At 59.3% G+C, this 57,671-nt stretch carries 48 protein-coding genes, 1 tRNA gene and 1 pseudogene (2 of these 50 running past the window's edge); 29 read left to right on the top strand and 21 right to left on the bottom strand.

Annotation, left to right across the window (positions count from 1 at the left end; translation table 11 throughout):
• Both LOY52_RS13015 and LOY52_RS13020 read left to right on the top strand, forming a co-directional pair.
• Positions 1-800 carry the final stretch of a PAS domain-containing sensor histidine kinase gene (locus LOY52_RS13015; protein ID WP_258679747.1) on the top strand. Its footprint begins 1,123 nt before the window's first position, so 800 of the gene's 1,923 nt are visible here — the last part of the coding sequence; the start codon falls outside the window, past its left edge; its stop codon occupies positions 798-800.
• A 66-nt stretch (positions 801-866) separates the two neighbouring features.
• The gene (locus LOY52_RS13020) at positions 867-1,403 is read left to right on the top strand and encodes a hypothetical protein (RefSeq protein ID WP_007967008.1); all 537 of its coding nucleotides are present in this window, start codon (positions 867-869) and stop codon (positions 1,401-1,403) included.
• A gap of 54 nt (positions 1,404-1,457) precedes the next feature.
• Here LOY52_RS13020 and LOY52_RS13025 read toward each other — a convergent pair whose 3' ends face one another.
• The 5 genes from LOY52_RS13025 to LOY52_RS13045 form a co-directional block, all read right to left on the bottom strand.
• Complete coding sequence (locus tag LOY52_RS13025; protein WP_098968415.1) at positions 1,458-1,754, bottom strand: hypothetical protein; 297 nt, start codon at positions 1,752-1,754, stop codon at positions 1,458-1,460.
• Between the two features lie 187 nt (positions 1,755-1,941).
• A complete protein-coding gene (locus tag LOY52_RS13030; protein WP_258679748.1) occupies positions 1,942-3,285 on the bottom strand; it encodes a sodium:proton antiporter in 1,344 nt (447 codons plus the stop codon).
• Positions 3,286-3,321: 36 nt separating this feature from the next.
• Entirely contained in the window at positions 3,322-3,933 is a 612-nt protein-coding gene (locus LOY52_RS13035; RefSeq protein WP_258679749.1) for a Yip1 family protein, read from the bottom strand.
• An 87-nt stretch (positions 3,934-4,020) separates the two neighbouring features.
• On the bottom strand, positions 4,021-4,878 hold the full coding sequence (locus LOY52_RS13040) for a glucose 1-dehydrogenase (RefSeq protein ID WP_123586404.1): 858 nt from the start codon (positions 4,876-4,878) through the stop codon (positions 4,021-4,023).
• A gap of 207 nt (positions 4,879-5,085) precedes the next feature.
• Positions 5,086-6,240, bottom strand: coding sequence for a MalY/PatB family protein (locus LOY52_RS13045; protein WP_258679750.1), 1,155 nt, complete (start codon positions 6,238-6,240; stop codon positions 5,086-5,088).
• Between the two features lie 300 nt (positions 6,241-6,540).
• On the opposite strand from LOY52_RS13045, the gene fdnG reads away from it, so the two are divergent.
• The 7 genes from fdnG (at position 6,541) to LOY52_RS13080 (ending at position 15,612) form a co-directional block, all read left to right on the top strand.
• Positions 6,541-9,606, top strand: a complete 3,066-nt coding sequence (gene fdnG / locus LOY52_RS13050) for a formate dehydrogenase-N subunit alpha (RefSeq protein WP_258679751.1) — start codon at positions 6,541-6,543, stop codon at positions 9,604-9,606.
• Entirely contained in the window at positions 9,607-10,542 is a 936-nt protein-coding gene (gene fdxH / locus LOY52_RS13055; protein ID WP_258679752.1) for a formate dehydrogenase subunit beta, read from the top strand. It abuts the gene before it with no gap.
• Positions 10,539-11,204: a formate dehydrogenase subunit gamma gene (locus LOY52_RS13060; RefSeq protein WP_047597242.1), complete on the top strand. Its 666-nt coding sequence runs from the start codon at positions 10,539-10,541 to the stop codon at positions 11,202-11,204. Before fdxH ends, LOY52_RS13060 begins: the two co-directional genes overlap by 4 nt.
• A gap of 3 nt (positions 11,205-11,207) precedes the next feature.
• Positions 11,208-12,134 (top strand): formate dehydrogenase accessory protein FdhE, encoded by a 927-nt coding sequence (fdhE, locus tag LOY52_RS13065; RefSeq protein WP_258679753.1) that lies wholly within the window; start codon positions 11,208-11,210, stop codon positions 12,132-12,134.
• Between the two features lie 49 nt (positions 12,135-12,183).
• A complete protein-coding gene (gene selA / locus LOY52_RS13070) occupies positions 12,184-13,596 on the top strand; it encodes an L-seryl-tRNA(Sec) selenium transferase (protein WP_258679754.1) in 1,413 nt (470 codons plus the stop codon).
• A complete protein-coding gene (gene selB, locus LOY52_RS13075; RefSeq protein ID WP_258679867.1) occupies positions 13,593-15,509 on the top strand; it encodes a selenocysteine-specific translation elongation factor in 1,917 nt (638 codons plus the stop codon). The genes selA and selB overlap by 4 nt, the downstream gene beginning before the upstream one ends.
• 7 nt (positions 15,510-15,516) lie before the next feature.
• Positions 15,517-15,612, top strand: a tRNA-Sec gene (locus LOY52_RS13080).
• Positions 15,613-15,806: 194 nt separating this feature from the next.
• On the opposite strand, the gene LOY52_RS13085 is transcribed toward LOY52_RS13080, so the two are convergent.
• Together LOY52_RS13085 and LOY52_RS13090 are read right to left on the bottom strand one after the other, a co-directional pair.
• Positions 15,807-17,099: an OprD family porin gene (locus LOY52_RS13085; RefSeq protein ID WP_258679755.1), complete on the bottom strand. Its 1,293-nt coding sequence runs from the start codon at positions 17,097-17,099 to the stop codon at positions 15,807-15,809.
• A gap of 133 nt (positions 17,100-17,232) precedes the next feature.
• The gene (locus LOY52_RS13090; protein ID WP_258679756.1) at positions 17,233-18,615 is read right to left on the bottom strand and encodes an aspartate aminotransferase family protein; all 1,383 of its coding nucleotides are present in this window, start codon (positions 18,613-18,615) and stop codon (positions 17,233-17,235) included.
• A 159-nt stretch (positions 18,616-18,774) separates the two neighbouring features.
• On the opposite strand from LOY52_RS13090, the gene LOY52_RS13095 reads away from it, so the two are divergent.
• Entirely contained in the window at positions 18,775-19,428 is a 654-nt protein-coding gene (locus tag LOY52_RS13095; protein ID WP_258679757.1) for a TetR/AcrR family transcriptional regulator, read from the top strand.
• A 73-nt stretch (positions 19,429-19,501) separates the two neighbouring features.
• A complete protein-coding gene (locus LOY52_RS13100) occupies positions 19,502-23,329 on the top strand; it encodes a hypothetical protein (protein WP_258679758.1) in 3,828 nt (1,275 codons plus the stop codon).
• A gap of 166 nt (positions 23,330-23,495) precedes the next feature.
• Here the strand turns inward: LOY52_RS13100 and LOY52_RS13105 are convergent, their stop codons facing one another.
• Together LOY52_RS13105 and LOY52_RS13110 are read right to left on the bottom strand one after the other, a co-directional pair.
• A complete protein-coding gene (locus LOY52_RS13105) occupies positions 23,496-24,167 on the bottom strand; it encodes a DUF3313 domain-containing protein (RefSeq protein ID WP_258679759.1) in 672 nt (223 codons plus the stop codon).
• Between the two features lie 35 nt (positions 24,168-24,202).
• A complete protein-coding gene (locus tag LOY52_RS13110; RefSeq protein ID WP_258679760.1) occupies positions 24,203-24,526 on the bottom strand; it encodes a hypothetical protein in 324 nt (107 codons plus the stop codon).
• A 165-nt stretch (positions 24,527-24,691) separates the two neighbouring features.
• Here LOY52_RS13110 and LOY52_RS13115 point away from each other — a divergent pair, with 165 nt between their 5' ends.
• From LOY52_RS13115 to LOY52_RS13140, 6 genes are all read left to right on the top strand, one after another.
• The gene (locus tag LOY52_RS13115; RefSeq protein ID WP_258679761.1) at positions 24,692-25,402 is read left to right on the top strand and encodes a response regulator; all 711 of its coding nucleotides are present in this window, start codon (positions 24,692-24,694) and stop codon (positions 25,400-25,402) included.
• Positions 25,399-26,727, top strand: a complete 1,329-nt coding sequence (locus LOY52_RS13120; RefSeq protein WP_258679762.1) for an ATP-binding protein — start codon at positions 25,399-25,401, stop codon at positions 26,725-26,727. The genes LOY52_RS13115 and LOY52_RS13120 overlap by 4 nt, the downstream gene beginning before the upstream one ends.
• Positions 26,728-26,789: 62 nt before the next feature.
• The gene (locus tag LOY52_RS13125) at positions 26,790-27,974 is read left to right on the top strand and encodes a DUF2252 domain-containing protein (protein WP_258679763.1); all 1,185 of its coding nucleotides are present in this window, start codon (positions 26,790-26,792) and stop codon (positions 27,972-27,974) included.
• 93 nt (positions 27,975-28,067) lie between these two features.
• On the top strand, positions 28,068-29,357 hold the full coding sequence (locus LOY52_RS13130) for an FAD-binding oxidoreductase (protein ID WP_258679764.1): 1,290 nt from the start codon (positions 28,068-28,070) through the stop codon (positions 29,355-29,357).
• Between the two features lie 13 nt (positions 29,358-29,370).
• A complete protein-coding gene (locus tag LOY52_RS13135; protein WP_258679765.1) occupies positions 29,371-29,928 on the top strand; it encodes a helix-turn-helix domain-containing protein in 558 nt (185 codons plus the stop codon).
• Between the two features lie 21 nt (positions 29,929-29,949).
• Positions 29,950-31,296 (top strand): glutamine synthetase family protein, encoded by a 1,347-nt coding sequence (locus LOY52_RS13140; RefSeq protein WP_258679766.1) that lies wholly within the window; start codon positions 29,950-29,952, stop codon positions 31,294-31,296.
• A 351-nt stretch (positions 31,297-31,647) separates the two neighbouring features.
• On the opposite strand, the gene LOY52_RS13145 is transcribed toward LOY52_RS13140, so the two are convergent.
• The 3 genes and pseudogenes from LOY52_RS13145 to LOY52_RS13155 all read right to left on the bottom strand — a co-directional run.
• Positions 31,648-32,340, bottom strand: a complete 693-nt coding sequence (locus LOY52_RS13145; protein WP_219737903.1) for a PA1136 family autoinducer-binding transcriptional regulator — start codon at positions 32,338-32,340, stop codon at positions 31,648-31,650.
• A 23-nt stretch (positions 32,341-32,363) separates the two neighbouring features.
• Positions 32,364-33,242: a glyoxalase III HchA gene (gene hchA, locus LOY52_RS13150; protein WP_258679767.1), complete on the bottom strand. Its 879-nt coding sequence runs from the start codon at positions 33,240-33,242 to the stop codon at positions 32,364-32,366.
• A 275-nt stretch (positions 33,243-33,517) separates the two neighbouring features.
• A pseudogene (locus tag LOY52_RS13155) lies at positions 33,518-33,688 on the bottom strand (FAD-dependent oxidoreductase); the annotation flags it as partial.
• A gap of 508 nt (positions 33,689-34,196) precedes the next feature.
• Here LOY52_RS13155 and LOY52_RS13165 point away from each other — a divergent pair.
• The 4 genes from LOY52_RS13165 to LOY52_RS13180 all read left to right on the top strand — a co-directional run bounded on the left by LOY52_RS13165 (position 34,197) and on the right by LOY52_RS13180 (position 37,018).
• Complete coding sequence (locus tag LOY52_RS13165; RefSeq protein WP_007967055.1) at positions 34,197-34,739, top strand: redoxin domain-containing protein; 543 nt, start codon at positions 34,197-34,199, stop codon at positions 34,737-34,739.
• Positions 34,740-34,750: 11 nt separating this feature from the next.
• Positions 34,751-35,290 (top strand): DsbA family protein, encoded by a 540-nt coding sequence (locus LOY52_RS13170; protein ID WP_258679768.1) that lies wholly within the window; start codon positions 34,751-34,753, stop codon positions 35,288-35,290.
• Between the two features lie 98 nt (positions 35,291-35,388).
• Positions 35,389-36,489 (top strand): low temperature requirement protein A, encoded by a 1,101-nt coding sequence (locus tag LOY52_RS13175; protein WP_027614303.1) that lies wholly within the window; start codon positions 35,389-35,391, stop codon positions 36,487-36,489.
• Positions 36,490-36,715: 226 nt separating this feature from the next.
• Entirely contained in the window at positions 36,716-37,018 is a 303-nt protein-coding gene (locus LOY52_RS13180) for a putative quinol monooxygenase (RefSeq protein WP_007967049.1), read from the top strand.
• An 89-nt stretch (positions 37,019-37,107) separates the two neighbouring features.
• Here the strand turns inward: LOY52_RS13180 and LOY52_RS13185 are convergent, their stop codons facing one another.
• From LOY52_RS13185 to LOY52_RS13195, 3 genes are all read right to left on the bottom strand, one after another.
• Positions 37,108-38,091 carry an LLM class oxidoreductase gene (locus tag LOY52_RS13185; RefSeq protein WP_007967047.1) on the bottom strand — a complete coding sequence of 328 codons (984 nt, stop codon included), beginning with the start codon at positions 38,089-38,091 and terminating at the stop codon, positions 37,108-37,110.
• A 484-nt stretch (positions 38,092-38,575) separates the two neighbouring features.
• Positions 38,576-39,007: a VOC family protein gene (locus tag LOY52_RS13190; RefSeq protein WP_258679769.1), complete on the bottom strand. Its 432-nt coding sequence runs from the start codon at positions 39,005-39,007 to the stop codon at positions 38,576-38,578.
• Between the two features lie 195 nt (positions 39,008-39,202).
• The gene (locus tag LOY52_RS13195; RefSeq protein WP_258679770.1) at positions 39,203-40,120 is read right to left on the bottom strand and encodes a LysR family transcriptional regulator; all 918 of its coding nucleotides are present in this window, start codon (positions 40,118-40,120) and stop codon (positions 39,203-39,205) included.
• A gap of 179 nt (positions 40,121-40,299) precedes the next feature.
• Here LOY52_RS13195 and LOY52_RS13200 point away from each other — a divergent pair, with 179 nt between their 5' ends.
• Positions 40,300-40,947: a hydrolase gene (locus LOY52_RS13200; protein ID WP_258679771.1), complete on the top strand. Its 648-nt coding sequence runs from the start codon at positions 40,300-40,302 to the stop codon at positions 40,945-40,947.
• 135 nt (positions 40,948-41,082) lie between these two features.
• Here the strand turns inward: LOY52_RS13200 and LOY52_RS13205 are convergent, their stop codons facing one another.
• From LOY52_RS13205 to LOY52_RS13220, 4 genes are all read right to left on the bottom strand, one after another.
• Entirely contained in the window at positions 41,083-42,393 is a 1,311-nt protein-coding gene (locus LOY52_RS13205) for a glycosyltransferase family 39 protein (RefSeq protein WP_309474952.1), read from the bottom strand.
• A 281-nt stretch (positions 42,394-42,674) separates the two neighbouring features.
• A complete protein-coding gene (locus LOY52_RS13210) occupies positions 42,675-45,323 on the bottom strand; it encodes an EAL domain-containing protein (RefSeq protein ID WP_258679773.1) in 2,649 nt (882 codons plus the stop codon).
• A 169-nt stretch (positions 45,324-45,492) separates the two neighbouring features.
• Entirely contained in the window at positions 45,493-46,431 is a 939-nt protein-coding gene (locus tag LOY52_RS13215; protein WP_258679774.1) for an AraC family transcriptional regulator, read from the bottom strand.
• A gap of 24 nt (positions 46,432-46,455) precedes the next feature.
• Entirely contained in the window at positions 46,456-47,289 is an 834-nt protein-coding gene (locus LOY52_RS13220) for an oxidoreductase (RefSeq protein ID WP_258679775.1), read from the bottom strand.
• Positions 47,290-47,668: 379 nt separating this feature from the next.
• On the opposite strand from LOY52_RS13220, the gene LOY52_RS13225 reads away from it, so the two are divergent.
• The 6 genes from LOY52_RS13225 (at position 47,669) to LOY52_RS13250 (ending at position 54,540) form a co-directional block, all read left to right on the top strand.
• Positions 47,669-48,337, top strand: coding sequence for a GntR family transcriptional regulator (locus LOY52_RS13225; protein ID WP_098964038.1), 669 nt, complete (start codon positions 47,669-47,671; stop codon positions 48,335-48,337).
• Between the two features lie 79 nt (positions 48,338-48,416).
• Positions 48,417-49,223, top strand: coding sequence for an ABC transporter substrate-binding protein (locus tag LOY52_RS13230; RefSeq protein ID WP_258679776.1), 807 nt, complete (start codon positions 48,417-48,419; stop codon positions 49,221-49,223).
• An 11-nt stretch (positions 49,224-49,234) separates the two neighbouring features.
• On the top strand, positions 49,235-50,011 hold the full coding sequence (locus LOY52_RS13235) for an amino acid ABC transporter permease (protein WP_027611757.1): 777 nt from the start codon (positions 49,235-49,237) through the stop codon (positions 50,009-50,011).
• Between the two features lie 2 nt (positions 50,012-50,013).
• A complete protein-coding gene (locus LOY52_RS13240) occupies positions 50,014-50,793 on the top strand; it encodes an amino acid ABC transporter ATP-binding protein (RefSeq protein ID WP_258679777.1) in 780 nt (259 codons plus the stop codon).
• 170 nt (positions 50,794-50,963) lie between these two features.
• Positions 50,964-52,574, top strand: a complete 1,611-nt coding sequence (locus LOY52_RS13245) for a gamma-glutamyltransferase family protein (protein WP_258679778.1) — start codon at positions 50,964-50,966, stop codon at positions 52,572-52,574.
• A gap of 106 nt (positions 52,575-52,680) precedes the next feature.
• Complete coding sequence (locus LOY52_RS13250) at positions 52,681-54,540, top strand: ABC transporter ATP-binding protein (protein WP_210557146.1); 1,860 nt, start codon at positions 52,681-52,683, stop codon at positions 54,538-54,540.
• Between the two features lie 60 nt (positions 54,541-54,600).
• Here LOY52_RS13250 and LOY52_RS13255 read toward each other — a convergent pair whose 3' ends face one another.
• Together LOY52_RS13255 and gabP are read right to left on the bottom strand one after the other, a co-directional pair.
• On the bottom strand, positions 54,601-55,692 hold the full coding sequence (locus tag LOY52_RS13255) for a GlxA family transcriptional regulator (protein ID WP_258679779.1): 1,092 nt from the start codon (positions 55,690-55,692) through the stop codon (positions 54,601-54,603).
• An 87-nt stretch (positions 55,693-55,779) separates the two neighbouring features.
• Entirely contained in the window at positions 55,780-57,180 is a 1,401-nt protein-coding gene (gene gabP / locus LOY52_RS13260; protein ID WP_258679780.1) for a GABA permease, read from the bottom strand.
• 412 nt (positions 57,181-57,592) lie between these two features.
• Between gabP and LOY52_RS13265 the strand changes: the two genes are divergently transcribed.
• Positions 57,593-57,671: the 5' end (the start) of a GNAT family N-acetyltransferase gene (locus tag LOY52_RS13265; protein WP_258679781.1), read on the top strand. It continues 401 nt past the right edge of the window; 79 of the gene's 480 nt are visible here — the first part of the coding sequence; it begins with the start codon at positions 57,593-57,595; its stop codon lies beyond the right edge, outside the window.

The raw sequence follows: 57,671 nt of genomic DNA on the forward strand, positions 1-57,671 counted from the left end.
AGACGCGCTTTCCCGAGGATCTGCAACCGGTGCTGGCCGACAGCAACCAACTGGAACTGGCGCTGCTCAATCTGGCGACCAACGCCCGCGACGCCATGGCCGACGGTGGCAGCCTGTTCATTTGCGCGCAGCCGGAAGTCGTGCTTGAGCAAAGCCATTCGTCAATGGCGGCGGGACGCTATGTGTGCCTGAGCGTGATCGACACGGGTGAGGGCATGGACGAAGCCACGCTGGGTTCGGCCAGGGATCCGTTTTTCACCACCAAGGGCGTGGGCAAGGGCACCGGGCTGGGCTTGTCGATGGTGCATGGCTTTATCGAGCAACTGGGTGGCCGTTTCATTCTCAAGAGCGAAAAAGGCCATGGCACCCGCGCTGAAATGTGGATACCGGTGGCGCTGGCCGGGGAGACGGCAAAAAACCTTTACCCGGCGGTCAAACCGGTGTTGGTGCCACGCCTCAGCGTGTTGGTGGTCGACGACGATTCGCTGGTGATGACCAGCACCACGCTGCTGCTCGAAGACCTTGGCCATCGTGTAATCAGCGCCACCTCCGGCGCCAGGGCGCTGGCGTTGTTCGAGCAGGGTGAAGTCATCGATCTGATGATCACCGACATGGCCATGCCGCAGATGAGCGGCGCGCAACTGGCGCATGCGGTGCGTCTGCTCAAGCCGGATCTGCCGATCATTCTGGCCACCGGTTACGCCGAACGCCTGGAAGGCTTTGCCGCGCAATTGCCGCGTCTGCCCAAGCCGTTCACCCAGCTCAACCTGGTGGAAATCATCGCGCAGTCGATGAAGTGAATCCGCCTGAACTTGTCCGTGGCGAGGGCCTTCTAAAAGGTTTCCCCGCCACGGAGTGCGCGTCCCTTGCCTCGCATACTGACTGAGCCCAGCGCTGAAGAGCACCTGACTGAACACGACGCCAAGATGTTCGGCTCACCCAAGGAACGGCTGGATTTCTATCGCAAGGAAATCCAGTACGAAACCAGCATTCTTGCCAATCGCACCGATGCCTATCTGGCGGCGCAGTCGTTTCTGGTGATTGCCTTCGCTTCGTGCATGGCCAACCTCAACCCCGAGTGGGGCAAGCTGTTCACGCTGGTGGTGCCGCCGTTTCTCGCACTGCTCGGGTTGCTCAGCTCGCTCAACGCCTGGCCGGGGATACGGGCGGCGTACGACATCATCGATCACTGGCACTACAAGCAGAGCGAGTTGTTACGCAGCGAGCCGATCATGGGCATGGCTTACGACGAGTCGCCGCTGTTCAGTGAAATGGAGTCGAGCCACAAGGGCTATCGCAAATCGCTGTTGTTTTCGGTGCGCACACCCTGGATTTTCGCCACGTTCTGGATCCTGCTCGGGGCTTACGCGGTGTTCATTCAGGTGACCAACCCCGGGGGCTGAACGCCGCCCAAAGAAAAAGCCCGGACATCAATGCCGGGCTTTTTCTTGTGTGCTTTATTCGACGGTTTCAAGTTGCCGACGCAATTCCTGCGAGTGGTGCGGCGACATCGGAATCGGCGGGAAGTCTTCGTTGAGGACGCACAGATGATCGATGGCTTCCTCGAACTTCGCATCGGCTTTGCGGCGCAGTGCTCGATAGTGCTCAAACTGTTCGAAGTCCAGATTATCCGCTTCCAGCAGCTCGTAAGCGGCGCGGTTGAGGGCGTGGGCATCTTCGAACAGTTGACGATTGCGTTCCAGGGCCAAAGCCCTGCAAGCCTTGATTTGTGCCGGAGTCGAGCATTCTTTCATGACCGTGACCTTGTTATCCAAAGATTCCTATTCATGGGCTGCAAGCCGCAGGGGAACCGAACCTGCCGGACCCCGCCGAGTGCTTACAGCGAGGGGTTATGCTTGTGACTGCCGGTTTTGGCCGAGGGATCCATTTATTTTCAGAAAAAACTTCGATGGATTTCCCGATAGATTGCCGCCGGAAAAATCAGTTTTTTCGTTTTTGCCGTTGTTCATAGCGCGCCAGCAGCGGCTGCGTGCTGATGCCATGCAGCAAAATGCTCAATGCCACCACCGACAGGGTGATGTTGGTGCACAACGTCGCGACTGAAGGGCTCAGGCCGTGGTTCAAGGCATAAAACAGATAGAACAGGCTGCCGATCCCGCGAATGCCGAACCAACCGATCAACAGCCGCTGACCACCATCGAGCAAAGTGCCCCATGGCATCAACGCGACGCAGGCCGGACGCACCACGCAGAACAGCACCGCGCCAATGACCAACGCCCGCCAGTCCCAATGCGGCACCAGTACCACACCGAGCAGGGTCACCAGAAACACTTCCATGGCCCGTTCCACCAGACTGCCGAATGAGAGCATGTCGCCCATCATGATGCCGGCGGCGACCTGACTGCTTTCCAGTCGTTCGGTATCGCCGTGCACCGCGTGCTGCGGTTCTATGTTCTGGTGGCCGACCACCGGTTGCACCAGATGTTCGGCGGGCGGCTGGCTGGCGCCGGTGGATTTGACTTCTTCCTGACGCAAGCCGAGGCCGGCGGCGAATACCGACAGAAAACCATAACCACCAATCGCATCCGCGCCGACGTAGGCCAGAGCGATCAGCGATAGCGCCAGATAATCATTCGGGCTCAGGGTGCTGTCGTCGTTGCGGATGCGCAGCGACAGGGTCAACCGGCCGATGCCGCGACCCATCCAGTAACCGGTCAGCAAACCGACCGGCACCGCCCAGAGCAAGCCGTGCAGCACCCAATCGGTCAAGGCACCGGGTTGCGCGTCGGCCTGCAACAGCAGCAAGCCGAGAATCACGAACGGAAAAGCGATGCCGTCATTGAGCCCGGCTTCACCGGAAAGCCCGAAGCGCACGCTGTCGACATCCCGCGCATCGTTGACCTGCACCAGCGCGGCCAGCACCGGGTCGGTCGGCGCCAGCATCGCCCCGATCAGCAGCGACGGCCCCCACGACAGTTGCAGGCCCCAGTGCAGCAACACGCTGACCCCGGCGATGGTCAAGACCATCACCGGGCCGGCCAGCCCGAACGCAATCCGCCAACGCTTGTCGCGCAGCGGCAGACGCAACTTCAGCCCGCAGACAAACAGCGAAAACAGCACCGCCACTTCCGTGAGGTGCTCCATCCATACGGAAGCGTTTTCTGGTGACAGTTTCAGCAAATCCAGACCGCTGGGGCCGATGCCGATCCCCAGCAGCAGGCACACGGCCGAAGTGGTGACCGGCATCCAGCGCAGGTATGACGAGGTCAGCGCGAGGGTTAGCAACACGGCGCCAAGCACCGCGACCCACACGACAAAACTCATGTTCGGTCGTCCATCGACGACAGCGTTGGCACCGGGTTAACCAACGGTAGTTCGCAGGTACTCGGGCGAGAGCACGTTGAACCACAGCAGAATCATCGACACCAGAATGGTCACCATCACCAGCAGGCCGACGCCCCAGACGCAGGCCGAGTACAGCAGGCCCTGTTCCTTGCGTTCATGCATGAACGTCGGCAGACCAACGAACAACAGGAACGTCGAATACACCGAAGCGGCACCCAGTACCAGAATCGCCAGCCAGCGACTTGGATAAAGCCCGGCGATGCCGGCGACGAAAAACGGCGTCACGGTATAGGCGGCAAAGCCGATGCACTGGTTAAGCGTGGGGCGCGCGTCGAACGTACGCGACATCCAGCGGATGAACCCGCCGATGACCGCGACCCCGGCGACAATGGCCACATACAGCATGATGCTCAGTTGCAGCGCACTGGCCGTGCTCAAGCGCACGGTCTCGCCGGCTGCCAGACTCCAGCCGACATACGTGGTACCGAGGAACAGGCACACGGCGGGAATCAGCGCCAATAGCAACAGATGCGCCAGGTAGTGACGGGGATGGGCCTCTTCCTCGCGGCGGATATCGGTCCAGGCGAAGTTGGGCTGGGTGAAGAGTTTAATGAGAGGGGCGGACATGACGACCTCCTGATCCTGCAGACCGGTTGGGGCTCTTAAAGGTATGGAGGGACGTCATGCCGCCAGGTTCAGTTTTTCTCGCGCCGCTTAGAGCATCGGTTTGCCGCCGGTGACGCCATAGCGCTGACCGGTGATGTAACTGGCCTCGTCGGAAGCCAGCAGCACGTAAATCGGCGCCACTTCTACCGGTTGTCCGGGGCGCCCGAGCGGGGTTTCGCTGCCGAAGTTCTGCACCTCTTCATCGGGCATGGTCGAGACGATCAGTGGCGTCCAAATTGGCCCGGGCGCCACACAGTTCACGCGGATTTCTTTCGGCCCGAGTATCTGCGCCAGTCCGCCGGTGAAGTTGGCAATCGCACCTTTGGTGGTGGCATAGGCCAGCAGGGTCGGTTTGGGCATGTCCGAGTTGACCGAGCTGGTGTTGATGATCGACGCGCCGGGGCGCATGTGTTTGATCGCCGCCTGGCACAACCGGAAAATCGCCGTGATGTTGACGTCGAAGGTCATCACCCATTCGTCGTCGGGGATTTCTTCGAAGGTTTCGTGGGTCATCTGGAACGCGGCGTTGTTGACCAGAATGTCGATGCGCCCGAAGCGTTCGACGGTCTTATCCACCAGTTCCTGACAATGGGCCTTGTGCGCGAGGTCGCCGGACAGCAATAGGCACTGGCGGCCTGCCTGTTCGACCCAGCGTGCGGTCTCTTTGGCGTCGTCATGTTCATTCAGATAGGCCACGACCACATCGGCGCCTTCACGGGCGAAGGCAATCGCCACCGCGCGGCCGATACCGCTGTCGGCGCCGGTGATCAGCGCAATCTTGCCGGCCAGCCGCCCGGAGCCGACGTAGCTTTGCTCGCCACAATCAGGGTAAGGCTGCATTTTGCTTTGCGCACCGGGGACGGCTTGGGCTTGTGCGGGGAAGGGTGGTTTTGGGTAGTCGGTCATCACAAATCTCCGAGGTTCTCAGGGCAGGTATGGGTGGTTGACCCGGACGGTTTGCCGTGAGTTCGATCGGATTTGCGCTGCACACCCACTGCAAAAACAAAACCCCTGTAGGAGCTGCCGCAGGCTGCGATCTTTTGATCTTGTTTTAAAAACCAACGTCAAAAGATCGCAGCCTGCGGCAGCTCCTACAGGGGGGAGGTGGTGTTTTCAGGTATTGCGGTTGGTCAGGGCACGCTCCATGCGGGCGATGCCTTCTTCGAGCAGCGAGCGCGGGCAGCCGAAGTTCAGGCGCACGAACTGTTGGTGCTGGTCGCCGAAGTCCAGACCGGCGCTCAGACCGACCCTGGCCTGTTCAAGGAAGAACTGCTGCGGATTGTCCAGGTCCAGCGCCGAGCAATCGAGCCACGCCAGATAGGTTCCCTGCGGCACATTGATCGTCACCCCCGGCAAGCGGCTGCGCACTGCATCCACCAGCCAGTCGCGGTTGGCCTGCAGATAGGTTTTCAGTTCGGCCAGCCACGGCGCACCTTCGCTGTAGGCGACGCGTGTGGCTTCCATGCCCAGCGGGTTGACGCTGTCGACCATGCCGCAACGGGCGTGGTTGACGCGCTCGCGCAGGGCGGCGTCCTGGATGATCATGAACGAGGTCTTGAGGCCGGCGATGTTGTAGGCCTTGCTCGCCGACATCAGGGTAATGGTGCGCTTGGCGATTTCCGGGCTGAGGGACGCGGTCGGAATGTGCACGCGGCCGTCGAAGCACAGCTCGGCGTGGATCTCGTCGGAGATGATCCAGGCTTCCTGAGCCGCGCAGATATCCGCTACGGCTTGCAGCTCCTCACGGCCAAACACTTTGCCGATCGGGTTGTGCGGGTTGCTCAGGAGCAGGGCGCCGCCACCGTTCAGCGATTCGCGCAGGGTCTCCAGCGGCGTGGCGTAAGTGCCATCGGCCTGGGCGACGAATTCCAGCTCGACCTTGTTCAGCCCCCAATGCCCCGGCGCATGCCGCAGCGGCGGGTAGTTCGGCACCTGCACCACGACGTTCTGCTGCGGCTGTACCAGCGCTTTCAAAGCCATGTTGAAACCGGATTCAACGCCCGGCAGGAATATCAGCTCCTGCGGTTTGACCTTCCAGGCGAACTTGTCCCACAGGTCGGCGACGATGGCTTCACGCAAGTTGTCCTGCGCCACGCTGTAACCCACCAGCGGGTGCAACAGACGCTGCTGCAACGCCTCGATGATCACCGGTGGCGCGGCGAAATCCATATCAGCGACCCACATCGGCAACACATCGGCCGGGTAGCGGCTCCACTTGGTGCTGCCGGTGTCGTGGCGGTCGAATAGCTGATCAAAATCGAAAGTCATGCGCGGTCTCGTGAAGGCGGGTTGTTCATGGGCGTCATGATAAACCCGGAACCCCTGTAGGAGCTGCCGCAGGCTGCGATCTTTTGATTTTGTTTTTAAAGATCAGGATCAAAAGATCGCAGCCTTCGGCAGCTCCTACAGGGGAATGGGGTTACCCGACAAACGGCCGACGGTCGGTTTTCACACAGAGTGTGTGGTCATTGTCTACAGTGAAAAAGCCGGCAGGCATTCTGCCGTAACCGTGTTTGTCCAGAAAAAGCCCGGCTCAAGTACCGGGTTCCACCTGATCAGGAGTGCACGATGGATCTCAGCCGTCGTCAATTCTTCAAGGTCGCCGGTATCGGCCTTGCAGGCTCTAGCCTGGGCGCGTTGGGCATGGCCCCGACGCTGGCCTTCGCCGAGCAGGTGCGTCACTTCAAGCTTGCCCACACCCATGAAACCCGCAACACCTGCCCGTATTGCTCGGTCGGTTGCGGGTTGATCATGTACAGCCAGGGCGATGCCGCGAAGAACGTCGCGCAAAACATCATCCACATCGAGGGCGACGCCGACCACCCGGTCAACCGCGGCACCCTGTGCCCGAAAGGCGCTGGCCTGCTGGACTTCATTCACAGCCCGGGCCGCTTGCAGTACCCGCAAATGCGCAAGCCCGGCAGCAGCGAATGGACCCGGATCAGCTGGGATGAAGCGCTGGATCGCATCGCCGACCTGATGAAGGCCGACCGCGACGCCAACTTCATCGAGAAAAATTCCAGCGGGCAAACGGTGAATCGCTGGCTGACCACCGGGTTCCTCGCCGCGTCGGCAGCGTCCAACGAAGCCGGTTACATCACCCAGAAGGTGATTCGCAGTCTTGGCATGCTGGGGTTCGATAACCAGGCGCGTGTCTGACACGGCCCGACGGTGGCAAGTCTTGCCCCGACGTACGGCCGTGGAGCCATGACCAACACCTGGACCGATATCGCCAACGCGAATCTGATCCTGGTGATGGGTGGCAACGCAGCAGAAGCGCATCCGTGCGGCTTCAAATGGGTGACCGAGGCCAAGGCGCACAACGCTGCCCGGCTGATCGTGGTCGACCCGCGTTTTACCCGGACCGCTTCGGTGGCCGACTATTACGCGCCGATCCGCACCGGTACCGACATCGCCTTCATGGGCGGGCTGATCAATTACCTGCTGACTCAGGACAAGATCCAGCACGAATACGTGCGCAACTACACCGACGTCTCGTTCATCGTCAAAGCCGGCTATGGCTTTGAGGACGGCATTTTCAGCGGCTATGACGCGGCCAAACGCAGCTACACCGACAAATCCGGCTGGGGTTACGAGTTGGGCGAGGATGGCTTCGTCAAAGTCGACCCGACCCTGCAGGATCCGCGCTGCGTCTATCAATTGATGAAGCAGCATTACAGCCGCTACAACATTGAGCTGGCGAGCCAGATCTGTGGGATGCCGGTCGAGGCCATGCAGAAAATCTGGGATGAGATTGCCACGTGCTCCACGCCGGGCAAGACCATGACCATTCTCTATGCCCTCGGCTGGACGCAACACTCGATCGGCGCGCAGATCATCCGTAGCGCGGCGATGGTGCAACTGCTGCTGGGCAACGTCGGCATGCCGGGTGGCGGCGTGAACGCCTTGCGCGGACACTCGAACATTCAGGGCCTGACCGACCTCGGGTTGCTGTCCAACTCGCTGCCGGGCTATCTGACCCTGGGCGGCGATGGCGAGCAGGACTACAACGCCTTCATCAAAAAGCGCACACAGGTGCCGTTGCGTCCGGGGCAACTGTCCTATTGGCAGAACTACAGCAAATTCCACGTCAGCCTGATGAAGTCCTGGTACGGCGCCAACGCGACGCTGGAGAACAACTGGAATTACGATTACCTGCCGAAACTGGACATCCCCAACTACGACGTCCTGAAAATGTTCGATCTGATGAGCCAGGGCAAGGTCAACGGCTACATGTGCCAGGGTTTCAATCCGATCGCTGCGCTGCCGGACAAGAACCGGGTGATGGGCGCGCTGGCCAAGCTCAAATGGCTGGTGGTGATGGATCCGCTGGCCACCGAAACCTCGGAGTTCTGGCAAAACGTCGGGCCATACAACGATGTGAAAAGCGCCGAGATCCAGACTGAAGTGATTCGCCTGCCGACCACCTGCTTTGCCGAGGAAGACGGCTCGCTGGTCAACAGCAGCCGCTGGCTGCAATGGCACTGGAAAGGCGCCGACGGCCCGGGCGAAGCGCAGACCGACATCCGCATCATGAGCGAACTGTTCCTGCGCCTGCGCAAGCGTTATCAGGCCGAGGGCGGCAAGTTCCCCGATCCGCTGCTGAACCTGTCGTGGCCGTACAAGATCCCGGATGAGCCCTCGCCGGAGGAACTCGCCAAAGAGATCAACGGCAGCGCCATGGTCGAGTTCACCGATGCCAGCGGTGTGGCGGTCAAGGCCGGCTCGCAACTGGCCGGGTTCGGCCTGCTCAAGGATGACGGCAGCACCGCGTCCGGTTGCTGGATCTTTGCCGGCAGCTGGACCGAGGCCGGCAACCAGATGGCCCGGCGCGACAATGCCGACCCGTATGGCATGCATCAGCATCAGGGCTGGGCCTGGGCGTGGCCTGCCAACCGGCGGATCCTCTACAACCGCGCTTCGGCGGATGTCTCGGGCAAACCGTGGGATCCGAAAAAGCGCCTCGTATGGTGGAACGGCAAGGCCTGGGGCGGCACCGACGTCCCGGACTACAAGGCGGATGTGCCGCCGGAAGCCGGAATGAACCCCTTCATCATGAACCCCGAAGGCGTGGCGCGGTTCTTCGCCGTCGACAAGATGAACGAAGGGCCTTTCCCCGAGCACTACGAGCCGTTCGAAACGCCGATCGGCATCAACCCGCTGCACCCGCAAAACAAGAAAGCCACCAGCAACCCGGCGGCGCGGATCTTCGATTCGGTCTGGGAAAGCCTCGGCGAAGCCAAGGACTTCCCGTACGCCGGCACCAGCTACCGGTTGACCGAGCACTTCCACTTCTGGAGCAAGCATTGCAAGTTGAATGCGATTGCCCAGCCCGAGCAGTTCGTCGAGATCGGCGAAGTGCTGGCGAAGGAGAAGGGCATCGCGGCCGGGGATCGGGTGCGGGTCAGCTGTAAACGCGGGTTCATCGAGGCGGTGGCGGTGGTGACCAAACGCATCCGGCCGTTGCAGGTCAACGGCCAGGTGGTGCATCAGATCGGCATCCCGCTGCACTGGGGGTTCACCGGCCAGACGCGTCACGGTTACCTGACCAACACCCTGGTGCCGTTCCTCGGCGATGGCAACACACAGACCCCGGAATCCAAGTCATTCCTGGTCAACGTGGAGAAACTGTAAATGGCCAGCCAAGACATCATTGCCCGCTCGGCCACCACCACGGTGCCGCCCTCGGTGAGGAATCAGCAGGAAGTCGCCAAGCTGATCGATACCACCAAATGCATTGGTTGCAAGGCCTGCCAGGTCGCCTGCTCGGAATGGAACGAGCTGCGCGACGAGGTCGGCCACAACCATGGCACCTACGACAACCCGCAGGACCTGAGCGCAGAAACCTGGACCTTGATGCGCTTCACCGAACACGAAACCGACGCCGGCAACCTCGAGTGGCTGATCCGCAAGGACGGCTGCATGCATTGCGCCGAGCCGGGGTGCCTGGCGGCATGCCCAAGTCCCGGGGCGATCATCAAGCACGCCAACGGCATCGTCGATTTCGATCAGGATCACTGCATCGGTTGCGGTTACTGCATCACCGGTTGCCCGTTCAACATTCCGCGTATCTCGCAGAAGGATCACAAGGCCTACAAATGCACCTTGTGTTCCGACCGCGTCGCGGTAGGGCTGGAGCCGGCCTGCGTGAAAACCTGTCCGACCGGCGCCATTGTCTTCGGCAGCAAGGAAGACATGAAGGAACACGCCGCCGAACGCATCGTCGACCTGAAAAGCCGTGGCTTCGACAACGCCGGGCTGTATGACCCGGAAGGCGTCGGCGGCACTCATGTGATGTACGTGTTGCACCACGCCGACACGCCGAAAATCTACGCCGGGTTGCCGGAAGCGCCGGCCATCAGTCCGCTGGTGGGCTTGTGGAAAGGCATCAGCAAACCGCTGGGCCTGCTGGCGATGGGTGCGGCGGTGCTCGCGGGGTTTTTCCACTATGTGCGCATCGGGCCGAATCGCACCGAGGAGGATGACCATCCGGCGCCACCGGATACCTCGGTGCATGTCGTCGATCCGGCGGTGCACACCTTCGATCCACGCGGGGAGGACCGGCCATGAGCAACAAGACGATCCTGCGTTACACCGCCAACCAGCGCACCAATCACTGGCTGGTGGCGATTCTGTTCTTCATGGCCGGGCTGTCCGGCCTGGCGTTGTTTCATCCGTCGATGTTCTGGTTGACCCACCTGTTCGGCGGCGGGCCGTGGACGCGGATTCTGCACCCGTTCATGGGCGTGCTGATGTTCGTGTTGTTCCTCGGCCTGGTGTTCCGCTTCTGGCGCGCGAACTTCTTTATCGACAACGACTGGAAGTGGATGCGCCGCATTGATCGGGTGCTGGTCAACGACGAGGAAAGCGTGCCGCCGGTGGGCAAGTACAACGCCGGGCAGAAGATGCTGTTCTGGACTTTACTGCTGTGCATGCTCGGTCTGCTGTTCACCGGGCTGGTGATCTGGCGTGCGTATTTCAGTGCGTACTTCGGCATCACCGTGATCCGCTGGGCCATGCTCCTGCATGCGCTGGCCGGGTTTGTGCTGATCCTCAGCATCATTGTTCACATCTACGCCGGCCTGTGGATCAAAGGCTCAGTCGACGCAATGCTGCATGGCTGGGTCAGCCGCGCCTGGGCGAAGAAGCACCATGAACTCTGGTATCGCGACATCACCCGCGACGAACGCAATCCGGACGTGCCGGAGCGACCGATCACCAAAAAGGGCTGACTTTTGGCAACCATTCTTGAACCCGGGGAAATCGAAGCGGCGGCCAGTTCGCCGCCGTTTCTGCACCTGCCGCCGCACAACCTGTTCACCCTGCGCGCCCAGCGCCTGGAGCAATTGGCTCAGGGGCATCCGCTGGCTGATTACCTGCGGCTGATCGCCGGATTGTGCCGGGCTCAGCAGCAGGTTTTCGACGATCCACCGCTGACGGCACCGTTTGATCAACAAAGAATTGAAGCCTGTCAGCAACAGGGTTTACCGCCGTTCGCCGCCGACACACTGGTGCGCGAAGACGCCTGGCAGGCTTATATCGATGCGTTGCTGCAACGCTATGCGCCGCCCGAGCAACCCGCCGTCGTCGAAGCGCTCGCCACCTTGCGTGGCGCCAGTGCCGGGCAGTTGCGTGCGTGGGCCGTGGCGCTGGTCAGCGGACAGTATTCGATGGTGCCGGCGCAGTTGGTGCCGTTTCTCGGCGCCGGGCTGCAAGCTGCGTGGAGCCACTGGTTGCTCAGCGCACCGAACCTGCAACTGAAACCCGGCGACAGCCTCAGCCAGTGCCCGGGCTGTGGTTCACCAGCGATGGCCGGGGTGATCCGGCATCGCGGCAAACACAACGGCCTGCGCTATCTGGTGTGTTCATTGTGCGCCTGCGAATGGCACGTGGTGCGGGTCAAGTGCGTGTATTGCGAGTCGAGCAAAGGCCTCGATTACCTGAGCCTGGAGGACGATCGCCACGCCGCCAATCAGGCGCCGATTCGTGCGGAGGTGTGCCCTAGCTGCAACAGCTACCTGAAACTGGTTTATCTGGAGAACGATGCCGAAGGCGAAGCGTTGTCCGCCGATCTCACCAGCCTGCTGCTCGACATGCGTCTGGCGCAGGACGGCTATCAGCGTCTGGCACCGAATCTGTTGCTGGCGCCGGGAGACGAATGACCAGAGCGTCTACACTCGCCGGACAGTCTTGTTTTTTCGGGAGTGGCTGATGTCTTCGAGCGTTGCCCTGCGGTTGCCTTCCATTGATGGTTTGTTGCGTCACCCGGCCTGTGTGCCGTTGGCCGAGCGTTATGGCCGCGAGTCGTTGCTGGCCAGCTTGCGCCAGTTGCTCGATGAGTTGCGTTCCAGCGTTTTGAACGGCCAATTGTCAGCCGTTGAAATCAGCCCCGATGTGCTCGCCGGACGGGTTGCTGAGCGTCTGGCCCAGCAACAGCGCAGCCATGTGCGGCGGGTGTTCAACCTGACTGGCACGGTGCTGCACACCAACCTCGGTCGCGCCTTGTTGCCCGAAGAAGCCATCGACGCGGTGCAGATGGCCGCCCGTTATCCGCTCAATCTGGAATTCGATCTGGCAACCGGCAAGCGCGGTGATCGCGACGACCTGATCGAAGGCCTGATCCGCGAACTGACCGGCGCCGAAGCCGTTACCGTGGTCAACAACAATGCCGCAGCGGTGTTGCTGACACTGAACAGCCTCGGCGCGCGCAAGGAAGGCATCATCTCCCGTGGCGAACTGATCGAAATCGGCGGCGCTTTCCGCATCCCCGACATCATGGCCCGCGCCGGCGTACGTCTGCACGAAGTCGGCACCACCAACCGCACCCACGCCCGCGACTACGAAGCGGCGATCAGCCCGCGCAGTGGTTTGATCATGCGCGTGCACGCGAGCAACTACAGCATCGAAGGCTTTACCGCCCGGGTGCCCACAGCCGAACTGGCCGAGCTGGCCCATCGGCACGGCTTGCCGCTGCTGGAGGATCTGGGCAGCGGCAGTCTGCTGGACTTGACCCGCTGGGGGCTGCCGGCGGAACCGACGGTACGCCAGGCGCTGCTTGATGGTGCGGACATCGTCACCTTCAGCGGCGACAAATTGCTCGGCGGGCCGCAGGCCGGGTTGATTGTCGGGCGCAAAGAACTGATCGCGAAGATCAAGAAAAACCCGCTGAAGCGCGCCTTGCGGGTCGACAAGTTGACCCTGGCCGCGCTGGAAGCGGTGCTCGGCCTGTATCGCGACCCGGATCGCCTCGCCGAACGTCTGCCGAGTTTGCGGCTGTTGACTCGCCCGCAAGCCGAGATCCTCGCCCAGGCCAAGCGCCTGCTACCGGCACTGGTACAGGTTATCGGCGAACCGTGGAATGTCAGTGCAGTGAAAGCGCTGGGCATGATCGGCAGCGGCAGCCAACCGGTGGCGCGGTTGCCGAGTGCGGCGCTGTGCTTGCGCCCGCAAGTGTCCAAGCGTATGCGCGGGCGTTTTCTGCTGAATCTGGAAGCGGCATTGCGTGCGTTGCCAATCCCTGTGCTCGGGCGCATTGACGACGATGCGCTGTGGCTGGACCTGCGGCAGCTCGACGATGAACCGGCGTGGCTGGCGCAGTTGCCGCAGTTGCAGGTCGAGTCGTGATCGTCGGCACCGCCGGGCACATCGACCACGGCAAGACCTCGCTGCTGCAAGCGCTGACCGGGCAAACCGGCGACCGCCGCCCGCAGGAGCGCGAGCGCGGGATGACCATCGACCTTGGTTACTTGTATGCCGAGCTGGAACCCGGTGCCGGGCTGACCGGATTCATCGATGTGCCGGGCCACGAGAAATTCACCCACAACATGCTCGCCGGCGCGCAGGGCATCGATCTGGTGTTGCTGGTGGTGGTGGCGGATGACGGGGTGATGCCGCAAACCCGCGAGCATCTGGCGATTGTCCAGTTGCTGGGCATTCCCCGGGCGCTGGTGGCGATCACCAAGTGCGATCGGGTTGAAGCGGGCAGGGTGGAGGAGGTGCAGCGCCAGGTTCTCGATCTGCTCGAAGCCGGACCATTCGCCGATGCGCCGACGCTGGCGGTGTCGAGCGTGACCGGGCAGGGTGTCGATGAACTGCGCCAGAGCTTGCTGCAGATTCAAAGCGAAGTGCATGAGCGTAGCCGCGAAGGTGGTTTTCGCCTGGCCATCGACCGCGCCTTCAGCGTGGCGGGCGCCGGGATTGTGGTGACTGGCACGGCGTTGTCGGGAACGGCGTCAGTCGGGGACAAACTGGCCCTCGGGCCGTCCGGGAAATCGGTGCGGGTGCGAGGACTGCACGCGCAAAACCAGCCCGCCGAACAGGCGTTCGCCGGGCAACGGGTGGCGCTGAATATCAGTGGTGATCGACTGGCGCTGGAACAGATCCATCGCGGCCAATGGCTGTTGGCCGAATGGCTGTACGCGCCGACGCAACGGGTCGACATCGAATTTCAACTGTTGCCCGGCGAGCGCACGTTCGAACATTTTCACCCGGTGCACGTGCACCTCGGTACGCAAGACGTCATCGCCCGCGTGGCGTTGCTCGAAGGCCCGCGTTTGCGCCCCGGCGAACGCATGTTCGCGCAACTGCTGATCAACGCCCCGGTGCACGCGGTGAAGGGCGATCGCCTGATCCTGCGTGACCAGAGCGCGCAACGCACCCTCGGTGGCGGTCAAGTACTCGACCCGTTCGCCCCGGCCCGCCAGCGCCGCAGCCCGGAACGGCTGGCGCAACTGCAGGCCCTGGCCGGCAGCGACAGTCTTGAACAAGCGTTACCACTGCTGCTTGACCACAGCGCTGGCGGCCTCCATCCGCAACGGCTGGAGCGTCAATTCAATCGTCAGCGTGAAGACTGGGCGCTACCAGCCAACGTGCGCCTGATCGACACCCGCCAAGGGCCGGTGCTGTTCAACGTGCAGCGCTGGGGGCAGTTGAAGTTCACCCTGTTGGAGCAGTTGGCGAAACTGCACGAGCTGGAACCGGACCAGATGGGGCCGGATCGCGATCGCCTGCGCCGCTTCAGTGGTCTGGCGCTGGAGCGCTCGACTTTCGTCAGCCTGCTGGAAGAACTGCGCGCCGCCGGATCGATCAACGCCAGCGGGCCGTGGTTGCATCTGCCCGATCATCAGGTGCGTTTGAATGCCGAAGACGAAACCCTGTGGCAGCGTATGCAGCCGCTGTTCGAACAGGCCGGGTTTGATCCGCCGTGGGTACGTGATGTCGCCAACGTGTTGGGCGTGGAGCATGCCATGGTGCGCCTGCTGTTGCGCAAACTGGCGCGCTTGGGATTGATGCATCAAGTGGTGCGTGATCTGTTCCTGAGCGACGTGCAACTGCGGCGCATGGCCGACATTCTGTTGCAACTGGAGCAGGAAAATCCGTCGATCCAGGTGACAACCTTCCGTGATGCGCTAGGCTTGGGACGCAAACGCTGTATTCAGTACCTGGAATACTTCGACCGCCTCGGCCTGACCCGGCGCATCGGCGAATCCCGGGTGATCCGCCACGACAACGCGCTGGCCAGTGCCGACGCACCCTGAGTTCAAAGGAAGGCAATCGCGCCCGGTGGCGCGGCCGGGCTTCAAACCCGGTTGGGGACGGCATCCGTTCCCGGGCAGGTTCGACTCCGGCTGCCTTCCGCCAATTACCGCAGCATCCACGACGCACTGAATCCCCTGTGGGAGCGAGCTTGCTCGCGAATGCGGTAAGTCATTCAACGTCTATGTCGACTGATCCGCCGCTTTCGCGAGCAGGCTCGCTCCCACAGGGAATTGGTTTTCCAGTCGATGGATTCGTAGGGCGACATCGGGTCTGAGTCTGGGTTTAATTACAGGCCGTCAAAACCCCAACGGGTACTGAATCACCACATAAATCCGGTCGATATCATCCCCGGCCTGTGCCTCATTCGCTCGGTGCGATACATGTGAAAGCTGCACCGACAGATCCTTCGCCGCACCCGATTGCACGATGTATTTCAGATCGATATCCCGTTCCCAATGTTTGCCGCCAGCGCCTTGCTGCGGCTGATAGTCGCCAGTCTCGGCATCGAACGGGTTGTACGCGCCGCCCTTGGGTGCATGGGTGCCGTCGATGTGGTCGCCGGAGACGTAGCGGGTCATGAAAGTCAGGCCAGGGATGCCGAAGGCGCCAAGGTCGAGGTCGTAGCGTGCTTGCCAGGAGCGTTCGCCGGCGCCGTTGAAGTCGGCGTATTTGATCGAGTTGGCGAGGTAGATCGAGTCGCCGCCCACGAAATCGAACGGCGTGTCGCCATTGATACGTTGCCAGCCGAGCATGACCGCGTGTGGACCGAAACTGTACTTGCCGGACAAGCTGAACGCTGTGTTGTCGATGGCGCCGGCCAGCGCCCGACCGGTATCGCGGGTGTGGTAGAGATTGCCATCGAGCAACAGGCCGGACTGTTTGAAATGCAGATTGGCGTAGTACTGATGCCAGGTGTCAGTCAGGTCCGAGGCGTAAAGCGATCCACCCACCGGACTGTCACCGAACAGATCGGCGCCGAGAAAACTGATTCCGCCAGCCTCGGTAGTGGCGCCGTAACTGGAAAAATCGCCGTGGCTCGAAGAGCTGTCCTGATTCTTGAATGCGGTGAAGTGTCCGGCTGTGAAGTTAACGTTGTCGATTTCACGACTGTTCACTAGCAAACCTTTGGCGTATTCCGGTTGCAGGCGTTTGTCCGAGGTGTCGAACACCGGCGTTTCCACGGTCATCTCGCCGAACGCGAGGGTAGTTCGCGAAACCTTGAGCTTGAACGCGCCGCCAGCGCTGGAGTAGTTCGGTTCACTGCGACCATTGCTGTCGACCGGCAACAGACCCGTGCCGGAATGACCTTTGCCGCCATCGAGTTTCAGGCCGAGAAAGGCATGGGCATCAATGCCGAACCCGACAGTGCCTGGCGTGTAGCCGGAGGTGAACGTGCCGATAAAGCCCTGGGCCCATTCCTGTTTATAGTTTTTGCCGGAGGGAGAGGGTGAGCGGTAGTCGTTGCTCAGGTAGAAGTTGCGGCTGAGCACTTCGGTTTTGGCGTCGTTGAAGACGTCGCTGGCGAAAACAGTGTCGGTCACTGCGCAAAGCAGGGCCAACAGTGCAAAGCGTGGTGTCGAGGGAGCCATCGTGAGGGACCGACAATCAGGGAAGGTCATCTGATGATGGGCAGGATCAACCGGGCCGGATTGAGCCGATGTGCTGAGTTCAACCGAGTGCCCTTGTGGGAGCTAGCAGGCTAGCTCCCACAGGGTTTAAGCGTTACAGCACGCCATACTCGCGGGCGGTGCGATCCACGGCGATCCGTGTTTTGTCGACCAGTTCATCCAGCTCTGCACGCGTGGCGATCAGCGCCGGGGCCATGATCATCCGGCCCAGCGTCGAGCGAATGATCAGGCCTTCTTCAAAACCAATCGTGCGGCAGCGCCAGGCGATGTCGTTCTCGTTGGCAAAGCGCTTGCGGGTGGCTTTGTCTTCGGCGAACTGCAATGCCGCCACCAGCCCCACGCCCTGAACCTCACCCACCAGCGGATGGTTGCCGAACACTTCGCGCAGGCAGTTTTGCAGGTACGGGCCGGTGTCGTTTTTCACCTGAGTGACCACGCCTTCGTCGCGCAGCGCCTTGAGGTTGGCAATCGCCACCGCAGCCGCCACCGGGTGACCGGAGTAGGTCAGGCCGTGAGCGAACACGCCGCCTTTTTCCACCAGCGCCTCGGCCATGCGTCGCGACAGGATCAACCCACCCATAGGGATGTAGCCGGAGGTCAGGCCTTTGGCGATCGACAGGGTGTCCGGTTCAAAACCGAAGGCCTGATGCGCGAACCATTCGCCGGTGCGACCGAAACCGCCGATGACTTCGTCGGCGCAGAGCAGCACATCGTATTTGCAGCAGATGCGCTGGATTTCCGGCCAATAGGTGGCGGGCGGAATGATCATGCCGCCGGCACCCTGAAACGGTTCGGCGACGAACGCAGCGACCTTGTCGGCGCCCAGTTCGAGGATCTTGTCTTCCAGTTGCCGTGCGGCGCGCAGGCCGAATTCTTCCGGGCTGAGGTTGCCTTCGTGGGCGAACCAGTACGGCTCGTCGATGTGCGCCACGTCAGGGATGGTGCCGCCCATTTCGTGCATGAATTTCATGCCGCCCAGCGCCGTCGCAGCCAGGGTCGAGCCGTGGTAGCCGTTCCATCGGCCGATCATGATTTTCTTCTCGGGCTGGCCCATCACTTGCCAGAACTTGCGCACGGTGCGGATCAGCACTTCGTTGGCTTCCGAGCCGGAGTTGGTATAGATCGCGTGGCTGTAGTGCTGGGGCAGCAGGCTGAACAACAGCTCGGAGAGCTCGATCACCTGCGGGTGAGTGGTGTGGAAGAACATGTTGTAGTAGGGCAGTTGTTGCAGCTGCGCGGTCGCGGCAGCGGCCAGGTCCTTGCGTCCGTAGCCGAGGTTGGTGCACCACAGGCCAGACATGCCATCCAGGTAGCGATTACCGTCGTTGTCCCACAGCGCGAGGCGATCACCGCTGACCATCACCCGCGGGCCTTCCTCGTTGAGGGCTTTCTGATCGACGAACGCGTGAATGTGGTGGGCGGCGTCGGCGGCCTGGTAATCGCGGGTGCTGCGGGTCGGATCGAGTTCGGCGGACATGGCGGTTCTCCAGAGAAACGGGGCAAGTGGGTGCGCGTTCATTCCAGCGGTGCACGGTTAATATTTGTCACTTAAAAATATTTTTGTAAAGAAAATATTTGTCGGTGAAAAAAGAAATCCGTAGGCTGACGCCGATCAGCAAGACAGGACATCAGCACCATGAGCGGGCTCAGAGAACGGCAAAAGGAACAGCGCAGGGAAGTCATCGCGCAGGCAGCGCTGGAGCTGTTCATCAGCAACGGCTTCGGCGCGACCACGCTGGAGCAGATCGCCAACCAGGCCGGGGTTTCCGCGCCGACGGTGGTCAATTATTTCGGTGGCAAGCAGGAGATTCTGCTGGCCTTGCTCAAGCAGCCGGACGAGCAGGCCATGCGCGACGCCAGGGCCAATCTCGACGACGACAGTGATCCGCTGGAGGCGTTGTGCGAGTTCGAAGGCTTGATGACTGACTACCAACTGCAAGCGATGCCGGCCTCGTTGTGGCGTGAGTTGGCGCCGTTTCTGCTGACAGGTGAACTGGCGCTGGCGTTGAGCCCATGGAATGCGGCGGTGATCGAGGAGACCAAGGCGCTGCTCGGACATTTTCAGGCGCAGGGCAAGGTGCGGGCGACGGTCGATCTGGACGTGGCGGCGACGTTGTTCAACCAGTACGCGAATATGGCGTTTATTCGTCTGGCGACGGAAGCGGCACCGGACAGAGAAGCGCATGCAAGGCATATGCGTAACGTTTTGAATTTGATGTGTCACGGGATGTTGGCGAATGCAGAGCCATTGCGCACGATTGTCGAGACGCAGGGGCCGCAGACTTCTTGAGAGATTTTACTGCTCACTCATCCCGCCAACCCGAACTACCGCAAATTGATGCCGTTCGATTTAAGGAAGAATCATGTCGATCGCAATCCTAGGGCCAAAGAAATACGACTTTCAAGATAAGGTGTGTGCGGAGGTGTTCCTGCGTTATGCACAAACCACCGGTGTAGAACTGTTTATCGAACCCGAAGCCGGAGAAGACGCAAAACTGCAGGTCGCGTCTGACAGCGTTCTCAAAACCATAGAGATTCAGGTCAAGGGCAGTAAGGAGGATGTAACGCTCTCGGTACTCGCTGACTGGTTAGTACACTTTGAGGAACGGACGCCAGGTAACTCCTTGCTTGAGCGTGTGTGCACCGACCCGCAGACAACGGTCGTCTTCGTCGCTACCGGTCGGTGCACCGACAAGGTGTCTCTGCTCTGCAGAGGTGCAGGCGCTACGTGGGAGGCACATGACAAAAAGCTTTCCAGAGAGATAGCCAACGAACTGAAAAGTGAGTTGATCGCCTGTGTGCAAACGCTGGAATCCGACGATAAGGAGCTTAGCGCTGGAAGAGCGAAACATCTAAAGACCTTTTTGAACAAAGTAAAAGTCGATCAGTTCAGGGCGAGTCTGACTCGGGTCATCATTCTCGAAAAAGTACTGGATGATGAGATGCAGTCCTCTTGCGAGAGCAGGATGCGAAAACTGAGGGTGCCTCTTGATCGATGCGAAATACTCACGACGAGACTTATAGCCATCATCAAAAACGGCAAGGAGAGCAGGAGCAATGTTTTCCCGGAGTTGCTGCTTGCGCTCAATGAGCACCTTCCGGAACAAATCAGGCCCAAGGATTATGTGCGTCGTGGTTGTGAGGAAGAGTGGGTACAGGAACTCTCGGATAACAATATTTTGCTGCTTTCTGGCGCACCACGGGTGGGTAAGACCAATGCAGGGCGTTGGGTGGCAGCCGAGTTCGAAGAGGCAGGGTATCAATTAAAACTGAGCAGCAATCTTGAAGAGATAGAGCGTTTCTTGCTGGACACGGCGCCTGGTGAGCGGTTGGCCGTGGTGGACGATCCTTTGGGCGGTTCCTATGTGTCTGCCGACCCGGGGCGGACACTGGCAATGCTCAGACAGCTGTCAACGAAGTTATCACCAACACGAAAACTGATCGTGTCACAGGTGCAAGACCGGCTTCTGCAATTTGCTGGCGCTGCGCGGCTTGAAGATTCGAGCCTGGGCCAATTCAAATGGCATGACTTGGGCAAACTGGATAAAACATTTCTGGCTGAGCTCTGGGTTGATCTGCGCGAACAGTTTTCAATGCCGGACATTCTATTCACCAACATCCTGACGGCATTGCAGAGCGGAACGCTGGATATAGAGCCAGGTTGTCTGATGCACTTGGCATCATGGCATTACCGATTGCGAGATGTTGCAGACTTGCAGGAGGCTATTCGTCTTGCTCGCGAAGATTCGCAGTCCTTGGCGTCGGCCCTGAATGACGAAGGGTTTGGGACGATTTTGCAGGCATTGGCGGTCGCCACCTCCCAGAATGATGCTTGTTCATTAAGGGATCTGAAATACGTATTGCAGGGTGACGGGACTGACAAACGATATGCCATCGCCAGCTATCTGGGAACTTCCATCAGTTTTGGTGCGATGTTCAATCGACCTGTTCCTGAAATCGAACAGTACCATCGTCTGGAGCTTTCACCAGAAAACGCGTCGTTGCTCGACAAACTTGAGCGTCGTCGCATCATCGTGGAAACGAGTGTAGAGCGATTCAACTTTTCTCACCCGTTTTACCGCTCAGCAGCCGAGTGCTCAGCGAAGGGACCGACGTCTTCCGGCGCCAGAACACTGATGGAGTTCACCACCAGAGCATTGTTTTCGCTGTCATTCGAAACCTCAAAATCTGCGGCGGTTGCTCTGCACTGGATTTATCTGGTCTTGAGATTGGCCAGCCGGGGGACGAATGTCATCGAGCTGGCGGTTGAGGGGATGGAATCCAGATACCTGTCCACCAAAGATGCTTGCTTCGATTTTCTTCTTCATTCGCTGGATGACATTTCTGAGGAGCAGAGGAAAAATTTTGGCAGTTGGGTCAACAAGGTTTCCTTTCTAAACCTTTCGCATGTGATGTGGGAACAGGGCCAGGCAGCGTTGCCTGCCGGAGAAAACAATGTGCTCGAAGGACGTTTTTACGAATCCTACGAGTGGAGTGAAGTTGCCGACTACGTAGCCGTTTTCAGCAGCAAAACGGCCACGGTGGTCAGTGCCGAAAATGCCTGGAAGACGTTGTGCTATCTGGAAGGCGACCGGCAAAAGCTTTCGGCGCCGGTAATGCTGCGTTTGCTTGGCTATGACTTGGGTTTGCTCAGGGCAAAAGCGGCCAAACTCTGGCTCAGCAGTATTCACGGTGATGATCAGGAAGTTTTGAAGAAGATTTTCTCCGATCAGCATCCAGCGGTAGCGCAGGCAGCACTGGAAGGAGCCATCGAAGTCTGGCAGGAGTGCGGTGCTGCGAGAAAAGCCGATTTACTGAGCGGTTTGAAGCAGTTTTCCAAACTCCCGGCTGCTGCCTCGACCATGATAAAGAGTCTGTTGAAGACCGAGGACAACGGATACGACAATCCCGTGCCCTGGGATTTGTTCTCCAGTGTTTTACCGGACGTTCTGGCCGCCTTCCCCGAAAGCGTCAACATGAGAGACTCGCAACTATATGGGGCTGTCGAGAAAGCAACGAAATCACTTTCCCAGGCGGACTTCATAAGAATACTCGACAGCTGGATCGGCCTGGTTGAGCGCTCGGCATTGAAAGTGATGCCCAGCGACTACGCCATGGCCGTCACCGATTTGTTGATCAGCGGAACCACTTCATCGGTCGACTTACGCCGCCCGCGCTTGCAACGACTGTTCAACGTACAGGGAACAGGCGCGCAATTGAGAGTTGTGGTGGAAATGGTGGATCGCTGGAACGATCTGAGCGTCGATGACCGGAAATTACTTCTTTGTCACTTGCGCGCAAAACGGAGCGATCAGAAGTGGTTGCAAGCCGCAGCGGTTACTCGGCCGCATGTTCCTCAAGAAGTGCTGGATCTGGTCTTTCCATTGGGGAAAATACCTGCCGGTCATAACTTCGAGAGCTTTGAGGCAGCCCTCATTGATCGCGCATTAATGATTTACATGGGAAGTCCCGGAGTTCTCTATCAAGTCGGCGCTCATGGCTGTAACGATAATGTCTGGGAGTCGATTATAGAAACCATCGTTTGCGATCCTTCGCACAAGCTGTTCAAAAAGGCTTGGGCACATATCACAAGTGATTCGGACGATTCGAAGGTCTACGGGTATGTAGCGAACTTGGTCGGCCAATTTCCTCAAGAGATTTTTGAGCAGCTTCTTGAGCATAAAATCCGAAATAATGGCGGGTTCATGCCGACGGCCTGGAGTCTCCTGCTGGATCAGGCTCCAAAGCATTTGCTGGATGATTGGTTTGCGGCCATGGTGCCTCATGTGCCACGTGTACTGAATTATCTGGGAGAGGCGGACAGTTGGGTGGGGGCAGAACACTCAGCCAGGCTGATAAAGCTGTTTCCTTCCGACTGTCTTTTATTGAATATCTCGTACGATTTGAGGGAAACGCTTACTGAAGGATTCAAGGATTTCCAGGGATCAAAGTACGACGAGCTTAGGAGCGAGCTTGCCAGCTCGGCATTAACGCAATTTCTTGAAAGGTTCGAAAGCAATCTTCCAGCGCATTACGCGACGTGTGACGCGATTATGGAGCGGTTCACAGACGTAGGGTGTCTGGAAACAGAGCTTAGTGTTGTCAGCGAGCACCGTCGCGTATTACTCGACGCCATGCACGCATTTCCTTACGTTGAAGAGCGCCAAGAACTTGAAGACTGGATTGAGTAAAAAGGCAGGAAACAGCAGCTAAACCATAGTTCGTTTCCCGGCCACAAATACCGCAAAAAAGCACCTGAGGTGCTTTTTTTGCTAACCGTGGACCAGATTAACTGCTGGCCAGCGCAGCGCCGTGTTTTCGGGCCTACGCCGAAAAGCAGTAGGTCCTGTCACATGACTATTTGCGAATCGCCGCGTACGACTTGCCCAGATCACTGGCCCAACCGTCCAGCACCGCTTTGACGTCATCGGCGGTCAGCACCTGTTGGTCGTTTTCCAGCGGCAGCCCGATGCCCTTGCGCACGACTTCGGCGACCACTTCGCCGGTGGAGCCGTCTTCGAACGAGACTTCGGTGGTGATTTCACTGTCCTGGTCGCGGATGCCGGTGGCGGTGCTCACGCCAGCGGCAACCAGCGTCACCGGGAGCCATTCATAAAAGCGCAGGCCCTGGGTGCTGGCGGCGACGCGGGTGATCGCCGGTCTGACGGTCAGGGTTTTCGGGCCGGGTTGCGATACCAGGTGCATGACCTTGCCCAGTTCCAGCCTGAGCGCGGCGTCGTAGTAGTCGGTGACGCCGGACAGCGTGCTCAGCGGGATCCGCTCGGTCGGTACAGCGCTGGGGTAGAACTGGCTGGGCGCCAGATAGGCCTGGGTGTAACGCCCCCGCGCTAGCGCCGGGCTGACCCAACCCAGCACCGTCTGCCCGGATGGCGACTGGCGCTCGCTGAGCACGCTGTAATCGTGCAGGAATCCCGTGTACTTCTGCGGTTCGACGGTTTTGCTGCTGCAGGCCGACAGGCTGAGGGACGCCGAACACAGCACCGACATCAAGCAATGGCTTCTGATCATGCGAATCCTTGTTTTGCGCTGTTGCCCCGCGTGGTTCAAGCGCAGGCTGTGATGGGGGAGGAGAGTGGCGGGGTGTTGTCCGAGCACTCGATGTGCAGCCGGCCGTGGCTCATGATCCATTGGATGAGGTCAGCGACCGGAATCGAATGCACGTACTCAACCCATTGCGAATCTCTGGGGCCGTACTGCTCGAAATAGCGGCGCAGGACGATACGGCTTTGATCATCTGACAGGCCCAGGCAGAACTCTTGGAACAACAGCGGCGTATCCTGCTCGGGCGCGCTGGTGCGCTGGCTGAGAATCAACGGATAGCGGGCGTCGTGGCCCTCGGCGGTATAACGGTTGTGCAATGCGCTCATTGAAAGCCCCCCGGTTGTCGATGGCGTGCAGGGTGCCTGAGGGGTTTTGCCGCAGGATGTCCGCTTGATGTCAGGGACGACGGAATGTTGCTCGATTGAAATATATGACCCGCCCGCCAGAATAGTTTTAGATGCGTTCTTTTTTGGCCTGAGGATCCTGTGCCCGTGAGCAGACTGCTGATCGTCGACGATGACGTGGAAATTCTCGCCCTGCTGAAGAAGTTCTTCGTCCAGCATGCCTACGAGGTCGATGTGGCCGCCGACGGCGCAGCGATGTGGGCGGCAATTGCGCAGCAGCGCCCGGACACGATCATTCTCGACCTGATGCTGCCCGGCGAAGGTGGCCTGAGCCTGTGCCAGAAAGTGCGCGCGCAGATGGGCATTCCGATCATCATGCTGACCGCCATGGGCGAGTTGAGCGACCGGATTGTCGGCCTCGAACTGGGCGCCGATGACTACGTCACCAAACCGTTCGCCCCGCGTGAACTGCTGGCGCGCCTGCGCGCCGTGCAGCGTCGCGCCGGTGAACAGGTCAGCCCGGCGAGTGAACCCTCGCGGCCGGTGATCGCCTTCGCCGGTTGGCATCTGGATATCACCTGTCGCGAGCTGCGCTCCCCGGAAAACGTGATGATTCCGCTGTCCGGAGGTGAGTTCGATCTGCTGGTGGTGTTTCTCGAACACCCGCAGCGCATTCTTACCCGCGAACAATTGATCGACCTGTCTCGCGGTCAGGGCCACGACGCCTTTGATCGCAGCATCGACGTGCAGGTCAGCCGCCTGCGGCGCAAGATCGAGCCGGACAGCAAACGTCCTGATCTGATCCGCACTGTGCGCAATGGCGGTTACATGTTCACCGCCAAGGTCAGTCGCGCATGATCCGTCGATTACTGCGCCGTGATCCGCTGAGTCGGCGGATCGCGCTGACCATCGTCGCGGCCATGCTCGCGTCGCTGGCACTCAATTTCCTGTTCGTGGAGGTTGCCGGGACCTGGGCGCGGCCGCCGATTGAACGCACCGGGTTGCTGGAGCAGATCGCCGCGACCGTCAAAGTGATCGAGGCTGCACCGGCGCCTCTACGCGCGCAACTGGCGCACGCGGCAACCGGCCCGACGCAGGAGGTGACGTGGAGTGCGCAACGCGACGAACTCGGATTGCCAGCGGGTGGTACGCAGCTCATCGCTAACAAGACGTCGGGGTTGCATCAGTTGTTGGGCGATGAGCGAGACATTCGGGTGTTCAATCCCGCTGACTGGCCGACCGGCAGTCCGCTGGCGCGCTATGCGGCGTTGATTCAACTGCCGGATGCCAGTTGGCTGTTGTTCTCTTCGCCCGAACGCTCCTGGGGCCTGGACATCGGCACACGCATCGCGATCATCATCGCCCTCGGCCTGATCGCCACCGTGCTGGTGGCCTGGCTGGCCACGCAGCAACTGGCCAAGCCACTGCAACGCTTTGCCAGCGCCGCCCGGCGTTTTGGCGGTGATCTGCGTGCGCCGCCGATCAAAGTCGAAGGCCCCGACGAGATCCGCCAGGCGATCATCGCCTTCAACACCATGCAGGCGCAGATTCAGCACTACATCAGCGAACGCACGCACATGCTCGCGTCGATTTCCCACGACTTGCGCGCACCGTTGACCCGGATGCGCCTGCGCAGCGAGTTCATGGAAGACCTTGATCATCAGGGCAAACTGATCCGCGACATCGAAGAAATGCAGTCGATGATCAACGCGGCACTGGCGTTCTTTCGGGAAGACACTCAGCCGGAGCAAAGCACCGCGTTCGACCTCTCGGAATTGCTGCAGACGATCATCGACGACTACCGCGACCAGAACATCGCCATCGATTTTCACGGCCCGGCGCATCTGGTCTACGAGGGCCGCCCGCTGGGGATCAAGCGGGTGATCGTCAATCTGCTGGAAAACGCGGAGAAGTACGCGCAGCAGCCAGCTATCGCTCTGAGCAGCGACGGCTACAGCGTGTGCATCGACATCACTGACAACGGGCCGGGGATTCCCGAAGCGTCGTTGCAGCGGGTATTCGATCCGTTTTTTCGCCTGGAAACCTCGCGCAACCGGGATACCGGTGGTGTCGGGCTCGGGCTGTCGGCGGCGCGGGCGATTGTGCGCGAGCAGGGCGGCGAACTGAGTTTGAGCAATCGCAGCAGCGGTGGCTTGCTGGCGCGGGTTGAGTTGCCTTTGTAATACTTTGAAACATTTGCTCGTGACGGGCGGTCAACAGGACACATTCACTGCAAGAAGCGTCCATGAAAACCCCACGGCCCTCCGCACGTCTTGAACCGCTGTCGCAACTGCGCAATCTGAAAATGGCTCGCTCCGCCCACGCCTATGTCCGTGGCAGTACGGTGCAGTTTTATGAGTGGCTGCACAGCCAGCCCGGGCGCAGTCTGCCGAAAGGGCCGGCGGTGTGGATCTGCGGCGATTGTCACGCCGGCAATCTCGGGCCGACCGGCGATCTGAAAGGGCGCATCGACATTCATATCCGCGACCTCGACCAAACCGTTATCGGCAACCCCGCGCATGATCTGGTGCGTCTGGCGCTGTCCTTGGCCACCGCCGCCCGTGGTTCGGATCTACCCGGCGTGGCCACGGCACGGATGCTCGAAGAGATGATGCGCGGCTATGAGCAGGCGTTCGAAGATGATGTCGACAAAGAGCCGCCAAGACCCGCGCAAGTCAAGGCCGGCATGCGCAGCGCGGTGCAGCGCACCTGGAAGCATCTGGCCCAGGAGCGCATTGAAAGCACCAAACCGACCATTCCACTGGGCAAGCATTTCTGGTCGCTGTCACGGGAAGAGCGCAGCGCGCTGAAGACCCTTTGCGCCACGCCTGACGTCCATACGCTGGTGACGTCCCTGAAGGGCCGCTCAAAGGACGACCGAGTGAAAATGCTCGACTCGGCCTATTGGGTCAAAGGCTGCAGCTCGCTGGGACTCAAGCGTTATGCGGTGCTACTCGGTGTGGGCGAGGGCGATGATCAGGAATATTGTCTGCTGGATATCAAGGAAGCGATTGCCGCCGCCGCACCTCGGGTGGCCCGCGCCGCGATGCCTCGCGACAACGGCAAACGCGTGGTCGAAGGTGCACGTTTTCTCTCGCCGGGCCTGGGCAATCGGATGATCGCCACACGGGTGCTCGACCATGGCTTCTTCATCCGCGAACTGCTGCCTCAAGACATGAAACTGGAACTGGATCAGTTGAGCCAGACCGACGCGATGCTCGCCGCCGGTTATCTGGCCCGCGTCGTGGGGCTGGCCCATGCCCGGCAGATGGACATGAGCACTCGGGCTTCATGGATGCGTGAACTGCAAGCGTGTCGCTCGAAGACGCTGGATGCGCCGTCGTGGCTGTGGACCAGTGTTGTGCAGTTGGTTGGCAAACATGAGAAAGGTTATCTGGAGCATTGCCGGCGTTATGCGCTGGAGCACTGATCTGTGTGAGTGAAACAGTTGTCGGTTGCCGATATGAAATTTGTTCTGTAGATTTTCATGAAATTATAAGAAATAAATTTCATGAGGCGCCGAATGTTTCAGCAATCCCAGCAGCATGTCGCCAGTTATTACGCTCACAGTTGCGCCGGTATTCTCAGCAAAAGACCGGCGCTGGAAGGTGAGCACGACACCGACGTGGTGATCATCGGCGCCGGTTTCAGTGGGTTGCACACCGCGCTGCGTCTAGCCTTGGCCGGCAAGCGCGTCACCGTGCTGGAAGCCAGTCGCGTGGCGTGGGCTGCCTCGGGGCGTAATGGCGGGCAGGCGATTCTGGGCTGGTCGTGCGACATGCCGCCACTGGAAGCAGCGCTCGGCCATGAGCGCGCCCGGCGTCTGTGGGACGGCATGCGTTGGGCCGCGCAGGAGCTGCGTGAATTGCCCGAACGGTATGGTTTCGATTGCGACTATCGCCCCGGCCATTTGTGGACTTCGGTGATGCCGCGTCGGGTCAGCCTGCTGACTGAATGGCAACACGAAGCCAGTCACAAATGGGGCCATGACGGTCTGCAGTTCATTCCTCGTGAAGACTTGCCGCAGTGGGTCGCCAGCGATCGTTATCAGGCGGGGCTCTTTGACGCCGAAGGCGCACACCTCAATCCACTGAAACTCGCCCTCGGGCTGGCCGCCTCCATCGAGCGGGCCGGCGGGCGTATTCATGAGCAAAGCAAAGCGTTGAGTTATCAGCAGGAGGGCAGCGGTTTCCGGGTCAATACCGAGCGCGGTTCGGTGAAGGCCAACGTGCTGGTGCTGGCCTGCAACGCCTATCTCGATGAGCTCGACCCGCAACTCTCCAGCTGCATCCTGCCGGTCGGCACTTATCAAGTCGCCACTGCGCCACTGACCCCGGAGCAAGCCACCGCGCTGCTGCCGAGCAATGTCTGCGTGACCGACAACCAGTTCGTCCTCGATTACTTCCGTCGTACCCCCGACAACCGTCTGTTGTTCGGGGGCGGCTGCACCTATCTGGGCGGCATGCCCAAGGACATTGCGGCGGCGACTCGGCCGTTTCTCGAACGCGTGTTTCCGCAGCTTAAAGGTGTAGAGGTGGAATTCGCTTGGGGCGGGCATATCGATCTGACCATGAACCGTACGCCGGATATCGGCGGCGAGGGCAATCGTTATTGGCTGCAAGGCTACTCGGGCCACGGCGTGCTGCCGACACTGGCCGCCGCCCGTGCGGTGTCCGACGCGATTCTCGGCGAGGCGGATGAATTGGCGTTGTACCAGGGCCTGAGCAATGGCCGTTTCCCCGGCGGCAAGCACTTCGCAGCACCGCTGGAGGCTATCGGCAAGGCCTGGTATCGGCTGCGCGACAGCATTTGATGAGATTTTGACCATGAACAAGCAAGAAGAAATCGCCGCGCTGGCGATCCTGATCCACGACCTGCGCAAGCACAAGAAATACACCCTCAAGGATCTGGCCGACAAGATCGGCCGTTCGGTGGGCTTCCTCTCGCAGGTCGAACGTGGGCTGTCGCGCCCGACCGTGGCCGACCTCACCGCGATCAGCGAAACCCTCGGCGTGCCGACCACCTATTTCTACAGCCTGCCCAAAGCCAAGCAAGTTCCGTGGGTCACCCGTCCGGACGAACGCCGCACGCTGTATTACGCCAACGGCATCACCGACATTCTGGTGTCGCCGCAGATGCGTGCCTCGTTCTCCATGCTCGAAAGTCATCTGGAACCCGGCGCAAGCAGTGGCGACCGGCACATGAGCGACAGCTCGGAGCAGGGCGGTTACGTGCTCGAAGGAGAACTGACCTTGTGGCTGGGCAACGACGACGAGCCGGTGACCTTAAAGGCCGGTGACAGCTTTCAATTCGACAGTCACACCCATTGTCGCTACGGCAACCTCACCGGGCAGCTCACCCGCGTGCTGTGGGTCTACACCTGATAACAACAAAGGATGAACACGATGGACGCTGTCTGCTCTGACCTGCTCGCCGAAGTGCGCGCGTTTCGCCAACGCTACCCCGAGGTGCGTTATGTCGACCTGATTTCTCTGGACATCCCTGGGCACTTCTACGGCAAACGTTATCCGGTCGACATGCTCGAAAAAGTCGCGGCGGGCAGCGCGCTGAAGCTGCCGCAGAACTGCGTGCTGCTCGGCGTGCAGGGCGGTCTGTTCAAGATTGGTGATTACTGCTTCAACGACGGCGACCCGGACGCCGTGCGCCGCTTGGTGCCCGGCACTTTGAAGCCCGTGACCTGGGAAGCGCAGCCGCTGGGGCAGATGCTGATCACCTCCGACGGCACCGCCAAACCGATCGAATTCGAACCCCGCGAGGTATTGGCGAAAGTGCTGGATAGACTGGCAGCCAAGGGTATTCACCCGGTGGTGGCCTTCGAACTGGAGTTCTATCTGTTCGACAAAAAACTACGTGACGGCCTGCCGCAATTCCCCCGCGACGAACTGACCGATGATGCCGATGATCAGCCGAACATGCACATCGAGCGTCTGTCGCGTTTCGCCCCGGTGCTCGACGAAATGGTGGAAGCAACGCGAACCCAGGGTATCGACGCCACTGTGATTACCGCAGAGCTAGGCCCGGGCCAGTTCGAAATCAACTTTGGCCATCTGGACGACGGCTTGCGCGCTGCGGACTGGGCGGCGCTGTTCTGTCGCAGCACCCGTGGAGTCGCGCTCAAGCACGGCTTCCGCGCCAGTTTCATGGCCAAGCCGTACGTGGAGCATCCGGGCAGCGGCATGCACGTGCATGTCAGCCTGTATGACGCCGCTGGCAATAACCTGCTGGCCGCCAATCACCAGCAAGCGCTGCGCCATGCGGTGGCCGGTTGCCTGGATCTGCTGCCGCACAGCATGCCGATCTTCGCCCCGAACCAGAACGCCATGCGCCGCCTGAGTGGCACGGTGAACACTGCGACCAAGGCGAGCTGGGGTTACGAGGATCGCGACGCCTGCCTGCGCATTCCCGAATCGGACACGAAAAACCTGCGCATCGAATACCGGCTGGCCGGCGCCGACGCCAACCCGTATCTGGTGCTGGCGGCAATTCTGGTGGGTCTGGAACATGGTCTGGAAACCGGCAAGGAGCCGATCCCGCCCCTTAACGACGATCGCAACAGCGGCATCGCTTTCCCCACTGAAATCCTCGACGCGGTGCGCGCCTTGCAGCTTCAGCCGCAACTGCGTGCGGGACTGGGCGCCGAGTTCGTCGACGTGTATTGCGAGAACAAGCGTCAGGATCACCTGGCATTCATGCAGGAGATCAGTGCGCGGGAGTATCGCTGGTATTTGTGATCACTGGTTCAGCGCCACACTTGAGTCAGGTGCGGGGGCCGCGATGACCGGATGGAATTCAGTACTGGTGAATTCCATCGCTCATCAAAATTGAAGAGCGTGCCACGAGATATTTTGAACACCGGACGCGAAGATGGCGAAAGAACGGCTTCGAATGACGTCTGGAGAAAATCCAATGCCATCCCGTGTAATGCCTGCGCTGAGTTGGAAATAGTTGACTTTGGCTGGCAGCTATCGGCCAAAAGCAGGCGCTCGGGAGTGGCGTCTTGCGGCCAACAGTGGACACTCAATCAGTTGATGAGGAAATTACTTGGAAGTCCAAACCGTCTAGCACTCGATCTTGCCGCGTCCTTACCCATCGATCTCGCCGTTACGAATGGCCATCCTGATGGCTTGTGCTGTCGTTGTCACGCCCAGACGTCGGCGTGCTGAGCGCAGGTGATTTTCAACTGTACGCTCCGACAAACCGAGAGTCGCTGCAATATCCGCTTGCCGTCTTCCGGCAGCCGTCCATTCCATGACTTCGCGCTCTCGCGGGGAAAGGGTTCTTAACGCTTCGTCCAATGGCGCCTCAAGCAACCGCCGAGCCGCGAAAAAAGCGGCCGTCGCAACCAGGCTGAGTCCCAAGCGCACCCGCGCGCTCCCATCCACCGGCTCCCCCCCCAAGCTCATTGCGCCCTCAAGCCCCTGTGGGCCAAAAACTGGCACCTGCAACCCCTGAATTCCTGGTCCACCTGGAGAACGAATCATCCGGTAACGCTCTTCTCCCTTAACCTGCTCTTTCTGCCAAAAGAAGGATTGCCGAGCATTCAAAAGGTGACGAGTCACCGGACAATGTCGAACGTAAGTCTCGGCATCCACCGCTTGACCGTTATCGAACCAATCGCCTTCGACCCAGTAGATATGCTCAACCACTTCCTCACTTGCCGTCGATGCAGAAAACAGCACGAATCGATCATAACCGTAGGGTGTGGCGAAACCCCTGACGGATTTCTTGATTGATTCAAGCGTGCGCGCCGTCTCTATCTCCAGAGCAGCGCGCATCGCTGTTTCGGCCGGCCCGTCGCTCACTCCGATGCAACCTCTTTCAACAATGCTTCAGCTGCCAACTTGCCCAGATTGTTGCCTGCCAATGGGCTGTCGCCGGTCAGCAACTTGCGGTCTTGGAGCGTCGCACCTGAAATATCCTGATTGATGATCTCAACTCCCAAGGATTTCAACTGCTCACCAAATTTCCACGTCAGATGCCCAGGCATATACCCTATGTCGGGCGTCTTTGCGTCGAGACTGTCTGGAAATGCGCAGATCTTGTAGCCGTTGAATATGTAGGAATTCCTTGACTCACCAATGCCCGCCGCGAGCATTGCTGCTGGGCCGTGACATAAGGAAATCACAAATTTGTCGTTGGTGATTGCCCAATGCAAAGCCGCTTTCACGTCGGCACTCTCCGGCAATCCAATCAGCGCGCCGTGCCCGCCAGGTATGAAAACGCCGATGTAATCCGAATCCTGCCCCAGCGCCTTCTCAACCACTTCGCACAGCTTCAAAGGTTTTTTGAACTGCTCACGGTATTTGGCGTAGAAATCCTTTACCTCGGTATCTTCGCTAGGCATGGCCCAGAACTCGAATTTCACTGGATTGCCTGACAGGGTCGCAACGTCTAACGCGAAACCGGCTTTGTCGAGGTGATACATGGGCAACAACGTCTCGACTGGGTGATTACCGGTGGAAAACATTGTTCCGTTGTCGGTCAGTAAGTAGCGCTCATCGGCGCCAATCAGCAAAATCTTCCAGCGGCCACCTCGGTAGGGATTAGCGTAATCCGCATCACTCAGATCAGATTTTGGCGAGGTAAATTGGCTAAGCGAGTATGGGGAGGGAAAAAAGGCATTGTCCTCCGCCTGATCCGGAGTGGGGCGCTTGTCGTCACTCTGCAAGGTAGTCATGGGTTTTCTCCTACGAATGGGCCGATTGCCGAGGTTCATGCTAGTAGCGTGACGTAGGCCCAACAATGAGGGTTTTCCCTTAAAGAAATGTTCCTCACACATGCAGCGCGCCGATCGGCTGCTTTCGGCCAATAGCGGTCAGTGACAATATTCGCAAAGGCTACCGCTCAGCTTCCCGAAGACCGATCTCGACTATTCGTTAAGTACAGCACCATCGCTGCACGAGCCGCATCTTTGATTGCTGCTCCGCGCAGTGCTGCAATGGGGTCACGTTATCCGTATAGGATGTTGATCCATGCGAGTGAACCTCCAATCACTCCCGACGCGATACCTTCAGCCTCAACCAAGGTGATATCTGCGCCTTTATCAGCCAGATGATACGCCAGCGAAGCGCCCACGATGCCGGCGCTAATGACAACGATTCGTTTGTCCAGAGCATTTCCCATATCAACCTTCATTATGTCGACCTGGAGGCGGTTCATTGTCTGCCTCTGGTCGATTTCTGCTTGTCGTAACGGGCAGCAGTTGTCGTCCAGAAAGCAGATGTAGATTTGTCTGAAGTGGCGAAATAGCTGCCAAAATCATCGTGTTAAAACGCCGCCTGAAATGGTAGCAAGATAAGCGCGTGAGTGTTGTTGGCACTGGAGGGTACCGAAAATTCGTTCAGCGACTACGGCAAGCGTCATCAACGACTATAGTCATTGGTGAGCCAGAGCGAATCCGACCATTCCCCTGCCAACCTGGCCTAATCCAATTCCGCGATTACACGGCGGATCTTCTTGTGTTCCTTGATGCGGAACGTGAATGTTTCGCTGCCGAAATCACTCAGGCTCAGGCTGAGTTCGAGGCAGCGTTGTCTTTTTTGAACCCCTTGATGGTGGATGGAGTTATCCCGCCGGGCACGTCGCATCCCACTGAGCACGTCCCAACCACCCATCTATCAAGGTTCAAGCAATGAATACTTTAGAGTTCGATGATGCACAAAAAACCAATGGCGACCTGGTTCAGGGTCCGCTGCCGGCCGGTACTGTCGCGCCCGACTTCACTCTTCACGCAACCCCTGATCAACAGTTGTCGCTGCGTGAGCTAAAGGGAAATCCCGTGATATTGGCGTTTTATCCCGCTGACTGGACTTCGGTGTGTGGTGACCAACTGACCTTGTACAACCAGTTGCTACCCACATTCAGAGAATACGGTGCGGTGCTACTGGGTATCTCGGTTGACAGCGCCTGGTGTCATCAGGCCTTTGCCAAAGATCGAAATTTCCACTTCAGCCTGCTGGCCGATTTCGAGCCCAAAGGGGCGGTGGCACGGCAGTATGGAGCGTACGAGTCCCAGCTCGGAGTTTGTAAGAGGGCACTGTTCGTGATTGACAAGGAGGGGGTGGTCGCCTGGAGCTACATCTCACCAATGGCAATCAACCCTGGGGCGGACGGCATTCTGGATGCGCTGGATGCTCTGGCGAATTCACCACAAAGCACGCCAACCAAAAATTAACAGGTGATTACATGGCCACTCTCAAAGTCCCGGTAAGTGCCAACGACCATCGCCAGGGAAGTGCGCATGCCAAGGTCACCTTGGTGGAATTTGGTGACTATGAATGTCCTTATTGCGGTGAAGCGTATTGGATGGTCAAGAATCTGCAACAGCATTTTCGCGATGATTTGCTGTTCGTGTTCCGTAACTTTCCTCTGACCACCGCTCACCCGCATGCGCTGGGTGCAGCGGTCACCGCGGAGCATGCCGGGAGTCGAGGGTTCTTCTGGGAGGCTCACGACGAATTGTATGAAAATCAAGATCGATTGGGCCTGCCGCTGTATCGCGCCATTGTTCTAAAACACGGCCTTTCCAGCGAGGAACTCGACGTTGCCATGCGAGAGGACACTTACATCCCCAAAATACAATCCGACTTTAATGGCGGTGTACGCAGCGGCGTGAACGGTACTCCGGCGTTTTACTTTGACGGGCTTCGCTATGACGGGGTCCCAGAGCTCAACGAGATGAGTCAGATGATTGAGCTTCTGTTAGTGCGCGGACGAAATCGCTAGATTGCGACATCGGCCCGGCATCACCCACACCAGAGCCGAGGGCAAACCAGCGTTAGCTTCCTTCTACATTAAAGAGGTGTACACGGAGCCGGCAGCTAATGAAATCTTTGAAGTATTATGAAAAAAATCGACACGCCACATGGTTGGAGTTGTTTTTCGACCTGACTTTCGTTGTTACGATAGGCCAGGTTACGCATACTCTCGGACATGTTCATGAAGGCCACTTTGAACATAAGCAATTATGGATATTCTTGCTGCTTTTTGTACCGTTGTGGTGGATCTGGTCCAGTCACACGATTTACTCCAACAGGTTTGATACAGACAGCAATCTTCACCGTTTGGCAACATTATTCATAATGCTCCTGCTCATTGTGCTATCGGCACGGATCGGGGAAGATCTGGAAGTAAACTACCCGCTTATTATTGCCTGCTATTTTGGCATACGTGCCATCATCAGCATCATGTACATTTCGTCCATAAGTAAATTCGATTCTCGCGGCGAGCTCTCCTCTAGGCTCGGCTTCGCCCTGTTAATTAGCGCAGTCATTAGTCTCTCATCGGTTATTTTTGACCCGCCCTTGCGTTACCTTGTTGCTTATATTGGGATTGTTCTTGATATTCTGTTTCCTGTATTTTTCTGGACTAAACTAAAGCCGTTGCCAGCACACACAGAACACTTGGTTGAGCGCATAGGCCTACTCACCCTAATCTTATTGGGGGAGTCAATTATTAGCCTTTCCGGAGGCTTATCTAACATTCAATGGGGTTATTACAATGTGATGGCGGCCATCACCGGATTCATCATGATTTGCAGTATCTGGTGGATCTATTTTGATAGCTTTTACCTGCTGAGCAAAAATCACAGCAGTATGAGTGGGCACGCCTTGATCTACTCGCACCTTTTTCTTTTTATGGGGCTGGCACTCCTAGCAAATTTGATCAGGCATGCGATCCTGAATGACATTGCGATGCGCGATTTTCAGATCATGTCGATCATCGGCATGGCATTGTTTTTCCTGGGGAAGCAATATGGCTATTTCATAGCCGTGAGTCGAATAAGGAAATACATACTGCAAAACACCTTGATCGTGCTTTCTTTAGGTGGGTTAGTTATATTTCTACCGCGTGTCGAGTACATATTGGTCGGCCTGACAGTAACCATGATCTGTTATGTTCTCCTGAATTTCAGATATCGTTGAGTCTTTATTATCAGGCCACAGCTCGGGAAAAGTGATCAAGCGGCTGGTCTGCGGCTTGCACGTTGCCCACTACGTCATTCTCAGTGTCCGAGCGACATGCGACGCTACCCTTGGTCTCTTTGGGTTTGTAATCCTGGTGTCGTCGACCATAGTTAATTGCCGGATGCCCCTTTTAGCTATTGCGACCAGATAGCACCAGCCGCACCGTAACAACAGGAGCCACGTCATGGTCAAAGTAGCGTTGTTCGTTCGTCTGGAAGCAAAACCTGGGAAAGAGAATGAGGTGGAGCGCTTTCTCTTGAGCGGCCTTCCTTTAGTGGAGGAGGAGCCAGCCACTACAGTCTGGTTTGGAATCCGCTTGGGGCCGTCCACCTTTGGCATCTTTGACGCATTCCCGGATGAAGCGGGCCGGCAGGCTCATCTTTCGGGCAAGGTCGCGGCGGCGCTTATGGCAAACGCTGCCGAGCTGTTTGCCGAACCGCCATCAATCGAGAAGGTTGACGTCCTTGCGGCCAAGCTGCCCGGTTAAGCAAATCCAACAGGAAGTTCCATTCAGTTCGGGGAGGCTCACGATGGCTTCGTCAAGTGAGCATCCGTCGGCGTAGCAGTGACCGATCCTCAATGCGCTGCCGGACGCGGCTGCACTCCGAACTGCGCAACGATGTGCGTACCCAATTCCTCAATAACCTCCGCCGCAGGGCGCTTGCCATATTTGAGATTGAGAATGACGTGGTCCACGCCGATTTCCTCAAGCGACTCCAGCAAAAACCGTAGATGGTAACGTCCAAGTTTGAACCCCAAATGGATACGTGTGGGTGGCGTGGACGGATTCTCATCGAGATCGATGTACAGCGACTGAGTAAAGGGCTTGTACACAGAGCCACATTGCCTGGTGACCTCCAGCCGCCAATCTTCCACGACCAGCCGCTGCATATTCGGTATGCGTGGATAGTTGATCCATCCGTTGCTCTCACGCGCGATCCAGTCCAGTGACTGGCGACTGTTTCCGGTCACCAGCATTGGAATGAATTGGGTGGTGGGTTTCGGAATCAGGTCTGCGCCGTGCATTTCGCCAGTGCTCCAGTGGATGGGCTCAAAGCTGGTGCTGTGGGCTTGCCGAATCACTTCGTAGTGTTCTCGAAAGATTTCTCCACGCCTTTCGGGATCGACACCAAAAGCCGAAAACTCCACCGGCCGATCTCCCGAAGCCACCCCCAGAATCAAGCGACCTGTGCTCAACTGATCGACGCTGGCTGACGCCTTGGCCGTGTGCAGGGGATGGTGCAAAGGGATGGCAATGGAAGCGGTGCCAAGCGCAATCTCCGAGGTATGGGCAGCCATATAGCCCAGGTACACCCAGGGGTCGAAGACTTGGCCGACATCGCCGAAGCCAGGGTCGCGAAGCGGCACGTCGCGAAACCAGAGCGCGCAGAAGCCCAGCGCCTCGGCTTGTTTAGCCAGTGTGACCTGGTTGAGCATGCTCGGAGTGTCCCCGTCGAACGCCTCCATGGGAAAGAATAATCCAAGGCTCAAATGCCCCTGAGTGAAGGTTCGGCTAAACCCTAGATGCTGCTGGTAAGGAACCGTGCTCGGCCGATACATACGGATTGACCTCATGGCAGAACGTGAACAGCGCCCCCGTTTCCAGAGGTGCTGCGCCATCGGTCGCTTTTGAACGACAGGTGGGGGACTGGGTCTGGCTTTTACCCGTTGCGCCGTACTGCTGGTCGTGTGGACCGGATTCAGGGGCCAGTTGCTGGCGATAGGCGCGGGTCGGTCCGGGTGGGTGTTAAGTGGACGGTCAAAGGAAGTCAGATCTCTCGGCTCTATACCACCAGATGGGCAAGGTGTTCGAGGAATCATTCTATAAGCGTAGGCGGTTTTGCAGCTCTCCGCCATATTCTTACAATCGAGCCGCTGCCGGGCGAAAGTTGCATATCGAAGACATTTATCGATCGTTTCCTGCCATTCCACAACGGCCGCTATTAGGCAGCAGCGGTCGCTTGCCGATGCCCGCTTCTGGCCGATTGCTGCCTGTCGTGAAGGCCTGCACCGGCCCGAAGTTGACGGACTGCTTGGCTCGGTTTCAGAGCGGGCAAACCGGTCTCTCCCCCAACCGCTCTACCAACCTTACGAGATAACCGTCGGGATCCTGGACGATGAATTCGCGCTGGCCTATTTCTACATTGTCAGCCCGATACCAGGTGTCTTTGCATTCTCGATAGAGTGGACATCCAGCCTCATCAAGTTTCTGGATGATGGGTGCGACAGCCTCAACATCAATCTGTAAGTTGATGCCTCTTCCAAACGGCTTGGCCAACGGCGCAGTCAGCCATTGACCCGCGTCCGAATCAATCTGCTCAAGCATTACTTGAGCACCATTCAAATCAAGATATGCAAATCCATCTTCCGGGCGTTGATAAGCGACTTTGAACCCCAGACGAGAAACCCAAAAAGCCAGGCTGCTATCCAGGTTGGTGACCATTAACTCCGGAACGAGTTTGTTACGTTCGAACATGAGATGACTTCCGTTTCAAAAGGCTCGTTTTGCGGATGGGCAGGTTCTGCACTGTTGGCTTCGATACCACGACGGGATCGTGGCGAGCGCGATGATGCACGCTCGGGTGGGAATTATCGAGTCGCGTTGACCGGAAGCTGCCCTACGCGAATGGCGGATAAAGAGGAACGTCTGTCGCTCTCGTTTAGTCCAACCTCACGCCAGCGCATCATCCTGATGTGACAGCGGTTGCACCGCCAGGTGTGGCGTTTCGCCGAAAAACTCGATCAGCAGTTCAGTGAGCACACGAATTTTGCGCGCAGGATGCGGACCCGGCGGACGGATGATGTAGGCACCGGCCGGAGGCGGAGGATGGTTTGTCATGATCGGCACCAGTGCGCCGGATGCCACGTGTTCATGGGTGAGGCAGTCAGGCAGGTAGGCGACACCGAGGCCTGCGGTCGCAGCGGCGACCAGGGCGATGCCGTTGTCGGCCTTGAAGCGGCCTTGCGGACGAACCGTGATGACTTTGTCGCCATCCATGAACTGCCAGGCTTCGGTGCCTTGCATGAGCGCCTGATGGGCAAGCAGTTCATCCGGTGTCTTGGGCGCGCCGTGCGCGTTGATGTAAGCGGGGCTCGCGACGAGCTTGCCGTAGACCGGGCCAATCCGTCTGGCGATCAGATTGGAGTCCTGCATATAGCCCACCCGGATGGCGCAATCGTAGCCCTCGGCAATGAGGTCAACGAAGCGATCGCTGTAACAGGTCTGGATGTGCAGCTGCGGGTGCCGACGCGCCATTTCTGCCAGCATCGGGGCGAAGTGACTCGGGCCGAACGACAGTGGCACGGCCACGCGTAAGCGGCCGCGGAGGGCGCCGGCGGGCAGGATCGTTTCCTTGGCGATGTCGATCTCGGTGCAAACCCTGGCGGCGTAGTCCCGGAACGTCGCACCGGCCTCGGTGAGCGCCGCTCCGCGCGTGGAGCGGGCCAGCAGTTGCACACCCAATTCGGTTTCAAGCCGAGCCAGGCGGCGGCTGACGATCGATTTCGACACGCCAAGCCGCAGGGCTGCCTGCGAAATGCCCCCGGCATCAGCCACTTCCACGAAGGTCTGCAGTTCTTCGATATCCACTCTTGCGTTCCTCTTTTCGCGACACAGCACGTCGCGCAATGCTACTACTGCGTCGAACATGGGAACAGCACAATGGATTTTCCGGGCATGGCGTCATTCGCACGTGTTTCGGAACCCATCACCCGCACAGGCTCCGGCCTGATTCACAAACGTGCGTCACCCATGAAAAGGATTTGCCAATGGCAAGCGAGACTCTCCGCAACCCCCATACCGATCAGCTACTGACCCCGGAAAACTCGGCGTTGATCATCATCGATTATCAGCCTGTTCAGGTTTCTTCGATCCGCTCGATGCCGCGTGATGAACTCGTCTTCAACATAACCAGCGTCGCGAAGGCGGCGGTCAACTACAACCTTCCGATCATCCACTCGACAGTCAATGTCGCGACCGGCCGCAACAAGCCGCCGATTCAGGAGCTGCAAAAGGTGCTCGGCCATCTGCCGACCTATGACCGCACATCGATCAACAGTTGGGAGGACACGCAATTCAAGCAGGCAGTCAAGGCGCTCGGGCGCAAGAAGCTGATCATGACTGCACTCTGGACCGAAGCGTGCCTGACATTCCCGGTGCTCGACGCGATCCAGGAAGGTTATGAGGTTTATGTGCCGGTCGATGCGGTCGGCGGTACATCGCTCGCCGCGCACGAGGCGGCGTTGCGCAGAATGGAACAGGCGGGCGCGAAGCTCATCAGCCGGGTGCAAATGTACTGCGAACTACAGCGCGACTGGGCGCGAGAAGTGACCGTGCCGGGCTTTCTGGGCGTATTCGAGAACTTCGACGGGTTCAACGCTGAAAAAGCGCTGGAAGAGGCGAACAAGAAGGCCTGATTAGCGGGCAGTGGATGAAGGTGTCGCTCGCGAAAGCGGGCGCCACCTTTATTTTTTTCCTGCTGCAAACGACTGCTTTTGCGCAGGGCCCTATCGCCGATTCAGTGTCGCTAACTCATGTGTCAGGAAGAGGCTTCACCAAAACCAATACGGCAGAAACTTTGGCGTGGGTTCGATCATGAGTTCCAGGTGGTAGGTGATCGGGTTGAAGAAAAACATGTCCAGTATCAAAAAGGCTCCTACCCCATAGGAAAGTGTCATGAACTCACGATAGGGATGTTCGACGAAGTACTCCTGTTTAACACGGTAGAAGCTCAACAACGCAGACAGCCCCAGGCCTGCGCCGAGGTAGTTGGGCTGTAACGGAACATCGGCGAAGTTGTTGTAGACCAGCACCGCCACCAGCATCCCCAACCCCAGCAGGGGCAACATCAGGCAGAAATTCATCAGGCCGTTTTTGGCGCGGACCAGGGCGGCTTCCTTACTGATGAAGAGGTAAGCGGCCAGCAGCGAAATGGCCGGGGTGATTGCGAGGATGTAGCGCGCTTTCTTCGAGCTGGGGATAGTGAACAGCACCAGCAGTACCAACAGCCAACCGCTCAGATACAGCAGCAGGTCGATGTCTTTATCGCGGGTCGGGCGGAAGAACAGTTGGTACTTCTTGAAAATTACATTAATGGCGTAAAACACCGTGATGCCGTAGGTAAACAAGCCTGCGGAGAAGTAGAAGTAATAGCGTGGCGCGTGGTCGGAACCGAAGCGTGCGATGCCTTGCATGTTCAGCACTTCGTCCAGGAACGCTTGCCCACCTTGCAAGTAGGCGGCCCATGCCAGCAGCGCAACCCCCACAGCCAGAATCACGCCCGAGAGCAATGAAAACAGTAGCAACATGCGCCACTGCCGGCTCAGCAAGTAATAAGCGCCAATGACACTCGCCGGTCCGATCAAGCCGATAGGCCCACGAAACGCGAATCCCAGCGCCAGGCCGAGGTACAGAAACACCAGGCGCCGCGGGTCCTTTTTCATTTCCGCCGAATAGGCAAAATAGAAGCACATCACCGTTAACAGCGCCGGATAGATATCCAGGGCCAGCGAGTTGACGCCGTCAAGAAAGGCCCAGGTCAGCAGGCTGAAAAGCACGCCATACGCACCCCATTTCTTGCTGTGCAGCGCCCCCAGCCGATAAATGAATACCAGCATCAGCGACGCGGCTACGCAGGACGGAATACCCATGGAAAGAACGGACACCCGGCCGAACGGCAAGGAAACCAGATAGACCAACAAGGTATTGAGGACCGTGTAGTCGGGATAAGGCTTGAGATCGTCGGCAATCGGGAACAGCGTGACGCCGTGCTGCAACATGTACTCGGCAAAGTCGACAAAGCGCGTTGTGTAGTTGAGGACAGCGGGTTTGTACTGCAATGCCATGAACACGGCCAGTGTCATGAAAAAAATGCTCAGGCATGGATTTCTTGTAATCAATCCCGTCAACATTCCAGCCCGCGAAGTGCGCTCTACAACAAGCGGGGCATCATATCGATCCATCGTTAATCCTTCGCTGCAGTTGTTCTTTTCGCCCGCAATCCTGGAAGCCAGATAAAGCCGCAAGTGAAGTTGTGATTTTCGCGAGATTGAATTCGACCCTAACCCACGGCAAGGACTATTCCAGCATGACGGCCCTAAACACACCCTGAACAAAACTAATTAAAGTCAGCAAGAAAACCTCATTAACGAAGCGTGTCGAGCCGGGCTTTTTGCATTTCATTACTGATTGTTGATAACGGATGATCTGCCGGCACGGCCCTGGCGCTTTTCAACAACTGCGCGAACGCGTTCTTGTCGATCGGCCGACTCATGAAATAACCCTGCACCTCATTGCATTGATCCTTGCCGAGAATCTCCAGTTGCTCCTCGGTTTCCACGCCTTCGGCGGTGACGGTCAGGCCCATGGCTTTGCCCAGACCGATGATCGCCTGAACCACGGCGCGATCGTTGGCGCCGTTGCTGATCGAAGCGATAAAGCGTTTGTCGATCTTGATCCCGTCGAACGGGTAGGCGCGCAGGTAGCCGAGGGACGAATAGCCGGTGCCGAAGTCGTCCATGTTCAGGCGCACCCCGAGTTCCTTCAGCGCATTCATCGTGGCCAGTGCGCCGTCGGTGTCGACGAGCATCACGTTTTCGGTGATTTCCAGTTCCAGGCGACTGGCCGGGAAACGGGTCTGGATCAGCGCTTCGCGCACGTCTTCGACGACATCGCTAAGGGCAAACTGCGCCGGGGACAGATTGACCGAGAGCAGAATGTCTGACGGCCAGCTCAGTGCGGTTTCACAGGCTTCACGCAATACCCAGCGCCCCAGCGCCACGATCAGGTCGGTCTGTTCCGCCAGGCCGATGAACACGTCGGGCCCCAGCAGGCCCTTGGTCGGATGCTGCCAGCGCACCAATGCCTCGACCGAGACAATGTGCTTGCCGTCGACGGTGTAGCGCGGCTGGTAATGCAGGATGAATTCGTCGTTTTTCAGCGCGCCACGCAGATCGCTTTCCATTTGCCGGCGGGTCTGGATCTGGTCGTTCATGTGCGCTTCGAAATAGCACCAGGTGTTCTTGCCCTCGGACTTGGCCTGATACAGCGCGATGTCGGCGCAACGGATCAACTCGCTGGGTACGAAGCCCTGGCGGCGGCTCAGGGCGATACCGATGCTGGCCCCGACGTGCAGCGGGTGATGCTCGAAGACCATCGGTTGATGCAGGCTCTCGACCAGCCGGGTACAGAACCTGTCGACCTCTTGCCGAGTGTCCATGCCATTGAGCACCACGACGAACTCGTCACCGCCCAGGCGGGCGACGATGTCGTGCTCACGGGTGCATTCGCGCAGGCGACTGGCGACTTCCTGCAACACCGCATCACCGGCCGGATGGCCGAGGGAGTCGTTGATCGGCTTGAAGTTGTCCAGATCGATCACCAGCAGCGACAGTGGCGGCGCGTGCTCCTTGAGCAGCAGCGCGTCATCCAGATAACGCGACAACTGATTGCGATTGGGCAGCCCGGTCAGGGCGTCGTGCATGGACAGGTGCTGGATCTGCGCATGGGCAGCGACTTCGTCGGTGATGTCGCTGGCGGTGCCGCGATAGCCGACCACGCTTTGTTTCTCGATGATCGGCCGCGCTGATAGCCGACAGTGGCGTTGCTGTCCGGCGTGATCGCGGTAGGTGCAGCGCAGGTCGCTGGCATTGCTGTCTTCGGTGAGTTTTTTCAGCCACAGCTCCAGCGGCGTGGTATCGCAGGACACCAGTTGCCCGATGCCTTGGCCCAGCCACTCGGTTTGCGGGTAACCGGTCACCTCGCTGAAGCGCGCCGAGAGATAGGTCAGGCGCAGTTGATTGTCGACTTCCCAGATCCAGTCCGATGCGGCTTCGGCCACGGCGCGAAAGCGTTCTTCGCTGGCTTCCAGTGCATGGTTGGCCGTCTCCAGCGCCTGATTCGAGGTCTTCAACGTGCTGAAACTCTGATCGACATAGATCGACGATCGCACGGCGTGACGCAGGAAATACGCGGTCAGCAGCATCAGCACGGCCAGCACGCTGCCGAGTATGGGCAGCAATGACCACAACAATTGTTGCCCGGGTCGCTTCAGATCCGCCGTCAAGCTGAAACCGGTGCTGTCCAGCGGCACGCGTGGTTGCTCCCCGGTGAGCTGTTCATCCGGCATCAGAGTCAGGTTGTTCAGGCCATAGGCCACGCCAAGCGCTTGCAGTTTGGCCGGTGTCAGCTTGTCGACGAATACCAGCACCGACGTCTGTTGCGGATCGCCCACCGGACGCTCATCGTTAGGCAGAATGGCCGCCGCCGTGACCAGCGCCGGCCAGCCGTCGAACAGCGAGTAAGTGCTGACTGGCACGGTCAACTCGGACTGGTTTTGCACCTGCTCAATCAGTGACGCGGCAGGCACTGCGAGCCAGTGCGCGATGTCCGCGTCTTCCTGCTGCCCCTGCACCACGGCGTATTTGGTGCCCTGCCGATCCAGCACGAACACGCCGTCATAACCGTCAGTGGTGAACAGGGTCTTGCCGATGTTCTGCTGGGTGTAGGCCCAGTCGGTATCGACTTGGGTGTGCAAGTGCTCATAGGCCGTGGTCCAGTCGGCGTAACTGGTGATGTAGCTTTTTGAGGTGCTGATGCGGTTTTCCAGGGCGCGGGCCATGTAGAAGCGGTTTTGCTCGACATCCTCGCGATCCAGGCGAGCGGCAATGCCGAGCAGGGTGCCGATAGCGGCAATCACCCCGACGATAAACAGCGTACCGACCGCAAACGCCAGGCGGCGGGTGATTGCACTTTGCTGAGGCGGAACCGGCGTAGCAGGAGCGAAACTGTCCATATGCTCGTCCTTGGTAGCTTGGGTTTGCTCATCTGGAACAGCGGCCTGGGCGCAATGTTCAATCTGCTGTTGGCGATTGCGCTGCGGCGGATTTCTCAAGCGTAGTGAATGCGCGGGGATTTTGCCTTGAGCGCGCGGCGGACATGCGATGGCCGGGAGCGATCAGTGCTCAGTGCGAAGAAACATACGGGGAGGGCGTGGCGGACTGGGGCAAGGCATACGTGGCCTTCATCCACGCGATCTCGGCCAGCGGCGTGCGCCCGAAGAAGCGCTTGAACTCGCGGCTGAACTGCGAGGCGCTTTCATAACCGACGTTGAACGCTGCCGTCGCGGCCGGCATGGCGCCACGCAGCATCAGCAAACGCGCCTGATGCAGGCGCGTGGCCTTGAGGTATTGCATCGGCGATGAGTCAGTGACGTTGCGAAAATGCACATGAAAGCTCGGTACGCTCATCCCCGCTTCCTCGGCGAGGGACTCGACGTCCAGACGCTGCTCATAGCTGCTGTGAATCCGCCGGATCGCCCGGCTGACCTTGCCGAAATGCCCTTGCTGCTGGAGCGCCGCACGCATCGAACCGCCCTGGGCGCCGGTCAGAATCCGGTAGTAGATCTCCCGAACCAGCGCCGGCCCGAGGATCTGCGCATCGCCCGGATCGCTCATCGCTTCGAGAAAACGCAGGGTCGAGGCGCGCAATGGATCATCCATCGGCGAGGCGTACATGCCCTTTGGCGAAGCGTCGCTGGGGCCGAACACCTCGTCGACCTGCAGCATCAACTCGCTGGCCAACTGCAGGTCAAGGCGCATATATATCGCGAGCATCGGTTCATCGGCACTGGCTTCGGTTTCCATGGTGAACGGCACCGGCACCGACACCACCAGATAATGCTGTGCGTCATAGACGTAGACGTCATCGCCCAGATAGCCGCGCTTGCGCCCCTGGCAGAGAATCACGATGCCCGGGTCATACAGCACCGGGGTGTTGCTCAGCGGCCGATTCGAACGCAGAAAACGTACGTCCTCCAGCGCACTGAGGTTGTAACCCTCCAATGGTGCGAGTTGTTCGAGCAACTGCACCATGCGCGCGGTATACGGATCGGATGGACTCATGGGCATTGATCTCTGTGCCGGGACTCAGCCATCGGTGGAGCGGGTCAGGGTTTCCCATTGCTCGATGTCGCTGAGGCTGCGTTGCAGTTTATCGCGCACCAGATTCAGCGCATCGCTGCCCAATAGCAAGTGCGCGGGCGGCGCGGGGCTGGCGATCAGTTGCAGCATGGCCTGCGCAGCCTTGCGCGGATCGCCCAACTGCTTGCCGCTTTTCTCTTCGCGGGCCTTGCGCACCGGGTCGAAGCTGGCGTCATAGTCGGCAATGCTGCGCGCCGTGCGCTGCATCGAACGCCCGGCCCAATCGGTACGAAACGAGCCAGGTGCCACCGCCGTGACAAAAATGTTGAACGGCTGTAATTCCTTGCTCAGCGTATCGGAGAGCCCTTCGAGGGCAAACTTGCTCGAACAGTAATAGGCAATGCCGGGCATGGTGATGGTGCCGCCCATCGAGGTGATATTCAGAATGTGTCCGGCGCGCCGTTGACGGAAATACGGCACGAACGCCTTGATCATCGCCGCCGTGCCGAACAGGTTGACGTCGAACTGACGCCGCATCTGCGCCAGCGGTGACTCCTCGAAAATGCCCTCATGTCCGTAACCGGCGTTGTTCACCAGCACATCGACCGGACCCAGCGTAGCTTCGACGTCGGCGATCACGCCATCGATGCGTTCGAAATCAGTGACGTCGAGCAACACCCCGTGTGCCCGATCCGCTGACAAGGCCTCGAACGACTTCAGATCGGCCTCGTTGCGCACGGTACCGATCACCCGGTGACCGGCGTTGAGCGCTTCTTGCGCGAGGGCGCTGCCGAAGCCGCTGCTGACACCGGTGATGAACAGGGTTTTGCTGCTGTGCATGGCAAGCTCCGACGGATAAGTGAGAGGCCATGGTAGGCAGCGCGCAGGGGAAGGGGTATGCCGTTTTGTCTGGGAGGATTGCCTATTTCTATAGGCAGGCCCGCAAGGGAAGTTGTCCTTCACCCCACAAAAAAGCGTCGCTCCTGGAGCGGCGCTGCTATTCAGTTGAGTGTTACTCAGCTACCAATTTGCACCTTTGCGGGGCTCGCCATGGGCGATCGGGTAGCACCGCTCGAGTCTTGCACGGCAGGGCCTAATCGCCGTTTTGCCGCTTAAATCATGCAAATCAAAAGCTTGGGCTGCACATGTGAAATCTGGCATGCATCCTGCTTTTTTGTATCCGTGGATAACTGGATACAAAAAGACAAAAGGTGCTGCCATGCAATTCGCTCCCGCCTACGACCAGCGTCAACCGATGACCGCCGAGGAAGAGGCCTACAACTTTCTGTTGGAAGGCATTTGTGGTGGTCGTTACCGCAAGGGCGACCGGTTGATCGCCGAGGACATCGCCAGTGAAATCGGCATGAGCCGCATGCCGGTGCGCGAAGCCTTTCGCCGCCTTGATGCGCAGGGCCTGGTGACGCTGCGGCCTAACCGCGGCGCGGTGGTCAGCGGTCTGGATGTCGAGCAAATGCATGAGGTGTTCGAGATGCGCAGCGCCCTGGAAGGGCTGGCGATTCGCATCGCCGTGCCCAAAATCAGCGAGCGTCAGTTGACCGCGCTGGAGCGGCTGCTCGATGAAATGGACGACTACCGCGAGGAGAGTGCGGCGTGGGTCAGCCGCCATCGCAAGTTCCATGAATACCTGTGCAGCCTCAGCGATCGCCCACGCCTGCTGAAGCAGATCAGCGCCCTCTATTCACTGATCGAAGCGCCGATGCGCCTTTGGCTGCAGCACATCGAAAAGCCCCTGAGTGCGCGCCAGGAACACCAGATGATCCTCGATGCGATTCGCGCCGGCGACGCCAGCAAGGCCGAGGCCGTGGTGCGCGAGCACATCGAAGGCACCGTCCCCGAACTGATCAAATTTTTGCAATCGGAAAAATAACCACAGAGCGGAACACGAGTCCGCCGATGTTTTGACTTTGAGTACTGCCCCGTTACTAACCGAACTGGAGTGTCTGGTCATGCATACGTCTCGCCTGTTACTGGCTGCAATTTCCCTCGGACTCTGTACGCAGTGGGCGCTTGCCGCACCCACGGTGCCGGAGCGTCTGCTCAAGGTCGACAAGCTGACCTATTGCTCGGGCATGGATTCACCGCCGCTGGTGTCTTTTGATGAAGCGCAAAAGCCCAAAGGGCTGACCGTCGATCTGGGCCTGGAAATCGCCAAGCGTTTGGGCGACAAGAAGGTCGATTGGCGGGTGATTCCGTTCTCCGGATTGCTCCCGGCCTTGCTCGCCAAACAGTGCGACATGATCGTCGACCAGTTGTTCGACAAGCCCGAGCGCCGTGAGGTGATCGACATCGTCAACTACATGTATTCCAGCCAGGCGGTGGTGGTGCCCAAGGGCAATCCGAAGGCGCTGAAAACCCTTGCGGATCTCAGCGGGCACAAGATCGCGGTGCTCAACGGTTCGACCATCAAGACCTTGCTCGACACCGAAAATGAAAGCCTGAGCAAGGCCGGCAAGCCGCCGATGAAACTGGTGGTCTACAACACCGACACCGATGCCTTCCAGGCCCTGCGCATCAATCAGGTCGACGCTTACGGCACCACCGTAGAAACCGCCGGCTATTACGCCGCAATGGCCCCGGACCTGTTTGAGGAAGGGGTACCAGCCTTCAGTCGGATCCTTACTGGTCTGGGGATACGCAAGGACGATCCACAACTGAGCGCCGCCGTGCAGCAGATCATCACCGACATGCGCAGCGACGGCAGCTACAACCAGCTCCTGAACAAGTGGCACGTCTCCAGCGACACACTCGATTGAGGTAAGCGTTGATGAACTTCAATTGGGATGTGTTCTGGCAGTACCTGTTGCAGCCCAGCGGCGTGTACCTCACCGGCCTGTGGCTGACGTGCCTGATCAGTGTGCTGGCGATGCTGCTGGGCTGTGTGCTGGGGCTGGCCGCCGCGCTGCTGCGCTTGTCGAAGAATCCGTTGCTGCATCTGCCGGTGCGTTTTTATGTGTGGCTGATGCGCGGCACACCGTTGCTGGTGCAGATCGTTTTCCTCTACACCGCGCTGGCGGCGGGCGGGATTTTTCGCTTCGAAGACATCGAGCTGTTCGGGCTAGTGGTGCCCGGCAACATTCAGGCGGCGATCATTGCTCTGGGCCTCAACGAAGGCGCGTACATGGCCGAGATCATTCGCGCCGGGATCGGCGCCGTGGACAAGGGCCAGTACGAGGCTGGCCGTTCGCTGGGCATGACCTTCGCCAAACTGATGCGCCGAATCGTGCTGCCGCAAGCGTTCCGGGTGATCGTGCCGCCGCTGGGCAATGAGTTCAACGTGATGCTGAAAAACACTACGCTGGTCAGCGTGATCGGCGTGCAGGAGCTGTTGCTCAGTACGCAAATGGTCACCTCGGCGACCTTTCGCGTATTCGAGTTGTACCTGGTGGTGGCGATCTATTTCCTGTTGCTTACCACGCTGTGGGGCTTCTTTCAGCGCTGGCTGGAGAACCGCTTCGGCCAGTCCGACCGACCTTCTTCGCCGCCGCCGGCCTCCAGCCGGATGTTCGGTCGCAGCACGCTGAAACTGCTGAGGGGGCGTTGATCATGGTGCAGCAAAGTGACGAGCTGATCATCGAGGCGCTGAACATTCACAAGGCCTTCGGTGACCTGCAGATTCTCAAGGGCATCTCGCTGCAAGTTCGCCGTGGCGAAGTGGTGGTGCTGATCGGCGCTTCGGGCTCGGGCAAAACCACGTTCATCCGCTGCATCAATCTGCTCGAAGACATTCAGGGCGGAGAGATCCGGGTCAACGGCCAGCCCATGGGTTATCGCACCCGGGCGGACGGCAGTCTGGTGCGCGACTCGGAACGCAACATCGCCCGCCAGCGCCGCGACATTGGCATGGTGTTCCAGCGCTTCAACCTGTTCCCGCACATGACCGCGCTGGAAAACATCATCGAAGCACCGATTCAGGTGTTGGGTGTGCCACGCCAGGCTGCGCTGGAGCAGGCGCACGCATTGCTCAAGCGAGTCGGGCTGGCGGACAAGGCCGGGCATTACCCGTCGATGCTTTCCGGTGGTCAGCAGCAACGGGTGGCGATCGCCCGCGCACTGGCGATGAAACCGCAGGCGATGCTGTTCGACGAACCCACCAGCGCCCTCGACCCGGAAACCGTCGGCGAGGTTTTGCAGGTGATGAAGGAGCTGGCCGAGGAGGGCATGACCATGGTCGTGGTCACCCATGAAATGGGCTTTGCCCGCGAAGTGGCTGACCGGGTGGTGGTGCTCGATCAGGGCGAACTGATCGAACAAGGCCCGCCGGAACAGATTTTCAGCTGTCCCACCCATCCCCGAACCCAGGCCTTTCTCAGCCGCGTGCTGTGAACTTCACAAGGATTTCGACGATGCGTTTATCGAGCTTGTACGCGGAGCCGCAGCCCCGACACGTTGAAGAACTTCGAGAAGATCGCCGGAAAACATCCAGCGCCTGATCACCCGTGAAGGGAACCGGATCAAGTCCGGCCAATGAATTGCTGATTTGAAGAGCCTTTGCCATGTTGAAATTCTCTGCTCACGAATATCCCTATCCATCGCAACGCCAAAGCGTCTTCGCCCGTCGTGGCATGGTCGCGGCGTCCCAGCCACTTTCCGCGCAGGCCGGTATCGAGATGCTGCAGAAGGGCGGCAACGCGATTGACGCGGCCATCGCCACGGCGGCGGCGCTGACTGTGGTCGAACCTACGGGCTGCGGCCTGGGCGGTGATGCGTTTGCGCTGGTCTGGTTCAAGGATCAGTTGCATGGCCTCAATGCCAACGGCCATGCCCCGGCGTCGCTAAGTATCGAAGCGGTCAAGGCGACCGGCCATGAACAGATGCCGCTATATGGCTGGACGCCAGTGACGGTGCCCGGTTGCCCATCGGCCTGGGCCGAGCTGTCGCAACGCTTTGGCGTGTTGCCGTTCGCCGATTTACTGCAACCGGCGATCAGTCTGGCCAGAGACGGTTTTCCGCTGTCGCCGGTGGTTGCCCATCAATGGCAGATCGCGCTGGATGAGTTCAGTCCGCACCGCGATGAGGTGCTGCAGGCCTGGTTCGATACGTTCCTGATTGACGGTCGTGCGCCCAAGGCCGGGGAGCTGTTCCGTAACCCGGCGCAGGCGCGAACCCTTGAGGAGTTGGCCAGCACTTGTTGCGAGAGTTTGTATCGCGGCGCGTTGGCGCAACGCCTGGATGCGCATTCGCGAGCAACGGGCGGCTATCTGCGCGCCACGGATCTGCAGCAATACCGCGCGCAATGGGTCGAGCCGATCCACGTCAATTACCGTGGCGTGGACGTCTGGGAAATCCCGCCGAGCGGACAGGGGTTGGTCGCCTTGATGGCGCTGAAGATTCTCGAGGGCTTCGACTTCGATCACCGTGACAGCCAGCAGACCTGGCACCGGCAACTGGAGGCGATGAAGCTCGCCTACAGCGATGGTCTGCACTACATCACCGATCCGCTGCACATGCGCGTGGCCGTGGCCGATCTGTTGAGTGACGAGTACAGCGCCCGCCGCCGCGCTCAGATCGGCGAACAGGCGCAGCCGCCGAAGCCGGGTGATCCTCACGCCAGCGGCACGGTGTATCTGGCCACGGCGGATGGGCAGGGCAATATGGTGTCGTTCATTCAGAGCAATTACCACGGTTTCGGCTCAGGCGTGGTGCTGCCTGACAGCGGCATTGCCCTGCAAAACCGTGGGCAGGAATTTAGCCTGGATCCCGAGCATGCCAACGCGTTGGCGCCGGGGAAAAAGACCTTTCACACGATCATTCCTGGCTTCCTCACCAAGGACGGTCAGGCGTTGGGCCCGTTCGGTGTGATGGGCGGCTACATGCAGCCGCAGGGCCATGTGCAGATGGTGATGAACCTGGTGGATTTCGGCTTGAACCCGCAGTCGGCACTGGACGCGCCGCGCTGGCAGTGGCTGGGTGGGATGAAGGTCGGCATCGAGCAGGGGGCTTCAAGGGATCTGGCCAACGCGTTGGCGCGTCGCGGGCATGAGGTGCAGATCGCCAGTGACCTGACGGATTACGGCAGAGGACAGATTATTCTGCGTGATCCAGTGACGGGCGTACTGTGTGGCGGGACTGAGCCGCGGGCGGATTCGCATATCGCAGTCTGGTAGAGACGGCAGGCACTCGTCAGGTCGGGAGCACACACTTTTTCACAAAGACCTCCCGGGATCCAATCGGTGGCAGAATCTCCCTGACTTGAACGTTCAGGAGAACATCATGCTTCGTGTGTTTGAACGAAGACTCGACCCTTTCCCGCCTGACGAGGTGCCACCGCCACCCAACGGTCTGGCTAAATTTCTCTGGGCCTGCACTCGGGGTGCTCGCGGCTACATCCTCGCACTGGCGTTGCTCAGTGCTGCCGTATCGGTCTATGAAGCCTGGCTGTTTTCCTTCCTCGGCCAGGTCGTCGATCTGCTCTCGACGTGGCAGGCCGGCGGCGAAGCGGCGGTGCAAGAAAGCCGCGTGTTGTGGGGCATGGGCATTGTCATGGTGCTCAGTGTCGGGCTGGTGGCGTTGCGCACCATGGTCCAGCACCAGATTCTGGCGATTAACCTGCCGCTGCGCCTGCGCTGGGATTTCCATCGGCTGATGCTGCGGCAGAGCCTTTCGTTTTTCTCCGACGAGTTCTCCGGCCGGGTCACGACCAAGGTGATGCAGACAGCACTCGCCGTGCGCGACGTGCTGTTCACCATGATCGAGATTCTGCCGGGGATTGGCGTGTACTTCATCGCGATCATTGCCCTGGCCGGTGGTTTTGCGCTGAAGCTGATGCTGCCGTTCCTTGCTTGGGTCGTGCTGTTCGGTCTGGCCATGTGGTACTTCGTGCCGCGTCTGGGCAAGGTCGGTCAGGAGCAGGCCAATGCGCGGTCGATGATGACCGGGCGTATCGCCGACGCGTACACCAACATCACCACCGTGAAGCTGTTTTCCCACTCCAACCGCGAAGCGCACTTTGCGCGGGCGGCGATGGAAGATTTCAAGCAGACCGGCTTTCGCCAGATGCGTCTGGTCAGTCTGTTCGAAATCGTCAATCAGGCGTTGGTGGTGGGATTGATCATGTCCGCCGGTGGTTACGCCCTGTGGCTGTGGCACCAGGGCGACGTCGGCGCCGGTGCGGTGGCGGCGATCACCGCCATGGCGTTGCGGATCAACGGCATGTCGAACTGGATCATGTGGCAAATGACCTCGCTGTTCGAAAGCATCGGCACCGTCCAGGACGGCATGGCGACGCTGACCCAAGGCACCAAGGTGCAAGACGCGCCGGATGCAGGCGTGCTGGTCACTTCTGGCGGCGCGGTGACGTTCGACAAGGTCAAGTTCAACTACGGTGGCGAGCGTCAGGTGCTCGATGGCCTGAGCCTGAGCATCCGCCCCGGGGAAAAGATCGGCCTGGTGGGCCGCTCCGGTGCCGGCAAATCGACGCTGATCAACTTGCTGCTGCGCTTCTATGACGTCGACAGCGGCGAGATTCGTATCGACGGCCAGAACATTGCGCACGTGACTCAGGACAGCCTGCGCAGTGCCATTGGCATGGTCACCCAGGACACCTCGCTGCTGCACCGTTCGATTCGCGACAACATCGCCTACGGCCGGCCCGATGCCACCGACGCGCAGATCCGCCGCGCCGCCGCCAATGCGCAGGCTGATGAGTTCATCAGCCAACTCAGCGACCGCCAGGGCCATACCGGCTACGACACCCTGGTGGGCGAGCGCGGGATCAAGCTGTCGGGCGGCCAGCGGCAACGGGTGGCGATTGCCCGAGTGATGCTGAAGAACGCGCCGATCCTGCTGCTGGACGAAGCCACCAGTGCACTGGACTCGGAAGTCGAAGTGGCGATTCAGGAAAGCCTCGATGACATGATGCAGGGCAAGACCGTGATCGCGATCGCACATCGACTGTCGACGATCGCGGCGATGGACCGGCTGATTGTCATGGATGACGGGCGCATCATCGAGCAGGGCACCCATTCGGAGTTGCTGGAGAAGAACGGCGTATATGCGCGGCTGTGGGCGCATCAGAGCGGCGGGTTTCTTGGGGAAGACAAAGGCGTGGTGGAGGCCCTGGATCAGGCGTAAACGGGCAGGGCATATGGCCGGGGCATCTTGTGTGTTCCCGGCCGATTTGCCTCGGTTCATTCAAGCCAGATCGGCACTCGCCATCATTCGAACACTGGCAAACGTCGATTCGTTTCTCGCCTGATCAAGCGTTGTCAGTGTGTTGATTGAGGATGGCGGCGTTGCCCGCTTACGACTCATTGCAGAACCTGAGCGCTCGTCGCTCGGCGGCACCCCAAACTGCTCGCGATAGCATTTCGAGAAATGCGGTGTGGAGGCAAATCCGCAGACATACGCCAGTTCCACGATCGACAGCGAGGTTTGCTTGAGCAGTTGTCGCGCGCGAATCAGCCGCAACCTCAAGTAGTAGCGTGACGGCGTGCATTGCAGGTATTTCTGAAACAGCCGCTCCAGCTGTCGGCGTGACAGATCGACGTATTCGGCGAGGTTGTCCAGCTCGATCGGCTCCTCAAGATTGGCCTCCATCAACGCAACGACTTCTTGCAGCTTGGGCTGATGCGTACCGACCACATGCTTGAGCGGTACGCGTTGATGGTCCTGCTCGTTGCGGATGCGCTCGTAAACAAACATCTCCGAGATGGCGGCGGACAATTCACGACCATGATCGCGGGCGATCAGGTGCAGCATCATGTCCAGCGGCGCTGTTCCTCCGGAACTGGTAAAGCGGTTGCGGTCGAGGGTGAAGAGGCTGGTGCTGACGTTTACGCGTGGAAAAGCTTCCTGCATGGCCGCCAGAAACTCCCAATGCACGCTGCACTCATAGCCGTCGAGCAATCCGGCTTTGGCGAGTGCCCAGCTACCGGTGCACACACCGCCCAAGCGTCTGGATTGGCGCGCCAGGGCTTGCAGCCAGGATGTGTGCTCACGGGTGATCACGCTCTGGATGCCGACCCCGCCGCAGACAATCACTGTGTCCGCCACGCCGGGGTTGCTCCACGAGGCATCCGGCGTGATTGGCACCCCGTCGCTGGCCCAGACCGGCGCTCCACCGGGGCTGAACGTATGCCAGCGATACAGCGTTCGCCCCGACAATTGATTGGCCATGCGCAGTGGCTCGACGGCGGATGCCAGCGACATGAGGGTGAATTTATCCAACAGCAGAAACCCGACGGATTGGGTCGTACCGTCGGCCACGGAGGGGGTCGATGACATCATGGCCTCACAGGAATCGGTCTGAGATGCAGGCGTCGGTCATTTCCTTGGTCTTCGCCAAGGGAATATCGGCTTCGGCGTGAACGCCTAGCCCACCGACGTTGCGCGTGCCGCCGGGGCAGGGTGACGCGACGTCATCAGGCCGATAAAGGAGATTGCCAGCGCCAGGCCAATGGTGGTGGTGACTTCGGTGCGGTGCTGCGGGGTGATCATCATGACCGCCAGCGCCGCGCAGATGAAGCCGATCACCAGCCAAGTCAGCCATGGAAACAGCCACATGCGGAAGGTCAGCTCGACCTTGCGCTGTTGCAATATCCGCCGCATGCGCAGCTGCGACACCGCAATGGCGAGGTACACCAGAAGGGCAATCGCCCCGGAACTGGCCAGCAGGAACTCGAACAGCCCGGCGGGCATGAAGTAGCTCCACACGGTGATCGACGCACCCAGCACGGTGCTGGCGATCACGGCGGCCCGTGGCACACCGGCCGCGGAAGTCGCCTTCAGCGCTTTCGGTGCATCGCCGCGACGACCCAGCGAGTACAACATGCGCGAGGCAATGTAGATCGAGGAGTTCATGCAACTGGCCACGGCGATCAGCACGACGACGTCGACCATGAACTTGGCGTTTGGAATATTCATGATTTCCAGGGCGCGCTGATACGAGCCCACCGAGGCCAGCAACGGATCATTCCAGGGCACCACGGAGATGACCACGAAGATCGACAGCAGGTAGAACACGCCGATGCGCCAGATCACCGAGCGGGTGGCTTTGGCAATGTTCTGCGCCGGGTTATTCGATTCGGCGGCCGCGATGGTCACCGCTTCCGTACCGATGAAGCTGAACATGATCGTGATGAAAGCGCCGACCACCGCCGACAAGCCATTGGGCGCAAATCCGCCGTGCTCGGCCATCAGGCCACTCAACCCGCTGACTTCGCGGTCGGGCACCCAGCCCATCAACACGGCAAAACCGACCCCGATGAAGCCGATGATCGCCACGACCTTGGCCATGGCGAACCAGAACTCGAACTCACCATACTTGGACACGCTGAACAGGTTGGTCACCACCAGCGCGATGATCGATCCCAACGCGAACAGCCAGGCATCGACCTGCGGAAACCATTGGTTCAGCACATGCCCGGCCGCCAGTGCCTCGATGGGAATCACCAACACCCAGAACCACCAGTACAGCCAACCGATGGTAAAACCGGCCCAGCGGCCGATGGCCTGGTCGGCGTAGGTGGAGAACGAACCGGTGTCCGGATTGGCCACCGCCATCTCGCCGAGCATGCGCATGACCAGTACGACGAGCAGACCTGAAAACAGATAGGCGAGCAGCACCGCCGGCCCTGCTGCGGCAATGGCGTGTCCTGAACCGACGAACAAACCGGCGCCGATAATCCCGGCGATGGACAGCATTGTGACGTGACGAGGCTTGAAGCCCTGCGCCAATTGGCTACTCGAATCCATGGAGTTCGGGCTGATCATCGGTATTTTTATTCTCTGCTGATCGACATTTAAGCAATTGAACGGGCACACGATCGGTCACCATCGTTGCCTGCTGAACTCCCGAAAGAAGCCCGTCCAACCGCCGCAGTTCTTATCAACCCCATGATTTGAGTGGGGTTGTTTTGATAGGAAGACACGGCACCTTAGCCGGCCTTGCTGCCGATTCAATAGCCTGATTGCGCCATGATCGTGTCTGATATCGACATGTGAATACCATGAGGTCGTATTGCAGACCTGTCGGTCACGCAGGGCTCTGGCAATCAAAATCCAGATTGACCAAGTCATGTTCGTTTTTGAGATGGGTGCCTGAATTCGAGGGTGAAGCCAAACTGGGCCCCACAAGCCAGGCTCTCTATACTGGCCTTCCAGGATGGTAAATAGAGCACAACCTATGCCCGTCGCACCCAATCAAAATTCCCCAGTCATTTTGGTCCCGGCTCAACCAAGCGACTTGGACAATCTTGTAGCCA

The organism is Pseudomonas sp. B21-051, assembly GCF_024748795.1.
Classification (GTDB): Bacteria; Pseudomonadota; Gammaproteobacteria; order Pseudomonadales; family Pseudomonadaceae; genus Aquipseudomonas; species Aquipseudomonas putida_A.

Excerpts from the sequence above, each read along its gene's own strand:
- LOY52_RS13190 (WP_258679769.1), bottom strand. The coding sequence starts at position 39,007 with ATGTTCGAACGTAACAAACTCGTTCCGGAGTTAATGGTCACCAACCTG.
- LOY52_RS13170 (WP_258679768.1), top strand. The coding sequence starts at position 34,751 with ATGGCCACTCTCAAAGTCCCGGTAAGTGCCAACGACCATCGCCAGGGA.
- LOY52_RS13180 (WP_007967049.1), top strand. The coding sequence starts at position 36,716 with ATGGTCAAAGTAGCGTTGTTCGTTCGTCTGGAAGCAAAACCTGGGAAA.
- LOY52_RS13040 (WP_123586404.1), bottom strand. The coding sequence starts at position 4,878 with ATGACCGACTACCCAAAACCACCCTTCCCCGCACAAGCCCAAGCCGTC.
- LOY52_RS13135 (WP_258679765.1), top strand. The coding sequence starts at position 29,371 with ATGAACAAGCAAGAAGAAATCGCCGCGCTGGCGATCCTGATCCACGAC.
- LOY52_RS13035 (WP_258679749.1), bottom strand. The coding sequence starts at position 3,933 with ATGTCCGCCCCTCTCATTAAACTCTTCACCCAGCCCAACTTCGCCTGG.
- LOY52_RS13200 (WP_258679771.1), top strand. The coding sequence starts at position 40,300 with ATGGCAAGCGAGACTCTCCGCAACCCCCATACCGATCAGCTACTGACC.
- LOY52_RS13100 (WP_258679758.1), top strand. The coding sequence starts at position 19,502 with ATGTCGATCGCAATCCTAGGGCCAAAGAAATACGACTTTCAAGATAAG.
- LOY52_RS13110 (WP_258679760.1), bottom strand. The coding sequence starts at position 24,526 with ATGAGCGCATTGCACAACCGTTATACCGCCGAGGGCCACGACGCCCGC.
- LOY52_RS13230 (WP_258679776.1), top strand. The coding sequence starts at position 48,417 with ATGCATACGTCTCGCCTGTTACTGGCTGCAATTTCCCTCGGACTCTGT.
- LOY52_RS13185 (WP_007967047.1), bottom strand. The coding sequence starts at position 38,091 with ATGTATCGGCCGAGCACGGTTCCTTACCAGCAGCATCTAGGGTTTAGC.
- LOY52_RS13215 (WP_258679774.1), bottom strand. The coding sequence starts at position 46,431 with ATGAGTCCATCCGATCCGTATACCGCGCGCATGGTGCAGTTGCTCGAA.
- gabP (WP_258679780.1), bottom strand. The coding sequence starts at position 57,180 with ATGATCAGCCCGAACTCCATGGATTCGAGTAGCCAATTGGCGCAGGGC.
- LOY52_RS13225 (WP_098964038.1), top strand. The coding sequence starts at position 47,669 with ATGCAATTCGCTCCCGCCTACGACCAGCGTCAACCGATGACCGCCGAG.
- LOY52_RS13250 (WP_210557146.1), top strand. The coding sequence starts at position 52,681 with ATGCTTCGTGTGTTTGAACGAAGACTCGACCCTTTCCCGCCTGACGAG.
- LOY52_RS13175 (WP_027614303.1), top strand. The coding sequence starts at position 35,389 with ATGAAATCTTTGAAGTATTATGAAAAAAATCGACACGCCACATGGTTG.
- LOY52_RS13220 (WP_258679775.1), bottom strand. The coding sequence starts at position 47,289 with ATGCACAGCAGCAAAACCCTGTTCATCACCGGTGTCAGCAGCGGCTTC.
- LOY52_RS13255 (WP_258679779.1), bottom strand. The coding sequence starts at position 55,692 with ATGTCATCGACCCCCTCCGTGGCCGACGGTACGACCCAATCCGTCGGG.
- LOY52_RS13090 (WP_258679756.1), bottom strand. The coding sequence starts at position 18,615 with ATGTCCGCCGAACTCGATCCGACCCGCAGCACCCGCGATTACCAGGCC.
- LOY52_RS13245 (WP_258679778.1), top strand. The coding sequence starts at position 50,964 with ATGTTGAAATTCTCTGCTCACGAATATCCCTATCCATCGCAACGCCAA.
- LOY52_RS13205 (WP_309474952.1), bottom strand. The coding sequence starts at position 42,393 with ATGACACTGGCCGTGTTCATGGCATTGCAGTACAAACCCGCTGTCCTC.
- LOY52_RS13125 (WP_258679763.1), top strand. The coding sequence starts at position 26,790 with ATGAAAACCCCACGGCCCTCCGCACGTCTTGAACCGCTGTCGCAACTG.
- LOY52_RS13140 (WP_258679766.1), top strand. The coding sequence starts at position 29,950 with ATGGACGCTGTCTGCTCTGACCTGCTCGCCGAAGTGCGCGCGTTTCGC.
- hchA (WP_258679767.1), bottom strand. The coding sequence starts at position 33,242 with ATGACTACCTTGCAGAGTGACGACAAGCGCCCCACTCCGGATCAGGCG.
- LOY52_RS13120 (WP_258679762.1), top strand. The coding sequence starts at position 25,399 with ATGATCCGTCGATTACTGCGCCGTGATCCGCTGAGTCGGCGGATCGCG.
- LOY52_RS13240 (WP_258679777.1), top strand. The coding sequence starts at position 50,014 with ATGGTGCAGCAAAGTGACGAGCTGATCATCGAGGCGCTGAACATTCAC.
- LOY52_RS13130 (WP_258679764.1), top strand. The coding sequence starts at position 28,068 with ATGTTTCAGCAATCCCAGCAGCATGTCGCCAGTTATTACGCTCACAGT.
- LOY52_RS13085 (WP_258679755.1), bottom strand. The coding sequence starts at position 17,099 with ATGGCTCCCTCGACACCACGCTTTGCACTGTTGGCCCTGCTTTGCGCA.
- fdxH (WP_258679752.1), top strand. The coding sequence starts at position 9,607 with ATGGCCAGCCAAGACATCATTGCCCGCTCGGCCACCACCACGGTGCCG.
- LOY52_RS13210 (WP_258679773.1), bottom strand. The coding sequence starts at position 45,323 with ATGGACAGTTTCGCTCCTGCTACGCCGGTTCCGCCTCAGCAAAGTGCA.
- LOY52_RS13060 (WP_047597242.1), top strand. The coding sequence starts at position 10,539 with ATGAGCAACAAGACGATCCTGCGTTACACCGCCAACCAGCGCACCAAT.
- LOY52_RS13235 (WP_027611757.1), top strand. The coding sequence starts at position 49,235 with ATGAACTTCAATTGGGATGTGTTCTGGCAGTACCTGTTGCAGCCCAGC.
- LOY52_RS13025 (WP_098968415.1), bottom strand. The coding sequence starts at position 1,754 with ATGAAAGAATGCTCGACTCCGGCACAAATCAAGGCTTGCAGGGCTTTG.
- LOY52_RS13045 (WP_258679750.1), bottom strand. The coding sequence starts at position 6,240 with ATGACTTTCGATTTTGATCAGCTATTCGACCGCCACGACACCGGCAGC.
- LOY52_RS13145 (WP_219737903.1), bottom strand. The coding sequence starts at position 32,340 with ATGCGCGCTGCTCTGGAGATAGAGACGGCGCGCACGCTTGAATCAATC.
- selA (WP_258679754.1), top strand. The coding sequence starts at position 12,184 with ATGTCTTCGAGCGTTGCCCTGCGGTTGCCTTCCATTGATGGTTTGTTG.
- LOY52_RS13105 (WP_258679759.1), bottom strand. The coding sequence starts at position 24,167 with ATGATCAGAAGCCATTGCTTGATGTCGGTGCTGTGTTCGGCGTCCCTC.
- LOY52_RS13165 (WP_007967055.1), top strand. The coding sequence starts at position 34,197 with ATGAATACTTTAGAGTTCGATGATGCACAAAAAACCAATGGCGACCTG.
- LOY52_RS13030 (WP_258679748.1), bottom strand. The coding sequence starts at position 3,285 with ATGAGTTTTGTCGTGTGGGTCGCGGTGCTTGGCGCCGTGTTGCTAACC.
- LOY52_RS13095 (WP_258679757.1), top strand. The coding sequence starts at position 18,775 with ATGAGCGGGCTCAGAGAACGGCAAAAGGAACAGCGCAGGGAAGTCATC.